Origin of the sequence: Mycobacterium sp. GA-0227b (genome assembly GCF_001499855.1) — a bacterium.
Taxonomy (GTDB): Bacteria; Actinomycetota; Actinomycetes; order Mycobacteriales; family Mycobacteriaceae; genus Mycobacterium.
On the sequence record NZ_LQIK01000004.1, the window covers coordinates 168,754 to 213,814 of the forward strand.

The window sequence follows — 45,061 nt, forward strand, 5'->3', positions numbered from 1 at the left end:
GGGTCGGGGCTGATTCCCAGGGCGCGCGCGAACACGTTGGCGGAGCCACCGGGCACCACACCGACCGCGGGGGCGGCGGCGCCGGGGCCGCCAACTTCGAGAACGCCGTTGACCACTTCGTTCACCGTGCCGTCGCCCCCATGCACGATCAGCACGTCGACACCGGCGCGCGCCGAGTCGCGGGCGATCTCGATGGCATGCCCGCGGTGATCGGTATGCGCGACGGTCAGCTTCACGCGGCTCTCCAGCGCGTGGGCCAGCAGGTCGCGTCCGGCCGGAGTCGTCGACGTGGCATTGGGGTTCACGATCAGCACGGCGCGCACGGAGTCCGAGCCTACTGAACGGGCCCGCGTGACCCTCTACGCTCGACGACGTGATCGTTCCCTCACCGACGACCGTGCGGCAGGCCGCTGTTCTCGTGGCCGCCGAGGGCGTCGTCGCGCTGGCGGCAGCTTTGGTCTACGTCGTGAGCGGGTTCGGCGAGGCCGAGGAATCGGGGCTGAACAAGTACGGCACCGCGCTGTGGTTCGCGATCATGGGCTCGGCGGTGCTGGCCGCGTCCTGGGCGTTATGGACCGGCAGGCGGTGGGGCCGCGGCATCGCGGTGTTCGCGCAACTGCTGCTGCTGCCCGTGGTCTGGTACATGGGCGTGGGGTCGCACCAGTGGATCTACGCCGTTGCCCTCGGCGCGGTGGCGGTGCTGACGCTTGCTCTGCTGTTCAGCCCCTCGGCGCTGCAGTGGGTGAGCGCTCATGGCGACTCGGCGGCCAGCGCCGACAGGTCGGGCCCCGAGACCCGGTAGGTGATCCAGTCGGTCTGCGGCTTGCCGCCGACGGTGTCGTAGAGCGCGATCGCGTTGACGTTCCAGTCGAGCACCGCCCACGACAGCCGGCTGTATCCATGTTCGACGCATTCGCGGGCCAGGGTGGCCAGCAACTTGCGGGCCAGCCCGCGCCGTCGGAACTGCGGGCGCACGTACAGGTCTTCGAGGTAGATGCCCTCGACGCCGTCCCACGTGGAGAAGCTGCGGAACCACAGCGCGCTCGCGGCGGCCTGCCCGTCGACTTCGGCGATGTGGCCCTGCACCGTCGCCGGCTCGGTGAAAAGCGCTCGGCGCAACTGGTTTTCGGTGACGGTGCATTCGAGGGCCGCATGTTCGAAATCCGCGAGCTCGTGGATCATCGCGGTCAACTCGGGCTCGTCGCCCCGCCGCACCCGCCGGATCAGCTCGGTCACGGTTCGACGCCCAGAGCGGTGAGGATGGTATTGAATTTCGTTGTGGTTTCGTCGAGTTCGTCGTCGGGATCGGACTCGGCGACAATGCCGCCACCGGAATACGCTTCTGCGGTGCGGCGATCCGCCGACAGCTGCGCGCAGCGGATCGACACCACCCAGCGGCCGTCACCGCGCTGATCGCACCAGCCGACGGCGCCGGCGTAGAAGCCGCGGTCCCCCTCCAGCTCGCCGATCAAGTCGGCCGCATCGGCCGTGGGCACACCGCCGACCGCGGGGGTCGGGTGCAGAGCGATTGCCAAATCCAATGCGGTAGTGGACTTTTCGCGGAGCTTGCCGGTGATGCGGGTGGCCAGATGCCACACCGCGTCGGTCTTGCGCAGTGCCGGCTCGGCTGCGACGTCGAGATCGGCGCACAGCGGGTCGAGCACGTCGCGGATCGTGTCGACCACCAGCTGGTGTTCGTGGCGGTTCTTCGCCGATGCGGCCAGCGCCGCGCCGTTCGCCTCGTCGGTGTCCGGATCCGGGGAGCGGGGCGCCGATCCCGCGAACGGTGCGCAAACCACGTCATCGCCGCGGCGGGCCACCAGTAGTTCCGGGCTCACACCGACCAGCACCGCCCCCGAGTAACCGCCGCCCGCGGCGGTCAGATCGGCGAGGTAGCCGTTGGCGGCAGGGTCCGCGCTGACCAGGCGGTGCAGGACGGTGCGCGCATCCAGCGGGCCGCCGGCGGCCAACCGCAGCGCACGGGCCAGCACGACCTTGTGCAGCCCGCTCGACGGGTTGTTCAGCCGGTCCACCGCCGCCGCGACCCGCGAGCGATGTTCGTCCGGATCAGGCAGCGTCTCGGCGATGCGCACGTCGGGCAGCGGCCGAAGCGGCCACTCCGGCAACGCGTCGAGGAACTGAACATTCTGCGGCCGGATCAGGGCGGCCGGTTTGGTCATGTCGAAAGGCAACGCGCCCACGATGATCGGAGCACTGTGCGACGCAAGCGCCGCGCGCGCTTCGGCCACTTTCGGGAATGCGGTGTGCACCCCCTCCGCGACGACGGCGCCGCGGGAGGCCAGGACGAAGGACGGCTCGCGAGTCACCGCGGTTTACACGGATCCCGGTGGCCGGTCAGCCCCTGCGCGATGATCTGGCGGATCGCGTGCTCGAAGCCGAGCACCGCGACGGAGGCCGCCGCCATCGCGAACCGGATGCCCTCGGCGACCGGCATCTCCACCCACCGCGCGATCACCGAGCGGGAAAAGTGCCCATGCCCGACGAACACCACGTCGCGGGACTCCATGTGCGTCAGCGCCAACTCGACGGCGCGGTCCGCGCGCTGTGTGACCTCAGCGACGCTCTCGCCGCCGTCGGCGCCGTGCGTCCAGATCAGCCAGTCGGGAACGGTCTGACGGATCTGCGGCGTCGTCAGCCCCTCGTAGCGGCCGTAGTCCCATTCCTGCAGGAGCGGGGACACCTCGTCGACGGTCAGCCCGGCCAGTTCGGCGGTGTCCGCGGCACGCCGCATCGGGCTGCTGAGCACCAGCGGGTTGTCGAGTTCGAGTCCGGCCAGCGCTTCGGCCGCGAGTTTGGCGCGCACGCGGCCGGTTTCCGTGAGCTCCAGATCGGTGCGGCCGGTGTGTCGACCGCTCTTCGACCACTCCGTCTCGCCGTGACGAAGCAGTACCAGACGGTGCTGCAGGAGGCCCACGCTGACTGATTCTGCCGCACGGCCCGTCGCGGCGTACCTGCCGTGCAACGATGAGCATCGTGACTCGAGTACTTGCGGTCGCCAATCAAAAGGGTGGGGTAGCCAAGACGACGACGGTGGCGTCGTTGGGCGCGGCGATGGTGGAGAAGGGTCTGCGGGTGCTCATCGTCGACCTCGACCCGCAAGGCTGTTTGACGTTTTCGCTGGGGCAGGATCCCGACAAGCTGCCGGTGTCGATCCACGAGGTGCTGCTCGGCGAGGTCGAACCCGACGCCGCGCTGCTCGACACCCCCGAGGGGATGACGCTGCTGCCGGCCAACATCGACCTCGCGGGTGCCGAGGCGATGCTGCTGATGCGCGCTGGTCGCGAGTATGCGCTCAAGCGGGCGCTGGCCAAGCTCTCCGATGCCGGCTACGACGTGGTGATCGTCGACTGCCCGCCCTCCCTGGGCGTGCTCACCCTCAACGGCTTGACCGCCGCCGACGACGTGATTGTGCCGCTGCAGTGTGAGACGTTGGCGCACCGCGGCGTCGGCCAGTTCCTGCGCACCATCGCCGATGTCCAGGCGATCACGAACGCCGAGCTGAACCTGCTGGGGGCGTTGCCGACGCTGTACGACTCGCGCACGACGCACAGCCGCGACGTGCTGCTCGACGTCGCCGACCGATACGACCTGCCGGTGCTGGCGCCGCCGATTCCGCGCACCGTCCGGTTCGCCGAGGCCAGCGCCTCGGGCGCGTCGGTGCTGGCCAGTCGGAAGAACAAGGGCGCGCATGCCTATCGGGAATTGGCCGAGGCGCTGCTCAAGCATTGGCGGAAGGGCAAGCCGATGCCGACGTTCGCCCCGGAAATCTAGGAATTTCGGTGTCGTCCGTCGCGCTCACCGCAACCAACTACACCCAAATCACGTCTCAGCCGAGCGCCACCAGCTGATCGCCGCGCTGCTCGAGCAGCGTCGAGCCCGCCACCGCGGGCACCACCGGGGCCGAACCGGGCGGCCGGGCCACCGGAATGTGGCGTTCGCCGCGACCGGTCTCGGGATCGAACACGTCGTAGCCGCCCGTGACGGGCACCAGCAACCGGCCCGCCATGATCGTCGCCGGCCCCACCGGCACGTTTCCGCCCACCGGCGCGACGGTGTACTTGTAGCGAAGCCCGTTGGCGGAGAAGACCATTACGCTGTCGCCGGTCCACCAGGTGATCAGGTCGCCCGCACGCGACATCGTGGCCTGCGGCGACGGCGGGCGGGCCACCTCCGTGCTGGCGATCGTCGCGCCCGTCTCGTCGACGATGTTCACCGTGGGTTTGGGTGTGGGCACGTAGACGGCGGTGGTGGTGTCGGCGACCGCCACCACCCGCGCGCCGGAATCCTTCGGCACGCCGGGCTGCGGCACGTACTTCAACTCGGGGGTGTCCTCCTCTTCAGAGGGCCGCAGCAGCGTGAGGCGCAGATCGGGCTGCCGTGGGCACGCCTCGAGCACCGACACCGCGCTGGAACTGGCCTGCGCCGACACCAACCGGCACAGCGGAGCCGTCGGGGTGTCCGGTTTGATGCGGGCGTCGAGGGCGCCGTAACTGATCATCCGGACCATGTCGGAGCGCCACAGCTCGAGTCGGTTCTCGCCCGCCGAGAGCACGGTGGTGCCGTCCGACGTCAACGTCACCTCGTCATCGGCATACGAGGTCCGCGCCGGCCCCCGCGTGCCGGTCTTGGCGTCGATGGTGCTGACTTGGCCGCATCCGCGCACGTCGGGATATACGGCCACCGCGTACTGATAGACGTAGCTGACCCCGCACAGGTCGAGGTCACGCGAATAGCTCCACAGCGTGTCGCCCGTCGCGGGATCGCGGCCCTCGACGGTGCTGCCGTCGCCGGTCACCACGGCGCCGCCGACGACGAGCGGCCTCGTCGTGCGCCCGCTGGGTGCGGTCCACAACTGGCGCACGGTCTGCGGAACCGCCTTGGCCGGGGTCAGCGGCTGAACCGGGACCGCGGCGGGCCTGCTGATCGTTGCCCGTGCGTCACTGGTCCACCAGACCAAGCCGGCCGTCACCGCGACCACGACGCCAATCGCCAGAGCCACCAGCACGTCGGTTCGGGTGCGACGTTCGGGTTTGACCATCGCGCGGCCGGGGCCTCGCTAGCCGGCGCTGGCCGGGGCCTTGCGCGGCCGACGGCGGCGCCTGCGCTTGGCCGGGCCCGCGTCGCCGGAACCCTCAGCGGCGTCGCTGGACTCCTGCTCGGGCGACGTGGACGCCTCGGGATGGCCGCTGGCCGGCTTGCCTCCGCGCGTGCGGCGGCGGGTGCGGTTGCGGGTGCGCGCGGGGCGGTCGGCCGACTTCTCCGCCGGCGCGCGCCTGCTCTGCACCTTGACGGGTTCGCCGACGGTGCCGGTGGCCTCGGCGGGGATGCCCAGCTCGCTGTAGAGATGCGGCGAGCTGGAGTACGTCTCGGCGGGATCGGGGCAGCTGAGGTTCAGCGCCTTGTCGATCATCGTCCAGCGGGCCAGTTCGTCCCAGTCCACCAAGGTCACGGCGACGCCGGTCTTACCCGCGCGCCCGGTGCGGCCGATGCGGTGCACGTAAGCCTGCTCGTCCTCGGGGATCTGGTAGTTGATCACGTGGGTGACGTCGTCGATGTCGATGCCGCGGGCGGCGACGTCGGTGGCGACGAGCACGTCGATCTCGCCGGTGCGGAACGCCTTGAGCGCCTTCTCGCGCGCGCCCTGACCGAGGTCACCGTGCACGGCGCCGACCTTGAACCCACGCTCGGCGAGTTCGTCGGACACTTTCTGGGCGGTGCGCTTGGTGCGGGTGAAGATCATCGTGGCGCCGCGGCCCTCGGCCTGCAGGATGCGGGCGACCATCTCCACCTTGTCCAGCGCGTGCGCCCGGTAGGCGAACTGCTCGGTGGTGTCGTGGGTGGCCGCCGAATGCGGGGCCTCGGCCCTGATGTGCGTCGGCTGGTTCATGAAGGTGCGGGCCAGCGTGATGATCGGGTCCGGCATCGTGGCCGAGAACAGCATCGACTGCCTGTTGTCGGGAATCTGGCGCAGAATCCGCTCGATGTCGGGCAGGAAGCCGAGGTCGAGCATTTCGTCGGCCTCGTCGAGCACCAGCATGGACAGTCCGCCCAATTTCAGGTGCCCCTGCTGGGCCAGGTCGAGCAGGCGCCCGGGCGTGCCGACGACGACGTCGACTCCCTTTTGCAGCGCCTCGATCTGTCCCTCGTAAGGCCGTCCACCGTAAATCGAGGTGACCGACAGCTTGCGGTCGCCGACCGTGAGGTACTTGCCCGCGGCCGCCAGGTCGCCGTACACCTGCAGACACAGCTCGCGAGTCGGCACGACCACCAGCGCCCGCGGGACGCCGGTCAGCGGGCGGTCGGCGTCGGTGGTGATCCGCTGCAGCAGCGGCACACCGAAGGCCAGCGTCTTGCCCATGCCGGTGCGGGCCTGGCCGATCAGGTCGTCGCCGGCCAGCGCCATCGGCATGGTCAGCTCTTGAATGGCAAATGGATGTTGCTTGCCGTCCTCGGCGAGTGCACGCACGATTTCGTCGCGGACTCCGAGTTCAGCAAATGTGGGGTTGAGATGCGTCATACGCGAAAAGAGGCCTTTCGATTGTCATCCTCATGGGCTTCCACGCGCGCACGAGTTCGACAAAAGTTATGGCCAGTGAAGACCAGAGCCCTGCGCTGAGGTAGGCGGGCCCACTGCGTGCACGCACATTTCTTGGGTGGCGGCGAGTTTCGTCAGTGCCGCTGCCCGAAACCATCATACCTGGTGATGTTCGCTCGACTGGCCAGGCGCGGTGACGTTTAGAGTTGGGCCCATGAACTCGACGCCACCGGCACCCGGGCAAACCGACTCGGCGACGTCAGGTGTGTCGGCCGAGCATCCCGGCGTCAACGAACTTTTCGCGCTGCTGGCCTACGGCGAGGTGGCGGCGTTCTACCGGCTCACCGACGAGGCGCGCATGGCGCCGAACCTGCGCGGCCGCATCAACATGGCCAGCATGGCGGCTGCCGAGATGAACCACTACGAGGTGCTGCGCGACGCGCTCGAGCGCCGGGGGGTGGAGGTCGTGCCGGCGATGACGAAATATGCGTCGGCCCTTGAGAATTACCACCGGCTGACCACTCCGAGCACCTGGCTCGAGGCGTTGGTCAAGACCTATGTCGGCGATGCCCTCGCCGCGGACTTCTACCTCGAGATCGCCGACTCCATGCCCGACGACGTCGCCGACGTGGTGCGCGCGGTGCTGTCGGAGACCGGCCACTCACAGTTCGTCGTCGCCGAGGTGCGGGCGGCGGTGACGGCCAGCGAGAAGCAGCGGCACCGGCTCGCGCTGTGGTCGCGTCGACTGCTCGGTGAGGCGATCACCCAGGCGCAGTTCGTGTTGGCCGATCACGACGAGCTGGTCGATCTGGTGATGGCCAGCGGCGAAGGGCTGACGCAGCTGACCGAGTTCTTCGACCGGCTGCAGCGCACACACACCTCCCGCATGCAGGAGCTGGGGCTGGCCTGAAACCCGCCTGAGCGCGCTACTGGGTGCAGCTGGCGATCATCGAGTTGTTGTTCTGCGCGGTGATCAGCGTGCCCGCAGCGTCGGTGATGCTGCAGTTCAGCTGGCCGGCGACGCTGGTCGCGGTGACCGACTTGAGCTCCACACCAGGTTCGAGGACGACCTGTTTGGCCCACGGCAGCGCGACGTTGACCTCGGTCTTCAGCGCGCCCTGGCCGTCGGTGTAGATCACCGTCACGAGGTCGATCAACTGGCGGTTGCCCGTCACCCGGTAGGTGATGGTGCGCGGTGACACCGGTGCAGGCGGCGGGACGGCCGCGGGCTGGGTGGCGGTGGGTGGTGCCGTCTGAGCGGTCGGGGTCTCGGCGGTCGGGCTGACGGTCGTGACGGTCTCCGGCGGCAGCGACGAGGGGACGGGCTGGGTCGCACCGGCGCGCGGGGCGGTCGTCGTGGCCGGCGCGCTCGACAGGGTGGGGGCGTCCGAGGTCGCGGTGGCCGACACCGAACCGCTGTCGCCGCCGCCGAGGATGATGCCGGTGGTTCCGATTGCGATGAACAGGATCACGCCGGCGATTCCGGCCACCCACATCCAGCGCCGATCGATGCGCTCCTCGTCGTACTGCTGTTCGTACTCGTCATAGTCCTCGTACTCGTCGGGGGCCGGCATCCCGTCGTACTCGTAGTCGAGGTCCGGGGCGGGTGGTTCGGCGTACCCGGCGTAGCTGGGGATCCGTTCGGTCGGGGTGAGCGAATACGGCGAATGCGCGGTGTAAGGCCTGTTCATATGGGTTTTCCCGGGTCGTGTAGGGCACGGAAACTGTTGCCGGGCCTGATGCTATCGATGCTGGAGTGACGGGTGAGGTTCAGTGGCTGGTGTGTTGGTTACGGTCCGGACTCGGTTCGGTCGCCGTTGGTCTCGGAGCTTCGCTGACCGCGAACTCACCGGCGCGCTGCGCGCGGCGCGCCGTCCATTAGCCTTGCGTCAAGTTCTTCGGTGCAACGGAAAGGGACCACGGCGTGGAGGTCAAGATCGGTGTCACGGACAGCCCGCGCGAGCTGAGCTTCAACAGCGCGCAGACACCAAGCGAGGTGGAGAAACTGTTCACCGACGCGCTGGCCAAGGACTCGGGCGTGCTGGCGCTGACCGACGAGAAGGGTCGCCGTTTCCTGGTGCAGACGTCCAAGATCGCGTACGTAGAGATCGGCGCCGCCGACGTTCGGCGCGTCGGCTTCGGGGTCGGGCTCGGGGCTAAGACCGGGTAAGCGGCACGTGTGACAGGCCGCCCCAGGCGAACTGCACGGTGCCCTCGACCGCGTCCTCCTTCGAGATCGGCCGGTCGTTGTTGAGCCAGTAGCGCGCGGAGTCCACGCTGATCGCCACCAGGCCGACCGCGATCATCCTCGCGCGGTGCGCTTCCAGTCCGGAATCGCGGCTGATCAGGTCGAACACCGCGTCGGTGCACGCCTCGGTCGCCACCTTGACCTGCGCGGCGACCTGGGGTTCGTTGACGTAGTCGTTCTCGAAGATCAGCCGGTAACCCTGGCCGTCGTGCTCGATGAAGTCGAAGAACGCCTGGACCGCGGCGCGCAACCGCTGGCGGTTGTCGGTCGTGGTGCGCAGCGCCTGACGCACCCCGGACACCAGGTTTTCGACGTGCTTGGCCAGCACCGCCAGATACAGCTCCAACTTCGACGAGAAGTGTTGGTAGAGAACCGGTTTGCTCACACCGGCCCGGTCGGCGATCTCGTCCATCCCTGCGGCGTGGTAGCCGCGATCGACGAAAACCTCGCTGGCAGCGACCAGTAGCTGACCGCGGCGCTCGTCGCGCGGCAGCCTGCCGCCCCGGCGGTTCAACACTTCGCCGCTGCCCGGCTGTGCGCCTCTCCGCGCGGCGGTGTTGGCGAGATCGCTCATCACTTCCTTCATTTGAAGTCGTCTGGCTCTATCTGGCTCGGTTTTTCGCAATGACACTACTACCGTTGGCAATGCGCGCACGTGAGGCACGGCTCACAGCGACTCCAACCGTCGGTGGCGCGCCGAGAGTTCGACTGCGCTGGCCTGTGTCATCCTGTTTCGGTGACCTACGACTCCCGCACGCGAGGAGGACAACTGGGTCCAGAGCATCGCAGCAGCGGCCGCGTGCCCGCGCTGCGCAACGAGTGGCGTGAGCCTTTGCGCGCCCAACGCGACCCGCTCGCCGAGAGCTCGGGACGGGTCAGGTCCAACCGCGCCGAGCACCGCGGAATTCGTAAGCAGACGTGGCTCGGCCGCTTCCTTTCCACCTACGGCTGGCGGGCCTACGCGCTGCCGGTGCTGATCGTGGTGACCGCGGTCGTGGTCTACCAGACGATCACCGGCACCAGCGCGCCCGCACCGATGCAGGCCGAGGGTCCGGTGCAGGGCCCGCCGACCATCGGGGTGGCCAGCACGGCGATCATCGGCGCGCCGCCGAAAGGCCTGACACAGTTCGACGCGAACCTGCCGACCGGAATCCTGCCGCAGGGCGGGCCGTTCACCCAAGCCGGCGCCAAGACGTGGCACATCGTGCCGGGCACCACCGCGCAGGTCGGGCAGGGCACCGCGAAGGTGTTCAGCTACACCGTCGAGGTCGAGAACGGCATCGACACTGCGACGTTCGGCGGCGACGAGGCGTTCGCCCGCATGGTCAGCGAGACCCTGGCCAACCCCAAGAGCTGGACGCACAATCCGCAGTTCGCCTTCGTCCGCCTCGACGCGGCGTCGAACGTCGAGCCCGACTTCCGGATCTCGCTGAGCACGCCGATGACCGTGCGTGAGGGCTGCGGATACGACATACAGCTGGAGGCGTCCTGCTACAACCCGGCTTACGCCGACGGGCAGCCGCGCGTGTTCATCAACGAGGCGCGCTGGGTGCGCGGGGCGGTGCCGTTTCAGGGCGACGTCGGCTCGTATCGGCAGTACCTGATCAACCACGAGGTCGGCCACGCGATCGGCTATCAGCGGCACGAGCCGTGCGGGGGCAACGATCAGCTGGCGCCGGTGATGATGCAGCAGACGTTCTCGACCAACAACAACGACGCCGCGCGGTTCGACCCGCAGTCGGTGCAGCCCGACAACCACACCTGCAAGCCCAACCCCTGGCCGTATCCGATCGCCTGAACGAGACCTGCGTCACCCCCTCGGGTGCGCGAGCTTGCGGGTTTGCACACGACACGCCACCTTTTCCAGTACTTCCCGCACGCTCACCGGCCGTGGAGCGGGCGGGAAGCGCTGACGTCTCATTGCTGTTGAAAGTCGTACCTGCTGAGATGGACTGCAGACGTCAATTAAGGAGATTTCTCGGTGTCTACACCGTTGCCGCCGCTGGTCGAACCGGCGGCTGAACTCACCCGCGAGGAAGTCGCGCGCTACAGCCGCCACCTCATCATCCCGGACCTCGGCCTGGACGGGCAGAAGCGGCTGAAGAACGCCCGGGTGCTCGTCATCGGCGCCGGTGGGTTGGGTTCGCCGACGCTGCTGTACCTCGCCGCGGCCGGCGTCGGCACGATCGGGATCGTCGAGTTCGACGTGGTCGACGAGTCGAATCTGCAACGCCAGATCATCCACGGCCAGGCCGACATCGGCCGATCCAAGGCCGAGAGCGCCCGTGACTCGATCCTCGACATCAACCCGCTCGTGAACGTCCGGCTGCACCAGTTCCGCCTCGAGCCCGACAACGCCGTCGAGCTGTTCGCGCAGTACGACCTGATACTGGACGGCACCGACAACTTCGCCACCCGCTATCTGGTCAACGATGCCGCGGTGCTGGCGCACAAGCCCTATGTGTGGGGCTCGATCTACCGGTTCGAGGGTCAGATCTCGGTGTTCTGGGAGGACGCCCCCGACGGTCTGGGCCTGAACTACCGCGACCTGTACCCGGAGCCGCCCCCTCCCGGGATGGTGCCGTCCTGCGCGGAGGGCGGGGTGCTGGGCATCCTGTGCTCCTCGGTCGCGTCGGTGATGGGCACCGAGGCGATCAAGCTGATCACCGGCATCGGGGAGACGCTGCTGGGTCGCCTGATGGTCTACGACGCGCTGGACATGACGTACCGCACCATCAAGATCCGCAAGGATCCCTCCACCCCGAAGATCACCGAGCTGATCGACTACGAGGAGTTCTGCGGCGTCGTCTCCGATGCCGCCGCCGAAGCCGCTGCCGACTCCACGATCACCCCACGTGAGCTCAAGGAGCTGCTGGATTCCGGCAAACCGCTGGCGCTGATCGACGTGCGCGAGCAGGTCGAGTGGGACATCAACCGCATCGAGGGTGCCGAGCTGATCCCGAAGGGCTCCTTCGAGTCGGGCGAGGCGCTGGCTCGGCTGCCGGTCGACCGGACGCCGGTGTTCTACTGCAAGACCGGTGTGCGCTCCGCCGAAGTGTTGGCGATCGCGAAGAAGGCGGGTTTCTCCGACGCGATGCATGTTCAGGGCGGAATCGTGGCCTGGGGCAACCAACTCGAACCCGACATGGTCATGTACTAACGGCTGGTTAGCCGGAATCCGGCTTACGCTGAGGTGGTGACTGTCGAACGGCCACCGGATCATGTGCTGGCCGCGTTCGGCCTGACCGGCGTTGCGCCGGCTCCCCTCGGATCGAGCTGGGAAGGCGGCTGGCGCTGCGGCGAAGTCGTGCTGTCGATGGTCGCCGACCATGCCCGCGCCGCGTGGTCGGCCAAGGTGCGGGAAACGTTGTTCGTCGACGGAGTGCGGTTGGCGCGTCCCGTGCGCTCCACCGACGGACGGTATGTGGTCGCCGGCTGGCGCGCGGACACTTTCGTCGCGGGCACCCCGGAGCCGCGCCATGATGAGGTGGTCTCGGCCGCGGTGCGGCTGCACGAGGCGACGGCCAAGCTGGAGCGTCCGAGGTTTCTGACACAGCCGCCGGTGGCGCCGTGGGCCGACGTCGACGTGTTCATCGCCGCCGACCGCGCCGCGTGGGAGGAGCGCCCGCTGCACTCGCTGCCGCCGGGCGCACGGGTGGCGCCCGGTTCGGCCGACGGGCAGCGCTCGGTCGAACTGCTCAACCAGCTCGCCGGGTTGCGCAGGCCGACGAAGAGCCCTAGTCAACTGGTGCACGGGGACCTCTACGGCACAGTGCTTTTCGCGGGCACCGCCGCACCGGGGATCACCGACATCATCCCGTACTGGCGGCCGGCATCGTGGGCGGCCGGTGTCGTCGTGGTCGACGCGCTGTCCTGGGGAGAAGCCGACGACGGGCTCATCGAACGTTGGGGCCCGCTGCCCGAATGGCCGCAGATGTTGTTGCGCGCATTGATGTTCCGCATCGCGGTGCATGCGCTTCACCCGAGGTCGACGGCTGCCGCGTTTCCCGGACTGGCCCGCACGGCGGCCCTGGTACGACTGGTGCTCTAGAGCATGTCGAACCTGAGTTACCGGCACGCTTGCCGGCCCGCGAAACGTGTGACGGGCCCACATTCGGCACTTCAGAAGGTGTGCCGGACCTCGCTGAGCCTTATCCGGCCATCGTTCGCGAGCACGCCTTCGGCCCGCAGCCGCTCCAGCTGACGCGTCGCCAGATGCGGCGCGGGCTTTCCCGACGCGGTGATCACCCGATGCCACGGCAGGTCCGATGAGTCGGTGCGCATGATCCAGCCGACAATCCGCGGGCTGGAAAGCCCTGCGGCCTCGGCGATATCGCCGTACGTCGACACGCGACCGGCAGGGATGGACGCCACGAGAGCGCGCACTGCCTCGACCTGTTCGTCGGTGATCGCGGCCATCGCTAGGTCAGTCGTTCCCGGATCAAGGCCGCCGTCTCGGCGGGCCGCGCTTGAGCCACCATGTGGTCGCAATCCCAGTGCAGCAGCGTGAAATCCGCGCCGAGGCCATCGGTGAGCGCCGCTATCAGCTCATCGGTCGCGTACGGTGGATCGGTGCGGGCAGCGCGGACCAAAGTCGTCGGTGTGCCCTTGGCGGGCAACGCGGCCGGTCTGGCCAGCTCGCTCCAGTAGGACATCATCGCGGGAATGCTGATCCGCCAACCGACCCGGCCGGTCGGCAGGTCGACCAGGTGCTCGTCGAGTTCGCGCTCCAGCTCGTCGTCGTCCACCTCGCCCCAGGACCCGTTCACCTTCTCCGCGCGCGCCTCGGCGCGGTCGGGATAGTCGGGCGAGGCGAACATGTCGTCGGCGATGTCGCGCATCCAGCTGCCGTCCAACCCCACTGCGGGGTCGAGCAATACGAGCGCCGACACCAAATCTGGTCGCGCAGCCGCGAGATCCAACGCGATCGCACCGCCGAACGAATGCCCAACGACCACGACTGGCTCGTCGAGCAGCCCGGCCAACGCCGTCACATTGGCGTCGATCGTCCACGGCGCCGCCCATGACGAACGACCGTGGCCGAGTAGGTCCGGCGCGGCGACCGCGAACTCGGCCAGATGCCGCGTCGACAGTGTCTGCCACCGCTGCCCGTGCCCGGTCAGCCCATGGATGGCCAGTATCTGCGCTGGACCTGCCGGGCCGTAGCGGTGAACATGCAGGAGTTCGGTCACGGGTGTTGATGCTGCCAGCATCCGGCGCCGCCCACTTGTCGGACCCCCGTGGTGTCATGCGTTCATGTTCGCGCCACAGACCGACCTCGGCCCAACCGCGCTCACCGAGCCCGGCATGCGCGGCGTGGTGCGCGTGATCGGGGGTGCAGGCACCGGCAAGAGCACGCTGCTGGTTCGGACCGCGGCGGCGCACATCGCCGCGGGCATGGACCCGGAAGCCGTTCTGCTGCTGACCGGTTCGGCTCGCCTCGGGGTGCGGGCCCGCGCGGCCATCACCGCCGAGCTGCTGCAGGCGAGCTCGCACACCGCCGTGCGTGAACCGCTGGTGCGCACAGTGCACTCGTACGCGTTCGCGGTCCTGCGGATCGCGGCGCAGCGTAACGGCGACCCGCCGCCGCGGTTGATCACCGGAGCCGAACAGGACGGCATCATGCGGGAACTTCTGGCCGGCGACGTGGAGGACGGTGACCGGTCGGCGACCGCCTGGCCGCACCATCTGCGGCCGGCTTTGAGCACCGTCGGCTTCGCCAACGAGCTGCGCGATCTGCTCGCACGCTGCACCGAACGCGGTGTGGATCCCCTTGACCTGCAACGCATCGGGCGGCGCTCGAGCAGGCCCGAGTGGCTGGCGGCCGGTCAGTTCGCGCAGGCCTACGAGCAGATCATGCTGTTGCGATCGGCAGTCGGAATGGCCGCCCCCCAAGCCACCATCCCCGCACTCGGCGCGGCAGAACTGGTGGGGGCGGCGCTGGAAGCGTTCGCCACCGACGCCGACCTGCTGGCCGGCGAGCGTTCCCGCGTCAAACTGCTCCTCGTCGACGATGCGCAGCAACTCGACCCGCAGGCCGCGCGGCTGGTGCGCGTGCTGGCCCAGGGCGCCGAGCTCACCGTGCTCGCGGGTGATCCCAACCAGGCGGTGTTCGGCTACCGCGGGGCCGATCCTGCGCTGCTGCGGGGCGACGAGCCCGCGATCGTGCTGACCGAGTCCCGCCGCTGCGCACCGGCGATCGCCGATGCCATCACCGAAGTCGCGCGGCGATTGCCGGGCGCTGACCCGGGTCGTCTGCTGACCGGGACACCCGGTCCGGCGGGAACGCTCGCGGTACGTATCGCCGCCTCGCCGCATGCCGAGGCGGCGCTGATCGCCGACGCGTTGCGGCGCGCGCATCTGGTCGACGGGGTGCCCTGGTCGCAGATGGCGGTCATCGTGCGGTCCGTTCCCCGGCTCGGCGCCGCAGTGGCGCGCACGCTGGCGGCCGCGGGCGTTCCGGTCGACACGCCGTCGTCGACGCCGCTGGGTCAGCAACCCGCGGTGCGGTCGCTGCTGACCGTGCTCGCCGCGACGGCGGAGGGCTTGGACGCCGAGAAGGTCTCGGCGCTGATCACCGGACCGATCGGTCGGGTCGATCCGGTGTCGTTGCGCCAGTTGCGCCGGGCGTTGCGGCGCGCCGACGGTTCCCGGCCGCCAAGGAATTTCGTCGATCTGCTCGTCGAGGCGTTGCAGCATGGCGTCGACGGGTTGCCGGACAGCCTGTCCCGCCCGTTGAGTCGCGTGCGCAACGTGCTGGCCGCGGCGCGCCGCAGCGCCGACGACGGGGACGATCCGCGCTACACGCTGTGGCAGGCCTGGCACCGCTCGGGTCTGCAACGGCGCTGGCTGGCCGCAAGTGAACGCGGCGGCCCATCGGGTGCGCAGGCCGACCGCGATCTCGACGCCGTCACCGCGCTGTTCGACGTCGCCGAGGCATACGTCAACCGCACCCCGGCGGCATCCCTACGCGGGCTCATCGACCATGTCGCGGCTCTCGGGTTGCCCGCCCGCGACGACGGCAGCGAAGCCGAGGCGGTCGCGGTGCTCAGCGCCCACGCCGCGCTGGGCCGCGAGTGGGAGTTCGTCGTCATCGCCGGTGTACAGGAAGGGCTGTGGCCCAACACGATTCCCCGCGGTGGGGTGCTGGCCACCCAGGAGCTCGTCGACGTGCTCGACGGTGTCACCGCGGAAGGTGACCGGGGCGTGTCGACCAGGGCGCCGTTGCTGGCCGAGGAACGCCGGTTGCTCATCGCCGCGATGGGCCGCGCCCGGAGCCGCCTGCTGGTGACGGCGGTCGACAGCGACAGCGGTGACGAGTCGATGCTCCCGTCGGCGTTCTGCTACGAACTCGCCGCGCAGGCCGGTGACGATGTACCCGATACCACCACACCGGTCACCGCGCCGCGGGTGTTGGCGCCCGCCGCGCTGGTCGGGCGGTTGCGGGCGGTGGTGTGCGCAGCCGACGGCGCGGTCGACGATGATGTGCGTGCGTGTGCGGCAACGCAATTGGCGCGCCTAGCGGCGGCCGGCGTGCCGGGCGCCGACCCTGCGCACTGGCAGTCCATGACACCGCTTTCCAGCGAGGAACCGCTGTGGAGTGGCGAGGACCATACCGTGACGCTCTCGCCGTCGACGTTGCAGATGCTCACCGACTGCCCGCTGCGCTGGCTGCTCGAGCGCCACGGCGGCGCCGACGGCCGCGATGTGCGCTCCGCGGTCGGCTCGCTGGTGCACGCCCTGGTCGCCGACCCCGGTCGCACCGAAAGCCAGATGGTCAACGAGCTCGAAAAGCTCTGGCCCCACTTGCCGTTCGACTCGCGCTGGTATGCCGACAACGAACTCGGCCGCCACCGCGCGATGTTGGCGACGTTTGCGCAGTGGCGCGCGCAGACACGTGGCGAGCTCACCGAGGTGGGCACCGAGATCGACGTCGACGGGCTGGTCGTCGACGGCGAGGACGGCGGGCCCGACGTGCGGGTTCGAGGTCGGGTCGACCGCCTCGAGCGCGACAGCGAAGGCCGGCTTGTGGTGGTCGACCTCAAGACCGGCAAGAGCCCGGTGACCAAGGACGACGCGCAGAGCCACGCCCAGCTGGCGATGTATCAGCTCGCGATCGCGGAAGGCCTGCTCGGCCATGGCGATTCACCCGGCGGTGGGCGCCTGGTCTACCTCGGCAAGCCCGGCGCCGCCGGTGCCACGCAGCGCGAACAGGACGCTCTGACACCCGAGAAGCACGCCGAGTGGCGCGGCACCGTGCGCCGGGCCGCGACGGCCACTCAGGGGCCGCAATTCGTCGCGCGGATCAACGATGGATGCAGTCACTGCCCCGTGCGGTCGATGTGCCCCGCCCAAACCGCCACCGGAGGTGGGTCATGACCCCGAAATACAGTCCGGCCGAACTCGCCGCCGCGCTGGGCATGTTCGCGCCGACCGACGAGCAGGCCGCGGTGATCGCCGCACCACCTGGGCCTCTCGTGGTCATCGCGGGCGCCGGCGCGGGCAAGACCGAGACGATGGCCGCGCGGGTGGTGTGGCTGGTCGCCAACGGCTACGCCCGCCCCGGTGGGGTGCTGGGGTTGACCTTCACCCGCAAGGCCGCCGGGCAACTGCTGCGCCGCGTCCGCACGCGGCTGGCCCGCCTGTCGGGAACGGGAATCTTCGCCGCAAGCGAGAGTTACCCCCACCGCCGAGCGGCCGACGCCGACGAACCGCCCACCATCAGCACCTACCACGCCTTCGCAGGCAACCTGCTGGGCGAGCACGGGCTGCTGCTGCCCGTCGAGCCGGAGACCCGGTTGCTCAGCGAAACCGAACTGTGGCAGTTGGCTTTCCGTGTCGTCTGTGAGCACCCCGAGCTGGACACCGAGAAGACACCGGCGGCGGTCACCTCAATGGTGCTGCGGCTGGCGGGCCAGCTCGCCGAGCACCTCGTCGACACCGACCAGTTGCGCGATACCCACGTCGAACTTGAGCGGCTGGTGCACACGCTGCCCGCCGGGCCGTACCAACGCGACCGCGGCCCGAGCCAGTGGCTGCTGCGGCTGCTGGCCACCCAGACGGAGCGCACCGAACTGGTGCCGCTGATCGACGAGCTGCATCGCCGGATGCGGGCCGAGAAGGTGATGGACTTCGGCATGCAGATGGCCTCGGCGGCCCGGCTCGCCGAGCAGTTCCCGCGCGTCGGGGAGCAACTGCGCACCCGCTATCGGGTGGTGCTGCTCGACGAGTACCAGGACACCGGCCATGCGCAGCGGGTCGCGTTGTCGTCGTTGTTCGGTGGCGGCGTGGACGACGATCTCGCGCTGACCGCCGTCGGCGACCCCATCCAGTCGATCTACGGCTGGCGCGGCGCATCGGCCACCAATCTGCCGCGCTTCACCACCGACTTCCCCCGCTCGGACGGCACGCCGGCGCCCACGCTGGAACTGCGCACCAGCTGGCGCAATCCGCCACGCGCTCTTTACCTGGCCAACGCGGTGTCCGCGCAGGCGCGGAGCCGTTCGGTGGCGGTGCGTTCACTGCGGCCGCGGCCCGACGCCGCACCGGGAATCATCCGGTGTGCCCTGTTGAACAACGTTGTGGCCGAACGTGAGTGGGTTGCCGACCACATCGCCGACCTTTATCACGGGGCACGCGGCCGCGGCCCGGCACCCACGACCGCCGTGTTGGTGCGGCGTAACGCCGACGCCGCGCCGATGGCCGACGCACTCACTGCGCGCGGCGTGCCGGTCGAAGTCGTCGGGCTGGCGGGTCTGCTCGGTGTGCCGGAGGTGGCCGACGTGGTGGCAATGCTGCGGCTGATCGCCGACCCCACGGCGGGCAGCGCGGCCATGCGGGTGCTCACCGGGCCGCGGTGGCGGCTGGGCGGCCGCGACATCACGGCCCTGTGGCGGCGCGCGGTGCGACTCGACGACACCGGCAGCGTGGAGTCCGCGGGCGCCGCCGAGCGGATCGCCACGCAGGCCGGCCCCGACGCCGATGCCGCATGCCTGGCCGAAGCCGTCATCGATCCCGGTGCGCCCGAGGCATATTCGTCGACGGGTTATGCCCGGATCGTGGCGTTGGGCCGTGAGCTGACCGCGCTGCGCGCGCACCTTTCGCACCCGCTGCCCGAACTCGTCGCCGAAGTGCGCCGGGTTCTCGGCGTCGACACCGAGGTGCGCGCGCGCCGTCCGGTCTCCGCGGGCTGGACCGGTACCGAACATCTCGACGCGTTCGCCGACGTGGTGGCGGACTTCGCCAGCCGTCCCGGCGCCGCGGTCGCGGGGTTTCTGGCTTACCTCGATGCCGCCGAACAGGTGGAGAACGGCCTCGCACCCGCTGAGGCATCCGTCGCGACCGACCGGGTGCAGATCCTGACCATCCACGCGGCGAAGGGACTCGAATGGCAGGTGGTGGCCGTTCCGCACCTGAGCGGCCGGGTGTTCCCGTCCACCGGCGCGGCCCGCACCTGGCTCACCGACGCCGGCGATCTGCCGCCGCTGCTGCGTGGCGATCGGGCCACCACATCCGAGCACGGCGTCCCGGTACTCGACACCGCCGATGTGAACGACCGCAAGCGGCTGTCCGATGCCATTGCCGAGCACAAGAAGAGCCTCGAGCAGCGCCGCATCGACGAGGAGCGCCGGTTACTTTATGTGGCGCTCACCCGCGCCGAAGACACGCTGCTGCTGTCGGGTCACCACTGGGGGGCGGCCGAGGGCAAGGCGCGCGGGCCGTCGGAATTCCTGTGTGAGCTCAAGGATGTCATAGACGGGTCCGCCGCCGCGGGCGAACCGTGCGGCATCGTCGAACATTGGGCGCCCGCGCCCACCGACGGTGAACCGAATCCGTTGCGCGACGAGGTGATCGAAGCCGTGTGGCCCGCCGACCCGGCCGGTTCGCACCGTGTCGACGTCGAGCGGGGCGCCGCGCGGGTGGCCGAGGCGATGGCGGGTGGAGCCGGCGAGGAACCCGTCGACTCCGATGAAGGCTGGGCGGCCGACGTCGACGCGCTCATCGCCGAACGCGACCGGGTCACCGAAACACCGCCGCCGCCGCTGCCCCTTCAGGTGTCGGTCAGCACGCTGGTGGAACTCGGCAGGGATTCCGAGGCGGTCAGGCAGCGCTTGCGCCGTAGGCTGCCACTGCGCCCCGACCCGCATGCGTTGCTGGGCACGGCGTTTCACGACTGGGTGCAGCGCTTCTACCACGCCGAGCGGCTGTTCGACCTCGACGAACTGCCGGGCGCGGTCGACCACGACGCCGCCGTCGCCGATGAACTGGCCGAACTGCAGGCGGCGTTCGCGGTGTCGCCATGGGCCGCCCGCACCCCGATCGATGTGGAGGTCCCGTTCGACATGGTCATCGGGGGAAGGGTGGTGCGGGGCCGTATCGACGCGGTTTTCGCCGACGACGACGGCGGTGTCACCGTGGTGGACTGGAAGACCGGAGAGCCGCCGAGCACGCCGGAAGCCAAGCAACACAACGCAGTTCAGTTGGCGGTGTACCGGCTGGCGTGGGCGGCGCTGCACGGCTGCGCGGTCGAATCGGTGCGGGCCGCGTTCCACTATGTCCGCAGCGGCACGACGGTCACCCCCGATTCACTGCCCGGCGTCGAGGAACTCGCCGGACTGCTGGAGGCGGCCTAGGACTCGCGGTATACCTTCACAGCCTCGAGGATCATCGGAACCTGCAGCGGCAGACGGGCAATCGCGCCTAGCCGCATCGGCAGCGGCTTGGCCGGCTCTTTGGACCACAGCCGGACCATGTTGACGTTGGCCGGGAACACCGCGAGGAACAACGCCACCGCGGCGAGTGCGCCGACGCGTCGTGTCCGCGGCGCGAGCAGCAGGCCGGCCACTCCGAGTTCGGCGACACCCGACGCATACGTGTAGAACCGCGGGCTGCCCGGCAGCTCGGCGGGAACGATGGTGTCGAACGGCTTGGGCGCGACGAAGTGCAACGTTCCGATTCCGAGCAGGCCGGCCGCCATCCGGTAGGCGCGCGACGAGGTGGGCGGTTGGCCCAGTTCGGGCGTGGGAGAGGTCATGATTACATTGTGGCGTGCACACCCCTGCGGGACCGGTAACGGGTCCTCGTGGCAAAAGGTAGGCTGCGGCGCCGGCTCGCCGCAATCGAGCAGGACCTGACCTCGCAGCCGGACTCCCGGCTCGTCGACATCCTGCGAATCCCCGAGCCGTTCGTCAGCCCCACCCAGCGGATCATCCGGCGGGTCATCTATGCGACGGCGGCGCTGTTCGCGGCGGTTCTCATCGTCTATCTGGACCGCGACGGTTACCGCGACGTGCAGGACAACACGCTGTCACTGCTGGACTGCCTGTACTACGCGACAGTGTCACTGTCGACGACCGGCTACGGCGACATCACGCCGTTCACGCCCGAAGCCCGGTTGATCAACGTGCTGGTGATCACGCCGCTGCGGGTGGCGTTCCTGATCGTGCTGATCGGTACCACAGTGGAGACGCTGACCAGCCAGTCGCGCGCGGCATTGAAGATCCAGCGATGGAGGAGCAGAGTGCGCAACCACACCGTCGTCATCGGCTACGGCACCAAGGGCAGGACGGCAGTCGCCGCGATGGTCGGAGACGAGGTCGCCCCCGCCGACATCGTCGTCGTCGACCTGAACGCCGGGGCGCTCGAGCGCGCCCGCAGTGCCGGGCTGGTCACCGTCCACGGCGACGCCACCAAAGCCGACATCCTGCGCCTGGCCAGTGCCCAGCACGCGAAATCGATCATCGTGGCTACCGACGACGACGCCAGCGCCGTGCTGGTCACGTTGACGGCGCGAGAACTGGCGCCGAACGCCAAGATCATCGCCGCCGCCCGCGAATCGGACAATCAGCATCTGCTGCGGCAGTCGGGCGCCGATTCCACCGTGGTGTCCTCGGAGACCGCCGGCCGGCTGCTCGGCATCGCCACCCAGACGCCCAGCGTCGTCCAGGTCATGGAAGATCTGCTCACACCGGATGCCGGCTTTGCAATCGCCGAACGGGAAGTGACGCCCAAAGAGGTGGGTGGATCGCCGCGCCATCTGCACGACATCGTGCTCGGCGTGGTGCGCGACGGCCAGTTGCTTCGGGTCGACTCACCGGAGGTGGACACGGTCGAGTCCGGCGACCGGCTGCTCTACATCCGCAGCGCGGACTCCGAGTGATGGCGCCGTTCCGGCTACGTAACGTCCCCCTGCTGTCCCGCGTCGGTGCCGACCGCGCCGACGCCCTGCGCACCGACGTCGACGCGGCACTGGCCGGTTGGCCCGACGCGCTGGTGCTGCGTGTCGACCGCCGCAACCAGGTGTTGATCGCCGACGGCCGGGTCGTGCTCGGCGATGCCGCCAAACTGGGCGATCGGCCACCCGAAAGCGCGGTGTTCCTGGGCCGGCTCAACGACGGTCGTCATGTGTGGGCGATCCGGGGTGCGCTCGAAGGGCCGCAGGATCCGCACACCGAGACCGAGGTGCTCGACCTGCGCCGGGCCGGCCAGGTGTTCGACGATGTCAGCGCGCAACTCGTCGCGACCGCGACCGCGTTGCTCAACTGGCATGACAGTGCGCGCTTCAGCGCGGTGGACGGGTCACCGACCAAGGCCGTCAAGGGCGGATGGGCGCGGATCAACCCGGTCAACGGCCACGAGGAGTTTCCCCGCATCGACCCCGCCGTCATCTGCCTGGTGCACGACGGCCACGACCGCGCTGTACTGGCCCGTCAGACGGTGTGGCCGGAGCGGCTGTTCTCGATACTCGCGGGCTTCGTCGAGGCGGGTGAGTCGTTCGAAAGCTGCGTCGTCCGCGAGATCGCCGAGGAGATCGGCCTGACCGTGACCGACGTGACCTACCTCGGCAGCCAGCCGTGGCCGTTCCCACGGTCGCTGATGGTCGGCTTCCACGCGATCGGCGACCCCGAGCAGGAGTTCTCGTTCAACGACGGCGAGATCGCCGAGGCGGCCTGGTTCACCCGCGCCGAGATCCGCGACGCCCTCGAACATGGCGACTGGAGCAGCGACTCCACGTCGCGGCTGCTGCTCCCGGGATCGATCTCGATCGCCCGCGAGATCATCGAATCCTGGGCCGCGCAGGATTGAACGTTTCCCGGCGAGCAGACGCGAATTGCCCTTGAAACAGGGCATTTCGGGGCACTTTACGTCTGCTCGCGGTAGAAAATCAGCCAGCCAGCTTGGCCTTGACTTCGCGCGCGGTCGGGTTCGTCAACGTCGAACCGTCGGGAAGCTTCAGCGTCGGCACGGTCTGGTTGCCGCCGTTGGCCGAGGCCACGAACTCGGCCGCCGCGGGATCGTTCTCGATGTCGACCTCGGTGAACGCGATGCCTTCCGCTTGCAGCGCCTTCTTCAGGCGCACGCAATAGCCACACCAGGTGGTGGTGTACATGATCACGGGGGTCTGTGCTGCGCTCATAACGCGTTCAACGTAACCGATGGAGTAAACATGCCCGACGGCGTACCGGCCATTTGTCACCGGCCCCTGCCAAGATGGACCGCATGTCGGTAGAGGCCGCTTCGGTGCGCAGTGGCTCGCACCCGATCGACGACCTCGATGAGGAGCAGCGCGAGGCCGTGCTCGCTGCCCGCGGACCGGTGTGCGTGCTCGCCGGCGCCGGCACCGGCAAGACGCGCACCATCACGCGCCGCATCGCCCACCTCGTGGCGGGCGGACACGTCGCGCCCGGCCAGGTGCTCGCGGTGACGTTCACCTCGCGCGCGGCGGGGGAGATGCGCGGTCGCCTGAGGGCGCTCGACGCCGCTGCCGGAGGGGTGGGCACCGGTTCGGTGCAGGCGATGACGTTTCACGCCGCCGCCCGCCGCCAACTCTCGTACTTCTGGCCCCGCGTCGTCGGCAACACCAGCTGGGAACTGCTCGACACCAAGTTCGCGGTGGTGGCGCAGGCTGCGAACCGGGCCGGCCTGTCGACGGCCACCGACGACGTGCGTGACCTCGCAAGCGAGATCGAGTGGGCGAAGGCATCGTTGATCAGCCCCGAGGCGTATCCCGGCGCGGTCGCGCAGGCCGGCCGCGACATCCCGTTCGACGCGGCCAAAGTGGCGGCGGTCTACACCGGCTACGAGGCGCTCAAGGCCCGTCGCGACGGCACGACCCTGCTGGACTTCGACGACCTCCTTCTGCACACGGCCGCGGCGATCGAGACCGACGCCGCGGTGGCGCAGGAGTTCCGCGACCGCTACCGCTGTTTCGTCGTCGACGAGTACCAGGACGTCACGCCCTTGCAGCAGCGGGTGCTCGACGCCTGGCTCGGCGAGCGCGACGACCTGACCGTCGTCGGCGACGCCAACCAGACCATCTACTCGTTCACCGGCGCCACCCCCCGCTACCTTCTGGACTTCTCCCGGCGCTTCCCCGACGCGGCCGTCGTCCGCCTCGAACGCGACTACCGGTCCACTCCGCAGGTGGTGTCGCTGGCCAATCGGGTCATCGCCGCCGCGCGCGGCCGGATGGCGGGCAGCAGGCTGCACCTGGTCGGGCAGCGTGACCCCGGCCCGGCACCGACGTTCGCCGAGTACCCCGACGAGGTCGCCGAGGCCAACGCGGTGGCCAAACACGTCAAACGGCTGCTCGAATCCGGCACCGAACCGGCCGAGATCGCGGTGCTGTACCGGATCAATGCGCAATCGGAGGTCTACGAGGAAGCGCTCACCGAAGCCGGTGTGCCGTACCAGGTCCGCGGCGGCGAAGGGTTCTTCAGCCGCCAGGAGATCCGGCAGGCGCTGGTGGCGCTGCAGCGGGCAGCCGATCGTGACGTCGACGGCACACTGCCCGAGGTGGTGCGCGCCGTGTTGGAGCCGCTGGGGTTGACCGCCGAACCCCCCGCCGGCACCAGGGCGCGCGAGCGGTGGGAGGCGCTGACCGCCCTCGCGGAACTCGTCGACGAAGAGGTCGCGCTGCGCCCGTCACTCGACTTGCAGGCTCTGCTCGTCGAACTGCGGCAGCGCGCCGACGCCCGGCATCCTCCGACAGTGCAGGGCGTCACGCTCGCGTCGCTGCATGCGGCCAAAGGCCTCGAGTGGGACGCCGTGTTCCTGGTCGGCCTCGCCGATGGCACGCTACCGATCTCCCACGCCCTCGCGCACGGCCCCGACAGCGAAGCGGTGGAAGAGGAGCGGCGGCTCCTCTACGTCGGGATCACCAGGGCCCGAGTGCATTTGGCGCTGAGCTGGGCGCTGGCCCGGACGCCCGGTGGACGCCAGGGCCGCAAGCCGTCCCGCTTCCTCAACGGCATCGCGCCGCAGTCGTCGCGCGTCGGGGACACCCCGGCGAAGCCTCGGCGTGCGCGAGGCGCCACCCCGCGCTGCCGCGTGTGCAACAGCGTCTTGACCGCACCGCCCGCGATCATGCTGCGCCGCTGCGAAAGTTGCCCGTCCGACATCGACGAGCAACTGCTCACCGAACTCAAGGACTGGCGGCTGCGCACCTCCAAGGAGATGAGCGTGCCGGCCTACGTGGTGTTCACCGACAACACGCTGATCGCGATCGCCGAGACGCTGCCCACTGACGACGCCGCGCTGGTCGCGATTCCGGGCATCGGCGCCCGCAAGCTCGAGCAGTACGGCGCCGATGTGCTCGCAATGGTCAAGGGCCGCCAATCGTCGTAAAAATGGTGCCAAACGCGCAGGTCAGAAAATCGGTTGTGTGCTGCGGCTGTTACCCTTAGCCTCGACATCGCACCGCTTGGGTGTCTTTTGTGCGAGAGGAGGGGCCGACATCGTGGGTAGCAATAGCGCGTTCAACGGCGTAGGCGCGGCCATTCCGGCTGCCGGTATGCCGCGGGTCCTCCATGTCGCCGCCGCCGCTGGGGCCCATCCCGCGCATGCCGCCGGTGCCGCCGCTGCCATCACCCCGCAGCGCAAGCGCCGCGCCGCCGCCGCGACTGCATTGTCCGTCGATCGGGGCACCACTTAGGTAAAGCCACGATCTCCGCCACAGAGGCCACGGACCCGCAGTCAATCGGATCCGTGGCCTTCGTGTTTCGAAAGCCGTTCGAAGCCTCGAAGACTCGGTCCCGGATCTAGCCAGAACTGACCCGAAGAGATACGAAACCAAGGAAGCCGAGGTACGAGCCATGTCATCTGCGGTGTGGGGGCACTCCCCACGCGAGCGGGGGGCCCACCCGCCCGAAGGGCAGGGGGACGCTCGCGCGAAGAGCGTCCCATCGGGGACATGCCGGGAGAAGACGAAGCTGGCGGTGCCGTGTCACAGAGCCGATCCGGATCTGTGGTTCGCCGAGGACCCCGTCGAACTCGAGCGGGCCAAGGCGTTGTGCGCGGATTGCCCGATCCGCCGCGAATGCCTGGCCGCGGCGCTGGAACGTCAAGAGCCGTGGGGCGTTTGGGGTGGCGAGATCCTGGAGCGGGGTACCGTCATCGCCCGCAAGCGGCCGCGGGGCCGGCCCCGCAAGGACGCGAAAAACCCTGTCGCCGCATGACTTTCGGTGTCAGGTGCCGCTAGACCTCGTCGGGGTTGGCGAAGCCCGGGACGTACTCATCGGCGATGCGCCGAGTGTCGACGTGGGCGTCGAGCTGGCAGGAGATCGCGACGATCGACGCGATCACCCGCATGGGAATCGCCAACTTCGGCGGGATGTCCATCTGCCGAGCGGTCTTGATCTGCCCGCCGAACCGGTCGAATTCCAACAACGTCATGCGCTGCAGCCACGAACGGCGGTAGTGGAAAATCGGAACCTGCAGCGGCTCGACGTACTGCTTGAGCATGTCGTCGATCTCGCGAATGGAGACCTGCTGGCCTTTCTGGATGAAGCCGGCTTTCTCCATCGTGGGCAGCAGCTTGTCGTAGTTCTTGTCGACGGCGTAGCGGAGAATCTGGCCGAGTTCGATCGGCCAGCCGCCCGGCATCGGCGCCACCGCGCCGAAGTCGATGACACCCATCTTGTCGCCGGGCAGCAGCATGAAGTTTCCGGGATGGGCGTCGCCGTGCACCATTTCGAGCCGGCGCGGCGCATCATCGCAGAACTCGAACAGCCGGGTGGCCATCAGGTCACGCTGTTCCTGAGTGCCCTCGCGGATGATCTGTGACAGTGGGATGCCCTCGATCCACTCCTGAATGACGACCTTGGGGGCGCTGGCAACCACCTTGGGCACCAAGAACTTCGGGTCCCCGTCGTATGCCTTGGCGAACGCGCGCTGGTTGTCGGCCTCCAGTCGGTAATCCAACTCCATTTCGGTGCGCTCGATGAGTTCGTCGACAATGCCTTGAACGTCGGCGCCCGGGGCCAACTGCTTGAGCACACCGACCATGCGCTGCATGGTCTTTAGGTCGGCTCGCAGCGCCTCGTCGGCGCCGGGGTACTGGATCTTGACCGCCACCTCACGCCCGTCGGACCACACCGCCTTGTGGACCTGACCGATGCTGGCCGAAGCGATCGCCTTGTCGTCGAACGACTGGAACCGCTCGCGCCACTTGGTGCCCAGTTGCTGATCCAGCACCCGGTGCACCTTGGCCGCCGGCAGCGGCGGCGCCTCGCGTTGCAGCTTGGTCAGCGCCTCGCGGTACGGCTTGCCGTAGCGCTCGGGAATCGCGGCCTCCACCACCGACAGCGCCTGGCCGACCTTCATCGCGCCGCCCTTGAGCTCACCGAGCACGGTGAACAGTTGCTGGGCCGCCTTGTCCATCAGCTCGGCGTTGACCTCGTCTTTCGACTTACCGGTCAGCCGTTTACCGAAGCCCAACGCGGCCCGGCCCGCCATGCCGACCGGCAGGCTGGCCAGCTTGGCGTTTCGCGCGGCCCGACCCCGCTTGATGTCACTCACCAGACCATCATCCACGACGGTGCTGAACACCCCGCAACGACTTGCCAACAATGGATGTCAACATCCACAGCGCGGATGACGCGACCACCGCCTCGCCACCACGGAACCCACGTTGATGTCGAACTCCAGCGTCGTGTCGAGCGTCGGCGGCGGCTCGGCGAAGCGGCTCATGTCGGCGCCGCCGCGGACGGCGCGGATGACCCGGTCGACCTGGTTCAGCGCGAGCGCGGCCGTGCCCAACACGGTCGCCCGATCGGCGCTTCCGACGGTGTGGCGCAACTGCGCGGCGACCGCCGGCCACGCCGCGTCCCGGTCGCTCCGATGCAGGTCCGCACACCCGAGGCAGCTCGTCACGCCGGGGATGACCAACGGCCCGACCAGGCCGACGCCGTCGCGCACGCGCACCGGCAGGTGTGGCACCTCGGCGGCGTGCAACTCGCGCACCACGCGCGGGTCGGCCACCAGGTAGTCGGTGAACACCACCAGATCGGTCGGCTCGGTCGGCGCACCGGTGTCGGTCCGGTTGCTGTGGGTGAGGCGCGCACCCGAACACCGCAGCGCGGTGTCGAGCAGATCGGACAGCGGGCCGCGGCCATGGATGCGCACCGCCGCGGCGCGGCCTCGTCGAACCCGGGTGGTGGTCACCAGACCGGCGTCAACCAACAATCCGATGAAGTCTTCGACGATTGCCCCGTCAACCGCCGGTGCGTGGGCCTGCAGGTCGGCCAGGCTCGCACCCGATTGCAGATGGCGCAGCATGCTCGCCGCTGTTGCCGCGGGCAGCCACGCCGGAGGACGGATCATGACCGCGCGCCGCGGGTCCCAGCCCACCTGCACGGCGCCGTCCGGGCGCAGCAGCACCGGTGTCGCCGCGCTCAGCGCGTATCGCGTCATCGATCGAGCGTGCCACGCCGCGCGACGGCCGCCGGTAGTTATCCACAGGCGTCAGCGCAGCGGGATTTCGGTGTGGCCGGTTGCGCTGAGCGCGACCAACTACACCCGAATCACTATTGGTCGTCGCCTTTACCGCGATCGGGGTTCTGGATGTCCTTCTCGAGGTCGGCGATCGCCTCCTCGATGGCGCTGTCCATCCCGCTGGTGTCGCCGCCGATCATCCGGTCGATGAATCCGGCCGGCTCGTCGAGGTCCTTGGCGGTGGGCAGCAAGTCCGGATGCTGCCATACCGCGTCGCGGCCATCGGAGCCGACGGCCTCGGTCAACCGCTCCCAGAGCACCGCGGCCTCCCGCATCTTGCGCGGCCGCAGTTCCAGCCCCACCAGGGTCGCGAAGGTCTGCTCTGCCGGCCCGCCGGTGGCCCGGCGCCTGCGCAGCACCTCCGCCAGCGCCGCCGTGCCGGGAATGCGGTCGCCGAGCGCATTGGTGACGACCGTCTGCACCCACCCCTCGATCAGCGCCAGCAGCGTCTCCAGCCGCTCCAGCGCCGCGGTCTGCTCCGGCGTCGCCTTCGGCTCGAAGATGCCCTGATTGAGCAGTTGTTCCATCTGCGCCGGGTCGGTCAGCGCCGCCGGATTGATGCCCGAGGCCAGTTCTTCGATGCCGCTCATGTCGATCTTCATGCCGCGGGCGAACGCCTCGACCGCATTCAGCAGCTGGCTGGCCAGCCACGGCACGTGGCTGAACAGGCGGTGGTGGGCTGCCTCGCGGGCGGCGAGGAAGGTGAGGATCTCGCTGCGCGGCTGCTCGAGACCCTCGGACAGCGACTCGACCGCCTCCGGCATCAGTGCGGCCACCCCTTTGGGGCCGAGCGGCAGCCCGATGTCGGTGGAGGTCAACACTTCTCGCGACAGCTTGCCCAGCGCCTGACCCAGTTGTGAGCCGAACGCCATTCCGCCCATCTGCGTCATCATCGACAGCAGGGGACCGGCCATGGTCCTGGCCTCGTCGGGCAGCGTGGACGCCCACACCGTCGAGATCTGTTCGGCGACCGGGTCGCACAACCGCTTCCACGTTTCGAGCGTGTTGTCGATCCAGTCCGTCGGCGTCCACGCGACGGCCTTGCTGGTGCCCGCCGGCAGCGCCGTCACGCCGTCCAGCCAGGTTTCGGCGAGGTGCACGGCGTCGGCGATTGCCGCACTCGTCTTTTCCGGTACCGGCGCGACGAAGCCGATCTGGCTCGACGCCAGCTGCCGGGCCAGGTCGTAGTTCACCGGTCCGGACTGCTTGCCGGCGGCCATCGCGCCGCCCGCCCCGCTGAACATCTCGCCGAGCTTGCTGAAAATCTGGCCCAGCTGCGACATGTCGAACTCGGACCCGCCTTGAGAACCCATGCCGAACGGGTCGGCGCCGGACCCCTGATCGGGATCCTTCTTGCGCTTGTCGCGCTCGGGGTCGTCCCCGGCGGAGAAGCCGAAAGGCGGGTCAGCCATGCCTCAACCGTACTCACCGACCGCCGGAGATGTGGCTGGGCAGGTCACGCTGACAGCGAACCCCGGTCCGAGCGCCGATTTCTGCGCGGCGGTCGTGCTCCGGCCGGATTTCACAGCCCCGGGGGTGGAAGTCGCGAACGGTCCGGACCCGGCGTGACCAAGGGCACCGACGCCGCAACCTTTACATTGGGCGGCGTGAACAGGCGGACTTTGACGTTGCTCGTCGCGCTCGTCCCGATCCTGGCCTTCGGCGTGCTCGCGTCGGTGGCGGTGGTGCCTTACGTGTCACTGGGCCCGGGGCCGACGTTCAACACGCTCGGCGAGGTCGAGGGTAAGCAGGTCGTCGACATCGAGGGCGCCGACGTCTATCCCACGTCTGGGCATCTGAACATGACCACGGTGTCCCAGCGCGACCAGCTCACGCTGGGCCAGGCGATGGCGTTGTGGCTCTCGGGCCGCGAGCAGCTGGTGCCGCGTGATCTGGTCTACCCGCCAGACATGACGCGCGAAGAGGTCAACGAGGCCAACACCACCGACTTCCGCAACTCCGAACGCAGCGCCGAATACGCCGCGCTGCACTACCTGGATTTTCCGATGGCGGTGACGGTGGAGAACGTCAACGACGACGGACCGTCGGCGGGCAAGCTGAAGGACGGCGACGCGATCGACGGCGTCAACGGCAAGCCGGTGGCCACCCTCGAGGAGTTCCAGGCCTTGCTCGAGCACACCAAACCGGGTGACACCGTGGTGCTCGACTACCGCCGTAAGGACGGCCCGCCCGGCGTCGCCACCATCACGCTGGGCAAGCATCCCGAAGGCGACCAGGGCTACCTCGGTATCGGCGTGCTTGACGCGCCCTGGGCGCCGTTCTCGATCGACTTCAACCTCGCCAACATCGGCGGTCCGTCCGCGGGGTTGATGTTCTCCCTGGCAGTGGTCGACAAACTGACCACCGGTGACCTCACCGACGGCGAGTTCGTCGCGGGCAGCGGAACGATCTCCGGGGACGGCGAGGTCGGCTCGATCGGCGGCATCACCCACAAGACGCAGTCCGCGCGGGAGGCGGGCGCGACCGTTTTCCTGGTGCCCGCGGACAACTGCGAGGAAGCCAAGACGGCCCCGCAGGACGGTCTCGAACTGGTCAAAGTCGATACCTTGGCGCAGGCCGTCGACGCTTTGAAGACGTTGTCCGCCGGTGGCGAACGCCCCCATTGCTAGGTGATTGGCCGGCCACCGCCCGCCGGTGGTTGCGTAGAGTTGGGGCCAAGCTTGGGGTGGCGTCGATCGCGACGTATGGGAATGGAACTGGAGTCGACGAGTGGGTATGCGGCCCGCGGCACGAATGCCGAAGCTGACACGACGTAGCCGGATTCTCATCGGGGTGGGCGCCGTCGCCGTCCTGCTGTTGTTGATCGGACCACGGTTGATCGACACCTACGTCAACTGGCTGTGGTTCGGCGAACTCGGCTATCGCTCGGTCTTCACCACCGTGCTGTTCACCCAGATCCTGCTGTTCCTCGTGGTGGCGCTATTGATCGGCGCGATCCTGTTCGCCGGGCTGGCGCTGGCCTACCGCACCCGACCGGTGTTCGTGCCGACCAACGGCCCCAACGACCCGGTCGCCAGTTACCGCACCGCGGTGATGGCGCGGCTGCGACTGGTCGGCTTCGGCGTGCCCGCGCTCATCGGCTTGTTCGTCGGGCTGTTCGCGCTGGGGCAGTGGCAGACGGTCCAGCTGTTCTTACACGGCGACAGCTTCGGGATCACCGACCCGCAGTTCGGTATGGATCTCGGCTTCTATGCCTTCGACCTGCCGTTCTACCGGCTCGTGCTGAACTACCTGTTCGTCGCGACCTTCCTGGCGTTCCTCGGAAACCTGTTGGGTCACTATCTGTTCGGCGGCATCCGACTGTCCGGGCGCGCCGGCGCGTTGAGCCGTGCGGCGCGCATCCAGTTGATCACCCTGGTGGGCATCCTGATGCTGCTCAAGGCGGTCGCCTATTGGTTGGATCGTTACGAGCTGCTGAGCCACACCCGCGGCGGCAAGCCGTTCACCGGTGCCGGCTACACCGACATCAACGCGGTGCTGCCGGCCAAGCTCATCCTGATGGCGATCGCGGTGATCTGCGCGGCCGCGGTGTTCTCGGCGATCGTGCTGCGCGATTTGCGTATCCCCGCGATCGGTGTGGTGCTGTTGCTGTTGTCGTCGCTGGTGGTCGGCGCGGGCTGGCCGCTGGTGGTCGAGCAGTTCAGCGTCAAACCCAATGCGGCGCAGAAGGAAAGCGAATACATCAGCCGAAGCATCACGGCGACCAGACAGGCTTACGGGCTGACCGACGACGTGGTCACCTACCGCAATTACAGCGGCGACTCGGCGGCCACCGCGCAGCAGGTCGCCGCGGACCGGGCGACGACGTCGAACATCCGGCTGCTGGATCCGACCATCGTCAGCCCGGCGTTCACCCAGTTCCAGCAGGGCAAGAACTTCTACTACTTCCCCGAGCAGCTGTCGATGGACCGCTACATCGGCCCCGACGGCAACCTGCGCGACTACGTGGTCGCCGCCCGCGAGCTCAACCCCGACCGGCTGATCGACAACCAGCGCGACTGGATCAACCGCCACACCGTCTACACCCACGGCAACGGTTTCATCGCCTCACCGGCCAACACCGTGCGTGGCGTCGCCAACGACCCCAACCAGAACGGCGGTTATCCGGAGTTCCTGGCCAGCGTGGTCGGCGCCAACGGCAGCGTCATCTCGCCCGGACCGGCGCCGCTGGATCAGCCACGCATCTATTTCGGACCGGTGATCTCCAACACCCCGGCCGACTACGCGATCGTCGGCAAGAACGGCGACGTCGACCGCGAGTACGACTACGAGACGAACACCGAGACCAAGAACTACACCTACACCGGCCGCGGCGGCGTTCCAGTGGGCAACTGGCTGGCGCGGTCGGTTTTCGCCGCCAAGTTCGCCGAACGAAACTTCTTGTTCTCCAACGTGATCGGCCCGAACAGCAAGATCCTGTTCAACCGCGATCCGGCGGACCGCGTCGAGGCGGTGGCGCCGTGGCTTACCACCGACACCAGCATGTATCCCGCGATCGTGAACAAGCGGATGGTGTGGATCATCGACGGCTACACCACGTTGGACAACTACCCGTACTCAGAGTTGACGACGTTGTCGAGCGCCACCGCCGACTCCAACGAGGTGGCGATCAACCGGCTCGCACCCGACAAGCAGGTGTCCTACATCCGCAACTCGGTGAAGGCCACCGTCGACGCCTACGACGGCACGGTGACCCTCTACGCCCAGGACGAGCAGGATCCGGTTCTCAAAGCGTGGATGAAGGTGTTCCCCGGCACGGTGAAGCCCAAGAGCGAGATCTCGCCGGAACTGCAGCAGCACCTGCGCTATCCCGAGGACCTGTTCAAGGTGCAGCGTGCGCTGCTGGCCAAGTACCACGTCGACGACCCGGTGACGTTCTTCTCCACGTCGGACTTCTGGGACGTGCCGCTCGACCCGAACCCGACCGCGAGCAGCTACCAGCCGCCGTACTACATCGTCGCCAAAGACCTTGTCACCAGAGACCGTTCGGCGTCGTTCCAACTGACCAGCGCGATGAACCGGTTCCGCCGCGACTTCCTCGCCGCCTACATCAGCGCCAGTTCTGATCCCGACACCTACGGCAAGCTCACGGTGCTGACGATCCCCGGGCAGGTCAACGGTCCGAAGCTGGCGTTCAACGCGATCAGCACCGACACCGCGGTCAGCCAGGACCTCGGCGTGATCGGCCGCGACAACCAGAACCGCATCCGGTGGGGCAACCTGCTGACGCTGCCGGTGGCTGATGGTGGGCTGCTCTACGTCGCGCCGGTGTACGCCTCGCCGGGGGCCAGCGACGCCGCGTCGTCGTACCCGCGCCTCATCCGGGTGGCGATGATGTACAACGACAAGGTCGGCTACGGCCCCACGGTCCGCGATGCGCTGACCGAGTTGTTCGGGCCTGGCGCCGACGCGACCGCCACCGGGCCTGCGCCGATCGCGGGTCCGGGTGGACAGCAGCCGGCCGCGCAGCCCCCGGCCGACGGTGAAGCGCCGACCGGTCGCACGCCGGCCAACCAGCAGGGCCAGGCACCGGAGGCGCCCGCTCCCGCCGCGGTGCCGCCGGGCGGCCCGGTGGAGTTGTCCGGCGCGAAAGCCGCTGCGCTGCAAGAAGTCAACACGGCGCTCGACGCGCTGCGTAAGGCTCAGCAGAGCGGTGACTTCGGCGAGTTCGGCGAGGCGCTGCAACGCCTCGACGATGCGATGAGCAAGTACCAGTCCGCCGGCTAGCCCTTCTCCGCGTTCTGCGCGAGCGACCGTGTCTGTACGGCAACACACGGTGTCCGGCCGTACATTTGCGGTCGCTGACGCGTAGCGAAAGGCCCGTGACCGCGCGATTTGGAAGTGCACGAGCGCCTTCGGTAACGTTGCGTTCACCCGACGCGGGGTGGAGCAGCTCGGTAGCTCGCTGGGCTCATAACCCAGAGGTCGCAGGTTCGAATCCTGTCCCCGCTACCAGGCAAAACGGCCCTCGGAGAACCCTCCGAGGGCCGTTTTCAATTGATTTGTGAACGAAATTGTGAACGTCAGAACTCCTGATTAGGTGCTGGTCGGCTGATGATTAGCGTCCGCGGTGTCCGGGCGCCGACCTGTTGGGACCGCTTATTGTCAGGACCGGCTGCGCAGGTCGTTGTCAGCGTCGGCGTACTCGAAGTACCAGCCCTCCGAACAGATGACGGAAGGTGCTTTAGGGCCGGCGCAGGCCCGATTGAGTAACTATAAATACCTCTCGGTCGCCCGGTCGGGCGGCGGAAGGCGTTCCACATCATTGTCGAACAGGGACGTTTGGATCACCGGGTAACCGCACCGCCGACTACAGTCGGTTGGCCTCTGCTACTCGGTTGTGGCAGCTCCAAAGCCCGCGACTCCCAGTACCGAGGTGGCTTAGTCCACTTCCGTTGACGAGCGGTAGTCATCGCCGATCACGAACATCGCTGCCTGTTCAGCAGCGTCTCTGTCGTCGTTCTTTAATACGTGGGCATACGTCTGCAAGAAGAACCCGACGTCGGCATGCCCGATACGCTCGCTCACAGTCTTTGGGTTGACGCCAGCCTTCAACGCGGCCGTCGCGTACGAATGCCGCAAGTCGTGGAAGGTAATCCGCTCTAGGCCGGTGGCAGCCGCCAAGCGGTCAAACCGTTGACGGATGGAATCGGGATGCGGCGGTCGACCATCCTGGAAGGTAAAGACGTAGTTTCCGGGGTGGTAGTCGCTTCCGAAAAATGCCCGCTCTTCATCCTGCAATTGTCGCCATCTTTGAAGTGCCGCAGCAGTAGTCTGATCTATCGCGATCGTTTGATCGGCATTGTGCGTCTTGCCGCCCGCTTTGTCCCTCGCGTGGCCGCCAACTACGACCCGATTGTCATGCACAGTGATCTCGCGCGCGTCCAGGTCGACGTCGTGCCACCTGAGGCCGCAGATCTGGCCGCGTCGTATTCCAGTGGTGAGCTCAAGCAGGAAAAGGGCAGCGAAGCGGTCGTGACTTGCCGTCTGCAGAAACGTCCGTATTTGCTCGGGGTTCCACACTGTTCGCCGCGCACGGGGACGTTTAGGCGGCTTTACATTAGCCGCCGCATTATGCGACGTGTACCTCCACGCGACGGCATCGACAAGTGCACGGTGGATCATTGCATGTATGTTCCGCACGGTCTTCGGCGCCAGCCCCGGATGCACCTGCTTCGGAGCGATGCCGGCGTTGTACCGGCGTACTGCAGCCCGCGCAGCGTGAATCGTTGTATCACACGCCTTAGCCACTTCGCGCGGACTCGGTGTCGACCCGTCGACCGTCTGGCTACGCCAGTAGTGATACATCGCGTAGTTGCGGTCCTGCTTGATCCGGCCCTCAGAAAGTAGTTTCGCGTAGAGCTTCAGGAGCTGTGGCTCATCGAGCCGTTGCAGCCTTTCTGCGCCAATGTGCGGCACTACGTAACACCTAGCGTAGTCATTCCAGTTCTGCCAAGTCGTTGCGTCCATAGAAGGTTCGATGGCTGGAAACCATTCGGCGAAAAACTGAGCCACTGTGCGAGTCGAGGGACGAACAACGCGACCTTGATCGGCTCCCCGCATGGCATCGCGACAGGCCCTCCAGGCCTCCTTCTCCGTGGAAAACCCACCCTTTGAGATAGTTGGATACTCGCCGGTGGATGGATCTCGCTCAGGCCCTCGGAATCGATATGTCCACGTTCTTCCGCGCTGGTAGACCGACCCCTTCACGATGCCACCAACTGGCGCAGCTCGGCAGTGACGACATAGACGCGTCCGCCGAGTCTCCGGACTGGGAGCTCGCCAGACGCGGCAAGTCTGTAGGCCGCAGCACGGCTGATTCCCAGAATGCTCGCAGCCCGGGGAACCGCGAGAAGCAGTGGGAGATGATCAAATACGTTCGATTCCATCTAAGTTCACCTCCCCTTCGTAACTTATTGAGTTTGCAACTCTCGCTGAGTGCTGCTGTGGGCTGCAACGCGGGCAAAACGCTGCTGCCTCAGTGCCGTCGGACTGTGTGACTGTGATTGTGCGCGACATTGGGTCCTCGCAATCGCCGCACCACGATGGCACTTGGTGTACGGAAAGTGTTGGTGGGGGCGGCAGCTCAGTGAGACGCCGAGCGAGGACAGCAGCGGGATAACGCACTCCCTCTGGCCGGGCCGAGAGATGGGCCAACAGAGTCTGTGATGTCCAACCTGCTGCGAAGGCTGCCTCGATTGCCGGTGCAAGTTTTCTCGCGTCCTCCCGATTGACGTGCCATGGGCTTGGAAGTGAACTCAGCACTGCTGCCGACGACGGTCCTAGTGAAGTTTCTTTGGAAAGGTTCAAGGCGACAGTGCCCTGGACCCGCGGAGGTACAACCGGTGGACAGTTCCCGTCCGGAGGTCGGACGGCCCCCGTCGTGTTGGCGGACTGGGGGAGTCCGACCTCCGGAAGGGGAGAGTTGTGCGTCGCATCTGGGTGATTGAGGAGGTAGCGGCTCGAACGCCTGGCTCCCGAATCGTGATACCGAGCGACCCGCTGCACGAGCCCCTCATCCTCGAGTTTGCGAAGCGTTTCCAACACGGTGCTCCGCGCGGCGCAAGATTCCGAGACGATCTTTCGAATTGACGGGTAGCACGAAAACTTGTCGTCTGCCCGGTTCGCAAGCAGTATGAGGACAAGGCGCATCATCGGACTCGAAACCTCGATGGTTATCGCCCAGTCGAGTGCCTTCCAGCTCATCGGTAATTCTCGCTGGATGTTGAAATTTCGTCGATCATTGTCTTCCGAGGTTCTCTTGTGCGGTCACGGGTGATGGTTCGGACGGCCATCATGCAGACTCGCTGCAGGCTGACAGAGCGATAGGGATCTCGATGATTTGGAACGTAGATGAATGGATGAAACGGCGTCCACCACCAGTCGCAACTTGGGCGAAAAATCAACCCTTGTCGTCAGCCGAAAGCGACAAGCCGCGAAGTTCAGAGTGGCCTATTGGGATCGTGACCGGACGACGATGTCCGCTGTGCCGGAACACTGGCCGCTCCTGCACGGCCATCGGCGAGCATCCCTTGACACCCAATGTGGTTATTTGAAGCAGTAATTGGGCACTAGTTGGGCTTCAGTTGGTCGTTAGTTGGTCAGTGCTTGTGCATAAGTTGAGCATGAGTCAATACTTCGGCTGCTTCGAGGGGAGCGCATGTGTGTTGGGCAGAATCTATTCTTAGGTAATGCGTTTCAGCTGCTAGCCAGTCATTGCTAGCTAGCGGTACCGTAGGTGCGTGCACGGCGACACAAGGGCTATGAGTTTTCAGCGACGGGCAGATGAGCTCGCTCGAACGACGTGCGTCGCTGCTGCTGCGGTGGCCGTGCCCATGTTTGGACACATTGGTGGCCTCGTAGGCGAAGAATCCGACTCTGCCAACGGCTCGGCGGATGGCTGCGGCCACTGGCAATCGACTGAGCATTTCGCCAGACGCGCGGATGCGTCGTCAGGCCGCAGGGGTTGTTGATCGGATGGGTGCCAAGTTGCGAAGTTGTAGGGACTGCACAGACGATCGAGCAATTGGCGCCTCGCGCACAACATATCCACGAATTACGGGTCTGGCGAGCGGCTTGAACTATCGGGGTCTTCCATGATCCGGGTTGGAGACAGGACGTGAACGACGAACTCAGCCAAGCCAATAGCCGGGGGTTTGAGCTCGGTCGGCGGCATGCAGCAATCGCAGAAGTCGTCGAACAGGCGGCCCGATGGGCACGTTCGTTTAGCGTCGTAACCCCTCACGTCCTACCGGATGGATCAACATTTGTGACCTATCCGCTCGCGCTGCATGCCGATCGTCTGCACGCGGTTTGGACTCGGCTTGGGGGCGCGTGCATTGACCTCGCTGCTTCACTTGCTGAAGGCGAAGACACACGAAGCGCATCAGCCATGCCACCCATCCACAGGAACATGGGTCTGCCGACGACATGCACGGAAGGCGCCGACTATGTACACGTCCTTCAGCCACGATGCGTGCACCGCACCACACTGCAGGATCTTTGGCGTACGGAAGTTGCCAACGCACTGCTCTATCTCAGTGTCGCTGGTATCAGAACTGACGAGCTGGAACGGTACGCTTCGACTTCTCAGGCACTATTCGACGATGCTGCAGCTGTGGTCCGCGATGCTTATGCGCGTTCGGCCGCGGCGACCTTCGGTCGTGTCTGGGCGCTGGCTTTGGACGCTAATGGGAGGGGGCGGGCTCTGATCGCATGGATGAAGGCGCTGGCGGATGCGGGGTTCACTGCCGACGAATGTTCGGTGGTATTGAGCGATTTCAAGGTTGTCTCACCCGATGCCGTGTCGTATTGCCTTGCTAACAAGAGTGTTTGGCGTCATCGAGAATGATGGATAAGGGCCAGAATCCGCACGATGTCCTGCGGAGGAAAGCAAGTCTTTCCCTCGATCCGCCGATTCAGCTGGTTGGAAGTTGTCCCCTCGACAGTCACGACGAGTCCATCTCGGCTGTGAGCGCTCAGCTGGAGAACTCGGCAACAACGCAGGCTCAGAGATTCGATGGTGGCATCCTTGATTCCGTCCGCCCGAGTTGGATACCTTGCGGCTGTGACTGTGCTCCCAGCATTCAGCAACGGGCGGAAACAACAGAACCCCTGGAACTCGACGACATAATCGCGATTCACGGGCCGGCGTTCGTGAGCGGCCTTGCCCGCAGCCCCCTTGTCGTCAGCGTAAAAGACGACCTAGCTAATCGCCCGTGAGCAGGTCGCGCAACTGGGGTGAACACAAGTGCTGAGTTCGACAGCGGAGTCCAATGTCAGACGATTCCTCTAGTCGTCGGCGGAACTGGCGCCATCGCGAGAATCGCGCGAGTCCGAAGTTCCTAGCGAAGCGCGTCACGGAAGATGATCACAAAGTCGTGACCGCATATGCCAAGAGCCTGAACGTCACTGTCGGAGAGCTCTTGAACCCCGCGGTCATAGAACTCGTCAAGCGAGCACGCATTCACCTGGCGATGACAACCGCAAGTCAGGACGAAGACGGCAACCCTGAGCCGGATAGTCCTTGAGCGGGTGTTCACCGAAACCCTCCCGACTACAGCGCGCTGCCGACCGTCCAGTCCGTTGCGCTCGTTGACGGTAACCTCGAGTATTGATCCAGCATCAAAACACGCCAGAGCTGGGATACATGGAATACTGAGACGACGATCGACTGAGGGAGCTTCCAGTATGAAGCACGACGATGAGATCGACGCTCTCACTGCACTCATGCGCATGGGCAAGTTGCACCCTGCGACCACGCACGGGCTCGCGCCGCGGCCAACGATTCCGATGGTTGACGGAGCTGATTCCGCCGGCATGCTGCTGCAACGTATGCGCGCTGAGGAAAGGTACTAGCCGAACTATCATCGGGGACCTATAGCGCAGATGCGACGGGCGACCTTTCACTGAGCGCGTTGGCGCGGTGGCAAAACTTATCGACGCGCTCGTCAGCTCGCCGGTGAATCGCACCGAGTGTCGACCACCGCGAGCGAAAGACCGAGAGGGTCAGTCTGTGGCTCCTCGCGGCGAGCCATAGCGGGCGCGGATCTCGTCCCCGCTGATTGTGCGCCCGGCTGCGAGGTCGGCTTCCGCCTCCAGTAGCGATTCGCGAAGGTCTGCGACGTCGACGGGCGAGTCCGCGAGTTCTCCGGGTGCACTGCTGTTGTCCTGGGACGGAATCCGCTGATCTGGCCGGTACTTCCGAGGTGGAAGTCGCAAACGGCGGTCATCAGTCGAGGTTTTGCACCCTTGATCTCTACTGTCCGAAGCGACGGGTTCAGTCGGTGCGGACAGTGAGGAATCGGGCGGATGCCTGCGCAAGCGTGGGTGACGTTGATCGTCGGGTCGGTCGCTATCGGTGGAGTGCTGATCACGTGGTGGCAGAAGAACACCGCCGATCGCCGCAGCGAATGGTGGCGTCGCGTCACGTGGGCATTCGAGCGGACTTTCAGCTCTGATGACACGGAGGCAGCGTTGGGATCGAAGATGCTCGATACGCTGCTGCAATCTAAGCTGGCTACACGCGGAGACTCCGATATCGTCCAGGTGATCGGTGAGCACACCGCCCTGGGTGAGGTGGAAGACCTGGGCGACGAGGTGGAAGAGGGGAGTGTCGATGGCCACGACGAATGCCAGCGGCAGCAACCCCCCGAAGCCGAAGCCGAAGACGGGGCGTAGCTTGGCTGTCCGTCAGGCCGCTGCCCATGCGGCTGTCACCGCCAGCAAGAAGACCGGGCGTCCCGTTGATGCGCGAATGCAGAAAATCGCCGACTCGCGGTAGACCCCCACGTGCCACGTCAAGGACGTGAGAGCAGCAGCGCCTCGACGGTGCTGGTCTGTCGGATGTAGCGCCGGAGATCGGGAGAGATGTAACCGGCGTAGCGACGCATTCGGCGGATCAGGTTGTTAACGTCTGCGACACGGACAGGCTCGTGGTGAGCTACCCGGTTGCGCGCCTTACGCATGTCATCGAGGCCGAAGTGAATTTTGTGTCGCTGCGAACCGGCCGGGTAGAGGGCTTCCAGATGCGGGATCCACAGCAGCGTCGTGTGCCGCGAGCTGGTCAGCAGGACCCAGAACCCGAAGGTCAGCTCGGCAAGGATCTTTCCGGGAGGTGCGGATGGGCCGCCGGCCTTGGTGCGTGCGGAGGCCAGGTCGGCGTGGGTGCGGGCGTCGTTGCCCGTTACCGCCGGGAATAGCGCGGTGAACGAAGCCGGGTCGGTCCAGTGGGCCTCGCCTGGCTGGACGGCACTCATAAGTGCCCTGTCGTAGAAGTTGCGGAGGCCAACTTCGAGGTGGGCGAAGTCGTGCAGCAGTGCGGCGTTGAGCTGGGTGTTCCATTCGTGCAGGTCGAGAGCGCGGGTGCGGTCACCACCGGCCAGGAGCATGTACGTGTGGAATCGCTGGGGGCTCAACCATTGTTCAACCCAGGGGCCCGGTGCCGTCACTTGTTGAGTTCTACCAAGGCTCCACGTATGATTGAGTGCATACAGGCCGGTGTGACGTGTTGCGCGTGCCCGGTTAATGCCAAGAAGAGCCCGGTATTCGGTCCTTGCGACCGACCCGGGCTCTTTGCTTTGAACAGCGCTATCTGCGGCTGAAGGGCCACCTTCAGTTCGTGGTCCGGGGCCCCAGAGGGGCAGCTTGCCTCCGACCCGGCACACCCCCAGAGAAGCCGCGCACGCCCGATCCAGGGACACCAGCAGGCCCCAGGGCCAGCCCCTCCTCTATGCCGAGACTTGTCTGCTCGACCTGGGACAATGGTGCAGCACGGCACGCGACTGCCTGCTTGGAAAAAACTTTTTCCAGGTTTCAGGGGTTCGCGGTACGCGCGGACTTAAGAGGAAGCGACAACCGTAGGGATCGGTTGTCTCTTTCTCGCCTCCTGGAGATGTAGCCATGGATCGACCGGCACGCCGCCCCGGCCCGCCCGTTGATGCCGCGCGCTTACAACCGGACAACCAGGGCGACATCCAGGACGTCGACGAAGGCTTGGTCGGTGCCTGGCTCGACAACCCTGACCTGGCCACCGAACTCGCCGACGAGCTGGAACGACTCCGGCGTCTTCAAGCCGATGAGGAGCTGCTGCTGGCGCTGCAGTTGGAACAGTTCACCGGCCGGCTGTGGGGGCGGTTCTCCCGCGAGCTGACCCGCTACGGCCTCGGCGTGCTGCGGGCCTGGATCCGCCACGGCACCATCTACGGCAAGGCCAAGGCGCTGACCGGCTACGGTCTGGGCCGCATCGAGGGCTGGCCCGACGACCAGACCATCGACGACATCGCCACCGACACCGTGGTCGCCGCGCTGATCTACTTCCGCGACAAGGTGCTCAAGACCCACCGCTGGCAGTCCTCGGGTGGGGCGTCGCTGGGCACCTTCTTCATCGGCCAGTGCCTCTATCAGTTCGCCAACATCTACCGCAGCGCACTGCGGGCCGAGAAAGAGCGCATCCAGGAGGCCACCACGCCGATGGCCGAGCTGCCCGAGGACCGGTTCGACATCATCAAGGGCATCGAGGAGACCATCGTCGCCAACGACACGGTGGCCGAGGCGATGGCGCTGCTAAGCACCGACCGGGCGCGCCGAGCGCTGTTCCTACAGGAGCACGGCTTCACCCAGCGTGAGATCGCCGACGAGCTGGGCCTGCCCGACGCCAAGAGCGTGGAGAACCTCATCGGCTATCAACTCCGCCAACTCCGAAAGAGGACGTCGTGACCACCATCAAGCACCTCACCGCACTCATCAACGCCAGCTCGTTGGGCACCCGCACCGGGCGAGTAGCACGCCGGTCGGTGACCGCCGCCGAAGGCGACGCACTGGCCCGCCGCGCCGCCGAGGGCGGCCACGGGCACGACGGTTCCGGCGAATTCAGGGATCGAGCCGACGAGCGCACTTATAGACCGGTATCCGGCTCAACACCGGGCCGGACAACACGAAAGGACAAGACAATGGCAAAGGGACATCACCGCAGCGCGGCCACCGGTCGCTACGTCAAGGCGTCCACCGCGGCGCGCAAACCCAACACCACGGTCACCGAACGGGGCGCCAACCGCAGCAGCGGAACTCATCACCGCAGTGCCATCACCGGCAAGTTCGTGAAGGGCTCCACGGCTGCACGTCACCCCAACACCACGGTCACCGAACGCGGTTGAGCATCAACCGGATTCGGCGGCGTCCCCTCGGCTCGACAGACGGGCCGAGGGTACACCAGACCGACCCACCTCCGAAAGGCAAATCCCATGATCCGCACCACCGTTGAAGCCCTCGGCGGCGCGCAAGCCCTTCCCAGTGAGCTGATCCCGGTCCGCGAACTGCATCAGCACCTGATCGATCAGGTGGCCACCAGTGGCGGCAACGTCGTCCTGGCCAACACCGCCGGCAAGCCTGCCGCCGTTGTCATGTCTCTTCAGCGCTATGAGCAGCTGCTCGACGAGCTGAACACGCTGCGCCGCAGAATCGCCGACAACGCCTGATGGCGGGGGAGGGGCATCACGTGCTGACCGACGACGACGTGCAAACTCTCGACCGACGCGCGCGCGAGGTGGGAGGCGTCATCGGCTGGGATCTGCAGTTCGTCGTCGCCCCCAACGCGGAGTACGTCGGCCTGGCGGCCGGCGGCGGCGCAGATCACGCTGACCAGATCATCGTCCTCGGCCCCAGCCGGATAACCGATCTCGCCGTCCACGAGATAGACCTTGCACTCGACGCACTCCAGCGCGGCGAACGGCACATCATCCTCGACGAAGACGGCGACCCCCGGCTGATCTGAACAGGCGGCCAGGGGCGTTCTTCTCTACGGCTCTCCAGTCCGACCCGCATAGCGGTCCCGCGCAGCCCGACGTTCAACATTGGCGGCCTCGCTGTTGAACTCCGGCGCCAGCTGGGAGTAGCCGACATCGAGGCCATCCGGGTCGGGCTCAGCTTCCGTACGAATCACTTCGACCTCACTTTCGGGGAAGGCCGTAGCGGGTGCGGATCTCGTCTTCGCCGAACGTGCGGCCGGCCGCGATGTCGGCTTCTGACTCCATCAGCGATTCGCGGAGACGCGCAACGTCAACGGATGGATCATCGAAGGGCCAGTCGTCGAGATCATTAATGGGCCAGTCTTCCTCGGTAGACGGCTCATCCAGTCCTTCGGGACACCAAGGTCGGGCCGCTGACGTCCCGGCGCGGGGGAGCAGCGGCCCCGCGCCACCCCGGTATCGCCGCTCTCTTCCGTCACCTTCGAAGGATAGGCCGCCTCCCCGAACACGGGGAGCTAGCCGCAGTTCGCCAACCATGCACGAACATGATCGAGAGCAGGCAAAGATGTTCGGATGGCTCAGAGCGACCATAGCCGCATATCCGCCGACATCCTGCTGTCGTTGCCCGTGGAGTTGAAAGAGCGGATGGTCAACACCATTACGTGGACACGGCCGTACACCGGCATCGGTCACCAGCAGAAGTTCATCCGCAAGGCGATCACCGAACTGTTCGACCGCTTTGAAGAGGAGTTCAACGCCGGCGAGGCGTTCAAGCCGGGAGTCGTCATCCCCGACGAGTGACACGCCGGGGTTCCGGGTCAAGGCTGACGCCGCCACCAGCGGGTACAGTGCATGACGTGCCGTTCGTGCGCCCAAAAACAGGTTGAACACGGTCCTCTCACGCAGACTTCTTTGATCCAGTCTGCGCTCGATGTTTCCATCGATGATGTCCCCTCGATGCCGGTAAGATTGCCGCAAAGTTGCCAGTAGCACGACTGTGTCCACATCCGGTCGCTGTATCAACTGCGGAAGCAGCCGATACGACAGGATCTATCCATATTCCATTGCTGGACTGAACTTTTCATGGCTTGACCATGAGAGGACGCGCGTAACTGCGCGTTGAAGCCGGGTCGTTCCCGGCTGTTGACGACGGTTGAAAACTAGGCCAGAAGCGACGGTGAAAAGTAGGCCACGTGGTCGTGGTTATTGTGCCGTGTT

General features: G+C 67.1%; 42 protein-coding genes, 1 tRNA gene and 1 pseudogene (1 of these 44 cut by a window edge). 25 read left to right on the forward strand and 19 right to left on the reverse strand.

Going from position 1 to position 45,061, the window contains the following annotated elements:
• Positions 1 to 323: the start of a diacylglycerol/lipid kinase family protein gene (locus AU185_RS05780; protein ID WP_059098985.1), read on the reverse strand. Its footprint begins 646 nt before the window's first position; 323 of the gene's 969 nt are visible here — the first part of the coding sequence; its start codon is at positions 321 to 323; its stop codon lies off the left edge, out of view.
• A 50-nt stretch (positions 324 to 373) separates the two neighbouring features.
• On the opposite strand from AU185_RS05780, the gene AU185_RS05785 reads away from it, so the two are divergent.
• Complete coding sequence (locus tag AU185_RS05785) at positions 374 to 802, forward strand: hypothetical protein (protein WP_059098984.1); 429 nt, start codon at positions 374 to 376, stop codon at positions 800 to 802.
• On the opposite strand, the gene AU185_RS05790 is transcribed toward AU185_RS05785, so the two are convergent.
• From AU185_RS05790 to AU185_RS05800, 3 genes are read right to left on the reverse strand one after another with little or no spacing between them, the layout of a single operon-like run.
• Positions 751 to 1,236, reverse strand: a complete 486-nt coding sequence (locus tag AU185_RS05790; RefSeq protein WP_059098983.1) for a GNAT family N-acetyltransferase — start codon at positions 1,234 to 1,236, stop codon at positions 751 to 753. The two genes, AU185_RS05785 and AU185_RS05790, sit on opposite strands and share 52 nt — an antisense overlap.
• Positions 1,233 to 2,327: an isochorismate synthase gene (locus AU185_RS05795; protein ID WP_059098982.1), complete on the reverse strand. Its 1,095-nt coding sequence runs from the start codon at positions 2,325 to 2,327 to the stop codon at positions 1,233 to 1,235. The genes AU185_RS05790 and AU185_RS05795 overlap by 4 nt, the downstream gene beginning before the upstream one ends.
• Positions 2,324 to 2,935: an acid phosphatase gene (locus tag AU185_RS05800; RefSeq protein WP_059099083.1), complete on the reverse strand. Its 612-nt coding sequence runs from the start codon at positions 2,933 to 2,935 to the stop codon at positions 2,324 to 2,326. The genes AU185_RS05795 and AU185_RS05800 overlap by 4 nt, the downstream gene beginning before the upstream one ends.
• Positions 2,936 to 2,985: 50 nt before the next feature.
• Between AU185_RS05800 and AU185_RS05805 the strand changes: the two genes are divergently transcribed.
• On the forward strand, positions 2,986 to 3,792 hold the full coding sequence (locus AU185_RS05805) for a ParA family protein (protein ID WP_059098981.1): 807 nt from the start codon (positions 2,986 to 2,988) through the stop codon (positions 3,790 to 3,792).
• 55 nt (positions 3,793 to 3,847) lie between these two features.
• Here the strand turns inward: AU185_RS05805 and AU185_RS05810 are convergent, their stop codons facing one another.
• Positions 3,848 to 5,059: an Rv3212 family protein gene (locus tag AU185_RS05810; protein WP_059098980.1), complete on the reverse strand. Its 1,212-nt coding sequence runs from the start codon at positions 5,057 to 5,059 to the stop codon at positions 3,848 to 3,850.
• 18 nt (positions 5,060 to 5,077) lie between these two features.
• Complete coding sequence (locus AU185_RS05815) at positions 5,078 to 6,538, reverse strand: DEAD/DEAH box helicase (RefSeq protein WP_059098979.1); 1,461 nt, start codon at positions 6,536 to 6,538, stop codon at positions 5,078 to 5,080.
• 232 nt (positions 6,539 to 6,770) lie between these two features.
• On the opposite strand from AU185_RS05815, the gene AU185_RS05820 reads away from it, so the two are divergent.
• Complete coding sequence (locus AU185_RS05820; protein ID WP_059098978.1) at positions 6,771 to 7,466, forward strand: ferritin-like fold-containing protein; 696 nt, start codon at positions 6,771 to 6,773, stop codon at positions 7,464 to 7,466.
• A gap of 16 nt (positions 7,467 to 7,482) precedes the next feature.
• Here the strand turns inward: AU185_RS05820 and AU185_RS05825 are convergent, their stop codons facing one another.
• The gene (locus tag AU185_RS05825; RefSeq protein WP_059098977.1) at positions 7,483 to 8,247 is read right to left on the reverse strand and encodes a hypothetical protein; all 765 of its coding nucleotides are present in this window, start codon (positions 8,245 to 8,247) and stop codon (positions 7,483 to 7,485) included.
• A gap of 233 nt (positions 8,248 to 8,480) precedes the next feature.
• Between AU185_RS05825 and AU185_RS05830 the strand changes: the two genes are divergently transcribed.
• The gene (locus AU185_RS05830; protein WP_059098976.1) at positions 8,481 to 8,726 is read left to right on the forward strand and encodes a DUF3107 domain-containing protein; all 246 of its coding nucleotides are present in this window, start codon (positions 8,481 to 8,483) and stop codon (positions 8,724 to 8,726) included.
• Here AU185_RS05830 and fasR read toward each other — a convergent pair.
• Complete coding sequence (fasR, locus tag AU185_RS05835; RefSeq protein ID WP_059099082.1) at positions 8,713 to 9,378, reverse strand: HTH-type transcriptional activator FasR; 666 nt, start codon at positions 9,376 to 9,378, stop codon at positions 8,713 to 8,715. The genes AU185_RS05830 and fasR overlap by 14 nt on opposite strands.
• Positions 9,379 to 9,540: 162 nt before the next feature.
• On the opposite strand from fasR, the gene AU185_RS05840 reads away from it, so the two are divergent.
• The 3 genes from AU185_RS05840 (at position 9,541) to AU185_RS05850 (ending at position 12,855) form a co-directional block, all read left to right on the forward strand.
• Complete coding sequence (locus AU185_RS05840; protein ID WP_082683749.1) at positions 9,541 to 10,602, forward strand: DUF3152 domain-containing protein; 1,062 nt, start codon at positions 9,541 to 9,543, stop codon at positions 10,600 to 10,602.
• A 183-nt stretch (positions 10,603 to 10,785) separates the two neighbouring features.
• Positions 10,786 to 11,964, forward strand: a complete 1,179-nt coding sequence (moeZ, locus tag AU185_RS05845; protein WP_059098975.1) for an adenylyltransferase/sulfurtransferase MoeZ — start codon at positions 10,786 to 10,788, stop codon at positions 11,962 to 11,964.
• 36 nt (positions 11,965 to 12,000) lie between these two features.
• Positions 12,001 to 12,855 carry a TIGR02569 family protein gene (locus tag AU185_RS05850; RefSeq protein ID WP_059099080.1) on the forward strand — a complete coding sequence of 285 codons (855 nt, stop codon included), beginning with the start codon at positions 12,001 to 12,003 and terminating at the stop codon, positions 12,853 to 12,855.
• Between the two features lie 71 nt (positions 12,856 to 12,926).
• On the opposite strand, the gene AU185_RS05855 is transcribed toward AU185_RS05850, so the two are convergent.
• A complete protein-coding gene (locus AU185_RS05855) occupies positions 12,927 to 13,223 on the reverse strand; it encodes an MGMT family protein (RefSeq protein ID WP_059098974.1) in 297 nt (98 codons plus the stop codon).
• 2 nt (positions 13,224 to 13,225) lie between these two features.
• Entirely contained in the window at positions 13,226 to 14,017 is a 792-nt protein-coding gene (locus tag AU185_RS05860; protein WP_156425409.1) for an alpha/beta fold hydrolase, read from the reverse strand.
• A 43-nt stretch (positions 14,018 to 14,060) separates the two neighbouring features.
• Between AU185_RS05860 and AU185_RS05865 the strand changes: the two genes are divergently transcribed.
• Together AU185_RS05865 and AU185_RS05870 are read left to right on the forward strand one after the other, a co-directional pair.
• The gene (locus AU185_RS05865) at positions 14,061 to 17,183 is read left to right on the forward strand and encodes an ATP-dependent helicase (RefSeq protein WP_059098973.1); all 3,123 of its coding nucleotides are present in this window, start codon (positions 14,061 to 14,063) and stop codon (positions 17,181 to 17,183) included.
• Positions 17,180 to 20,437, forward strand: a complete 3,258-nt coding sequence (locus tag AU185_RS05870) for an ATP-dependent helicase (RefSeq protein ID WP_059098972.1) — start codon at positions 17,180 to 17,182, stop codon at positions 20,435 to 20,437. Before AU185_RS05865 ends, AU185_RS05870 begins: the two co-directional genes overlap by 4 nt.
• Here AU185_RS05870 and AU185_RS05875 read toward each other — a convergent pair.
• Positions 20,434 to 20,838, reverse strand: coding sequence for a DoxX family protein (locus AU185_RS05875; protein ID WP_059098971.1), 405 nt, complete (start codon positions 20,836 to 20,838; stop codon positions 20,434 to 20,436). The genes AU185_RS05870 and AU185_RS05875 overlap by 4 nt on opposite strands.
• A gap of 48 nt (positions 20,839 to 20,886) precedes the next feature.
• On the opposite strand from AU185_RS05875, the gene AU185_RS05880 reads away from it, so the two are divergent.
• Complete coding sequence (locus AU185_RS05880; RefSeq protein ID WP_059098970.1) at positions 20,887 to 21,963, forward strand: potassium channel family protein; 1,077 nt, start codon at positions 20,887 to 20,889, stop codon at positions 21,961 to 21,963.
• Positions 21,963 to 22,889: an NAD(+) diphosphatase gene (nudC, locus tag AU185_RS05885; RefSeq protein ID WP_059098969.1), complete on the forward strand. Its 927-nt coding sequence runs from the start codon at positions 21,963 to 21,965 to the stop codon at positions 22,887 to 22,889. The genes AU185_RS05880 and nudC overlap by 1 nt, the downstream gene beginning before the upstream one ends.
• A gap of 79 nt (positions 22,890 to 22,968) precedes the next feature.
• Here nudC and AU185_RS05890 read toward each other — a convergent pair whose 3' ends face one another.
• A complete protein-coding gene (locus AU185_RS05890) occupies positions 22,969 to 23,220 on the reverse strand; it encodes a mycoredoxin (RefSeq protein ID WP_059098968.1) in 252 nt (83 codons plus the stop codon).
• An 83-nt stretch (positions 23,221 to 23,303) separates the two neighbouring features.
• On the opposite strand from AU185_RS05890, the gene AU185_RS05895 reads away from it, so the two are divergent.
• From AU185_RS05895 to AU185_RS05900, 3 genes are all read left to right on the forward strand, one after another.
• Entirely contained in the window at positions 23,304 to 25,430 is a 2,127-nt protein-coding gene (locus tag AU185_RS05895; protein ID WP_059099078.1) for an ATP-dependent DNA helicase UvrD2, read from the forward strand.
• Between the two features lie 112 nt (positions 25,431 to 25,542).
• The gene (locus AU185_RS25030) at positions 25,543 to 25,737 is read left to right on the forward strand and encodes a hypothetical protein (protein WP_156425410.1); all 195 of its coding nucleotides are present in this window, start codon (positions 25,543 to 25,545) and stop codon (positions 25,735 to 25,737) included.
• Positions 25,738 to 26,014: 277 nt separating this feature from the next.
• On the forward strand, positions 26,015 to 26,260 hold the full coding sequence (locus AU185_RS05900) for a WhiB family transcriptional regulator (RefSeq protein WP_286132147.1): 246 nt from the start codon (positions 26,015 to 26,017) through the stop codon (positions 26,258 to 26,260).
• A gap of 19 nt (positions 26,261 to 26,279) precedes the next feature.
• On the opposite strand, the gene AU185_RS05905 is transcribed toward AU185_RS05900, so the two are convergent.
• The 3 genes from AU185_RS05905 to AU185_RS05915 form a co-directional block, all read right to left on the reverse strand.
• A complete protein-coding gene (locus tag AU185_RS05905) occupies positions 26,280 to 27,617 on the reverse strand; it encodes a macrolide-binding ATPase MABP-1 (RefSeq protein WP_059099077.1) in 1,338 nt (445 codons plus the stop codon).
• Between the two features lie 42 nt (positions 27,618 to 27,659).
• Positions 27,660 to 28,496: a hypothetical protein gene (locus AU185_RS05910; protein ID WP_059098966.1), complete on the reverse strand. Its 837-nt coding sequence runs from the start codon at positions 28,494 to 28,496 to the stop codon at positions 27,660 to 27,662.
• 113 nt (positions 28,497 to 28,609) lie between these two features.
• On the reverse strand, positions 28,610 to 29,989 hold the full coding sequence (locus AU185_RS05915; RefSeq protein ID WP_059098965.1) for a zinc-dependent metalloprotease: 1,380 nt from the start codon (positions 29,987 to 29,989) through the stop codon (positions 28,610 to 28,612).
• A 195-nt stretch (positions 29,990 to 30,184) separates the two neighbouring features.
• Here AU185_RS05915 and AU185_RS05920 point away from each other — a divergent pair, with 195 nt between their 5' ends.
• The 3 genes from AU185_RS05920 (at position 30,185) to AU185_RS05930 (ending at position 34,553) form a co-directional block, all read left to right on the forward strand.
• A complete protein-coding gene (locus AU185_RS05920; RefSeq protein ID WP_059099076.1) occupies positions 30,185 to 31,207 on the forward strand; it encodes a YlbL family protein in 1,023 nt (340 codons plus the stop codon).
• A 100-nt stretch (positions 31,208 to 31,307) separates the two neighbouring features.
• Entirely contained in the window at positions 31,308 to 34,325 is a 3,018-nt protein-coding gene (locus AU185_RS05925; protein ID WP_059098964.1) for a UPF0182 family protein, read from the forward strand.
• A 151-nt stretch (positions 34,326 to 34,476) separates the two neighbouring features.
• Positions 34,477 to 34,553, forward strand: a tRNA-Met gene (locus AU185_RS05930).
• Between the two features lie 426 nt (positions 34,554 to 34,979).
• Here AU185_RS05930 and AU185_RS05935 read toward each other — a convergent pair.
• The 3 genes from AU185_RS05935 to AU185_RS24525 are packed head-to-tail and all read right to left on the reverse strand — an operon-like array spanning position 34,980 to position 37,304.
• On the reverse strand, positions 34,980 to 36,308 hold the full coding sequence (locus AU185_RS05935; protein WP_082683751.1) for a site-specific integrase: 1,329 nt from the start codon (positions 36,306 to 36,308) through the stop codon (positions 34,980 to 34,982).
• Positions 36,305 to 36,487: a helix-turn-helix domain-containing protein gene (locus AU185_RS24520; protein WP_064412487.1), complete on the reverse strand. Its 183-nt coding sequence runs from the start codon at positions 36,485 to 36,487 to the stop codon at positions 36,305 to 36,307. The genes AU185_RS05935 and AU185_RS24520 overlap by 4 nt, the downstream gene beginning before the upstream one ends.
• Positions 36,468 to 37,304 (reverse strand): helix-turn-helix domain-containing protein, encoded by an 837-nt coding sequence (locus AU185_RS24525; protein ID WP_156425411.1) that lies wholly within the window; start codon positions 37,302 to 37,304, stop codon positions 36,468 to 36,470. The genes AU185_RS24520 and AU185_RS24525 overlap by 20 nt, the downstream gene beginning before the upstream one ends.
• Positions 37,305 to 38,217: 913 nt before the next feature.
• Here AU185_RS24525 and AU185_RS24530 point away from each other — a divergent pair.
• The 3 genes and pseudogenes from AU185_RS24530 to AU185_RS05940 all read left to right on the forward strand — a co-directional run bounded on the left by AU185_RS24530 (position 38,218) and on the right by AU185_RS05940 (position 40,778).
• Positions 38,218 to 38,949, forward strand: a complete 732-nt coding sequence (locus AU185_RS24530) for a hypothetical protein (protein ID WP_082683752.1) — start codon at positions 38,218 to 38,220, stop codon at positions 38,947 to 38,949.
• Between the two features lie 899 nt (positions 38,950 to 39,848).
• Positions 39,849 to 39,956 (forward strand): annotated as a pseudogene (locus AU185_RS25035) (prevent-host-death family protein); the annotation flags it as partial.
• A gap of 471 nt (positions 39,957 to 40,427) precedes the next feature.
• Positions 40,428 to 40,778 carry a hypothetical protein gene (locus AU185_RS05940; protein WP_231740283.1) on the forward strand — a complete coding sequence of 117 codons (351 nt, stop codon included), beginning with the start codon at positions 40,428 to 40,430 and terminating at the stop codon, positions 40,776 to 40,778.
• Positions 40,779 to 40,897: 119 nt separating this feature from the next.
• On the opposite strand, the gene AU185_RS05945 is transcribed toward AU185_RS05940, so the two are convergent.
• Positions 40,898 to 41,548, reverse strand: coding sequence for a CAAX protease (locus tag AU185_RS05945; RefSeq protein ID WP_059098962.1), 651 nt, complete (start codon positions 41,546 to 41,548; stop codon positions 40,898 to 40,900).
• Positions 41,549 to 41,999: 451 nt separating this feature from the next.
• Between AU185_RS05945 and AU185_RS05950 the strand changes: the two genes are divergently transcribed.
• The 5 genes from AU185_RS05950 (at position 42,000) to AU185_RS05970 (ending at position 44,644) form a co-directional block, all read left to right on the forward strand.
• Entirely contained in the window at positions 42,000 to 42,815 is an 816-nt protein-coding gene (locus AU185_RS05950; protein ID WP_059098961.1) for an RNA polymerase sigma factor, read from the forward strand.
• On the forward strand, positions 42,812 to 43,252 hold the full coding sequence (locus AU185_RS25040) for a hypothetical protein (RefSeq protein ID WP_156425413.1): 441 nt from the start codon (positions 42,812 to 42,814) through the stop codon (positions 43,250 to 43,252). The genes AU185_RS05950 and AU185_RS25040 overlap by 4 nt, the downstream gene beginning before the upstream one ends.
• 87 nt (positions 43,253 to 43,339) lie before the next feature.
• Complete coding sequence (locus AU185_RS05960) at positions 43,340 to 43,573, forward strand: type II toxin-antitoxin system Phd/YefM family antitoxin (protein WP_059098960.1); 234 nt, start codon at positions 43,340 to 43,342, stop codon at positions 43,571 to 43,573.
• Between the two features lie 20 nt (positions 43,574 to 43,593).
• Positions 43,594 to 43,869 (forward strand): hypothetical protein, encoded by a 276-nt coding sequence (locus AU185_RS05965; protein WP_231740282.1) that lies wholly within the window; start codon positions 43,594 to 43,596, stop codon positions 43,867 to 43,869.
• Positions 43,870 to 44,416: 547 nt separating this feature from the next.
• Positions 44,417 to 44,644, forward strand: a complete 228-nt coding sequence (locus AU185_RS05970) for a hypothetical protein (RefSeq protein ID WP_059098958.1) — start codon at positions 44,417 to 44,419, stop codon at positions 44,642 to 44,644.
• Positions 44,645 to 45,061: the final 417 nt, after the last annotated feature.

What these genes read in the sequence shown, in the direction of transcription:
- AU185_RS05890 (WP_059098968.1), bottom strand. Translation starts at nt 23,220, where the DNA reads ATGAGCGCAGCACAGACCCCCGTGATCATGTACACCACCACCTGGTGT.
- AU185_RS05805 (WP_059098981.1), top strand. Translation starts at nt 2,986, where the DNA reads ATGAGCATCGTGACTCGAGTACTTGCGGTCGCCAATCAAAAGGGTGGG.
- AU185_RS05915 (WP_059098965.1), bottom strand. Translation starts at nt 29,989, where the DNA reads ATGGCTGACCCGCCTTTCGGCTTCTCCGCCGGGGACGACCCCGAGCGC.
- AU185_RS05960 (WP_059098960.1), top strand. Translation starts at nt 43,340, where the DNA reads ATGATCCGCACCACCGTTGAAGCCCTCGGCGGCGCGCAAGCCCTTCCC.
- AU185_RS05825 (WP_059098977.1), bottom strand. Translation starts at nt 8,247, where the DNA reads ATGAACAGGCCTTACACCGCGCATTCGCCGTATTCGCTCACCCCGACC.
- AU185_RS24520 (WP_064412487.1), bottom strand. Translation starts at nt 36,487, where the DNA reads ATGGAATCGAACGTATTTGATCATCTCCCACTGCTTCTCGCGGTTCCC.
- nudC (WP_059098969.1), top strand. Translation starts at nt 21,963, where the DNA reads ATGGCGCCGTTCCGGCTACGTAACGTCCCCCTGCTGTCCCGCGTCGGT.
- AU185_RS05855 (WP_059098974.1), bottom strand. Translation starts at nt 13,223, where the DNA reads ATGGCCGCGATCACCGACGAACAGGTCGAGGCAGTGCGCGCTCTCGTG.
- AU185_RS24525 (WP_156425411.1), bottom strand. Translation starts at nt 37,304, where the DNA reads ATGAGCTGGAAGGCACTCGACTGGGCGATAACCATCGAGGTTTCGAGT.
- fasR (WP_059099082.1), bottom strand. Translation starts at nt 9,378, where the DNA reads ATGAGCGATCTCGCCAACACCGCCGCGCGGAGAGGCGCACAGCCGGGC.
- AU185_RS05865 (WP_059098973.1), top strand. Translation starts at nt 14,061, where the DNA reads ATGTTCGCGCCACAGACCGACCTCGGCCCAACCGCGCTCACCGAGCCC.
- AU185_RS05820 (WP_059098978.1), top strand. Translation starts at nt 6,771, where the DNA reads ATGAACTCGACGCCACCGGCACCCGGGCAAACCGACTCGGCGACGTCA.
- AU185_RS05860 (WP_156425409.1), bottom strand. Translation starts at nt 14,017, where the DNA reads ATGCTGGCAGCATCAACACCCGTGACCGAACTCCTGCATGTTCACCGC.
- AU185_RS05910 (WP_059098966.1), bottom strand. Translation starts at nt 28,496, where the DNA reads ATGACGCGATACGCGCTGAGCGCGGCGACACCGGTGCTGCTGCGCCCG.
- AU185_RS05870 (WP_059098972.1), top strand. Translation starts at nt 17,180, where the DNA reads ATGACCCCGAAATACAGTCCGGCCGAACTCGCCGCCGCGCTGGGCATG.
- AU185_RS05875 (WP_059098971.1), bottom strand. Translation starts at nt 20,838, where the DNA reads ATGACCTCTCCCACGCCCGAACTGGGCCAACCGCCCACCTCGTCGCGC.
- AU185_RS05950 (WP_059098961.1), top strand. Translation starts at nt 42,000, where the DNA reads ATGGATCGACCGGCACGCCGCCCCGGCCCGCCCGTTGATGCCGCGCGC.
- AU185_RS05970 (WP_059098958.1), top strand. Translation starts at nt 44,417, where the DNA reads ATGGCTCAGAGCGACCATAGCCGCATATCCGCCGACATCCTGCTGTCG.
- AU185_RS05810 (WP_059098980.1), bottom strand. Translation starts at nt 5,059, where the DNA reads ATGGTCAAACCCGAACGTCGCACCCGAACCGACGTGCTGGTGGCTCTG.
- AU185_RS05895 (WP_059099078.1), top strand. Translation starts at nt 23,304, where the DNA reads ATGTCGGTAGAGGCCGCTTCGGTGCGCAGTGGCTCGCACCCGATCGAC.
- AU185_RS05815 (WP_059098979.1), bottom strand. Translation starts at nt 6,538, where the DNA reads ATGACGCATCTCAACCCCACATTTGCTGAACTCGGAGTCCGCGACGAA.